We start from the raw sequence: 57,671 nt of genomic DNA, 5'->3' as shown, positions 1-57,671 counted from the left end.
GTAGGTATCGGTACAGTGGGCACCATTATTTTAGATATGGTGGTCTATGGCGACCCCTTCAGCTTTACCAAACTCTTTTTCATTATCTTATTATTGATTGGTATTCTTGGACTGAAACTATCAACAGATGAAACAGAAAGCGAGGGCTCACACTGATGGCATGGTTATATTTATTTATCGCAGGCTGTTTCGAAATTCTTGGCGTGATTCATTTAAATGAATTGAATCGAACAGGCAAGAAATTTTATATTGTGTTATTAGGTATCGCCTTTATCTTCAGTTTCAGTATTTTATCACTCGCTATGAATTCCATCCCGATGGGAACGGCTTATGCGATTTGGACAGGTATTGGAACTGGCGGCGGTGCAATTATCAGTATGATATTTTATAATGAATCCAAAAATATCTGGCGTATTCTTTGTATCGGCTTAATTGTCGTTTCTTCTGTTGGGTTAAAACTCATTTCATAGTCATGCATACGCTTACGGTGTATTCATTGTTTCTCCTTCTTCCTTTTAATATAATTGATATATAAACTAAGAAAGGGAGTGTTTTGTATGGCTAAGGTCTATATTGCAGGCCCTATCCCACAAGTAGGACTTGATATTCTAGAAAAGAATAATATCGAAGTCGATATGTACGATGGTCCAGGAGTTGTGGATCAAGAAACATTAAAAAATGGCGTGAAAGATGCGGATGCATTAATCAGTATTTTATCTACAAACGTAGATAAAGACGTCATCGCAGCAGGCGAAAACTTAAAAGTGATCGCAAACTACGGTGCCGGCTTTAATAACGTAGATATTGAATATGCTGAATCTAAAGGCATCTATGTGACAAACACACCTGGCGTTTCAACACGCTCAACAGCAGAATTAACATTTGCGTTAGTTCTTGCAGTGGCACGTCGTATTGCTGAAGGTGATCAGTTATCACGTACGAAAGGATTCGATGGTTGGGCACCATTATTCTTCAGAGGACGTGAAGTATCAGGTAAAACTATCGGTATCTTCGGTTTAGGAAATATCGGTTATGCAGTTGCTAAACGTGCGAAAGCATTCGATATGGATATCCTTTATACAGGTCCACATCGTAAAGAAGATAAAGAAAAAGAATTAGGTGCGAAATACGTTGATTTTGACACATTATTAAAAGAATCAGACTTTATCACAATCAACGCTGCTTACAAACCAGAATTGCACCACTTGTTCGATACAGAACAATTCAAACAAATGAAACCGACAGCTTATTTAGTTAATGCTGCGCGTGGTCCGATTGTAAACGAACAAACACTTGCTGATGCATTGAAAGACAAAGTCATCGAAGGTGCAGCGTTAGACGTTTATGAATTCGAACCGAAAATCACTGAAGACTTGAAATCACTAGACAATGTCGTGATTACGCCGCATATCGGTAACGCTACATTTGAAGCACGTGACGGCATGGCTGAAATTGTCGCAAATAACACAGTAGATGTCTTAAAAGACAACAAAGCACCACAATATGTTGTAAATAACGTTAAATAAGATTTTTACACTTAAGTAAAATGAGGCCTGGGAAAATATCCCAGACCTCATTTTTTATTTCTTTATTTTATCGTTTTAAACGATGTTGGTTGTTTATACAGATTTCGTTTTGTATAAGAATTTCGCTTGATTTGAAATCAATTTAGACGGTGTGCGTTTCAACACAAAGTTGCGCAAGCCAATCATCAAGCCATTTTGATATTGTGCTTTTTTACCAATACTGCGAGAACGTTTAATCACTTTTGCAGTATGTTTCACACGTAACGCATCATAACGTGCTAAAGCTTCTCTGAAATCATAAGTATTTAAGCAATTTGCTAACACAATCGCATCTTCCATCGCTTGTCCTGCACCTTGTCCCATATTCGGTGTTGTCGCATGAGCTGCATCACCTAGTAATAATGTGCGACCATAGACGAAGGATTGAAGCGGTGTTAAATCGTAAATATTATGGTGTAAAATACCCGTTTCACTTTGTTGGTCTAGAATACGTCTGACCTCATTTGGATAGTTATTGTAATATGCTTGAATATAAGGTTTCGTGAATTCTTTAAATTTAGGATCGTTTTCTTTCGCATTAACCGCAATAAACCAATACGCTTGGTTATTCAACATCGGTACAATCCCTACACGACCTTTAGCACCCCAAAACTCTTTCGCTGTATGCGGGTCATTCAAAGTTACATCGTCGACCATTCCTCTGAAGCATGTATAGCCTTGGTAGTTAACAGTGGCTTTAGGGTTTACTTGTCCGCGAATAATTGAATGTACGCCATCTGCACCGATACATAAATCAAAGTAATGTGTATCACCTTGTGCAGTTGTTAAAGTAACTTTCGAACTGTTTTGTACGAGTTTCACGATTTTAGTTCCTGTATGGATTAATTCTTTTGGAACATAAGATGCGATAACATCTAATAAAGCTTGTCTTGGCAGTGTTAAATTAACTGTTCCTTTTTTCATCACTGCTTTATTTAATACATGTCCTTTGTCATCTAAAATTTCCATTTCTTTGATGACTTGTCCTGCATTTTTAATTCCTTTTGCCATATCATGATTGCCGAGTTTGTCTAATACATTACCACCGATGCCGATACCTGCACCGATTTCTTTGATTTCATCTTGTTGTTCAAATACATGTATTTCGTGATCTTGTTCATGTAATAAGGCAGCTGCGGTGAGTCCGCCAATGCCGCCGCCGACAATTGCTATTTTCATCTCAATAATCCACCTCTTTTTAACACTTCCTATTTATTCTATCATATTCCCTATTTCCTATGTATCTAGCTGGATAGCTTAAAAAAGAGGGCTGCTGCCCTCTTTGGTTATTTATAGAAGTTTTTACGAATATCATCTTTTTTAATACCATATTTTTGATAATACGTATCCATCATACCTGCAATATTTTGATCCCAACCGATGTCACTCGCATATTGATGCTGACCAGGATTGCTAGGATTCCAACGCATTTGATAAAGTGAAATTTGTCCTTTATCGAAGAAGTCTTCTCGTACAAAACGTGCACCGCCCATAATTGCACGTTCTGGTGACGTCCACTTCTGCTTTTTCGCATAACTATGGCCATGCTTCATTGCGTCTTCATCAAACGCACCGATGCCATAAAAATTATAATATGTTTTTCCTTTAAACTTAATGCCTTTCGATAACTCAGAACGACCATGTCCTGTTTCCACTAATGCATGACTGACGAGATAAATAACATTCACATCATATTTATCTTGTGCCTTTAAAAATGCGTCCCCTTTATTTTCAAGCACGCCTTTGCCTTTTAATAATTGATTCACTTCTTTTTCATCCATTGAGACAGGCTCTGAAATATCCATATAACTGATATTATGATTCTGTCTTTTAATTGCCATAGCTTGTTCAACATCTGCTTTAGATGCATTCACAAATTGACCATTGTCTTCTTTCGTATTCAATACACCTTTTAAAGTTTGAAGTTGAACAGCTTCATCAAATGTATAATTCTTATCATTGCTGAACCAATTCGTTTCATTAATGATAAATAGAATAATAAAAGTTAAAAGAATTAAGCCGACAAACAGCCTGAAAATACGCGTTTTTACTTTACGATTCATTATGCGAACTCCTCATGTATTTTTTTCTATTTCAACATAAAGTATGCTGCAATGATCACAATCATCACAATTGTAAAAGAGAGATTGATAATTATCTTCATTCCTGTTCTGTCACGGAATAAAACATTAAACATCATTAAACTGATAATTAAACCGATCGCAAACATGGTAATCGCAAGCACGGCTTTCATCATAATCAAAAAAATAAAACCAAGCACGACAAATAAATTTGAAATCAGTGCTAAAGCTTTTAATATGTTCGGGTTAATCGTCAACACCTTCTTTCTATCATCTACATCTAAATTCTATTAAAGTTTATCATATTTCTGACAGCGTCGGCAGATAGATTCTGTATGTAAAAAAAGAGCCGTTCTAAAAAGAACAGCTCTTATAGAATGACGCTTAATCTTCGCGTGACATTCCTTTTAATAAGTTTACGAAATACGTAATACTTCTGTTTGCTTCATCGTCTTTCAATAAGCCGACTAAGCTAGAAATTGTTGTACGTTGATTTGGACTTGCAGCATTCGCATTTTTAAGTCCTTTGTTCAACTTAAGCAACATTTCTTCTGTACCTGCAACATCCACTTTACCAAGCATGAATACAAGTGGTGCTAAGTTGTTTAATAAGCCAGTATATTGCTCTTTATTCAACTCTTTTGTGATCTTGTTTGTAATGAAGCCACGTTTTTCAACTGCGCCGATACCAGCATCTAAGATTTTCGCATCATCTAAGACACGCATTAAACGGATTGCTTTGATGATAACATCTTTGTTTTCTGAAATAGCATCAGTTACTTCTGCAAGATCTTTCGCTTTTTGCTCTTCATGTGAAATTTCCATACGTTTGATTTTTCTAATGTTTTCAGCCATCGTGTCTCACCTGATTTCCTGGGAACACGTAGTCTGGACGTGCCCATTTTTTCTGAACTTGAACACTGTATTGCGGGTTACGTTCTGTATTCACACGGAAGTTAGAAGGGTTAAGTGGTGACTTACCTCTACGTGTAATGACTTCCATACGTGCTGATGTACGTTTGTAAGATGGTGTATCTGTGTCTTTGTCAACATCACTGTTTGTCAGCATATTGACTGCACCTGCAGTACCATCTTCGTCAGCGTTATTATTCATCGGAATATAGATTTCTTTACCTTTAACACGGTCAGTAATGTGAACAACTAATTCAACTTGACCTGTTGAAGAAACTAATCTAACATCTGCACCTTCATGAATACCGCGGTCTTCCGCAAGTTCTGGTGAGATTTCAACGTAAACATTCGGCACTTTGTATTTGATGCCAGGCACTTGGTAAGTCATATTACCTTCATGGAAGTGTTCTAGGATACGACCATTGTTAACATGGATATCATATTCTTCATCTTCTTTGAAGAAGTTGTCGAATGTTAATGGATATAATTTGGCACGTTTATTAGGGAAGTTGAACCCGTCTAAGTATAAAGTAGGTTCATCTGTTCCATCTTCATGTACAGGCCATTGTAATGAATTGTAACCTTCTAAACGGTCATATCTTACACCAGCGAATAATGGTGTTAAGCTTGCCATTTCATCCATGATTTCACTTGGATGTGAGTAGTTCCAGTTTAATCCAACTTTGTTTGCGATCAATTGAATGATTTCCCAGTCAGGTTTTGAGTCGCCTAATGGTTTCATTGCTTGATATAAACGTTGGATACGACGTTCTGTATTTGCGAAAGTACCTTCTTTTTCAAGTGAAGGACTAGCTGGTAAAACAACGTTTGCGAAACGTGCTGTTTGTGTCAAGAATGCATCTTGAACGACTAAGAAGTCGACTTTTTCAAGCGCTGCTTGTACAAAGTTGATGTTCGCATCTACGATACCAGTGTCTTCACCATAGATGTACATTGCGTCGATTTCATCGTTATGGATACCTTCCATCATTTGATGGTTATCACGTCCAGCAATAGCTGGTAGTTCCATACCCCATGCTTTTTCGAATTTCGCACGTACTTCATCGTCAGTTACATCTTGGTAACCAGGGAATTTATCCGGCATACTACCGCCATCACTACAACCTTGTACGTTGTTGTGACCACGTAATGGATAAGCACCTGTACCTTCTCTTCTATAGTTACCTGTTACTAATAACAAGTTAGAGATTGCAGTACTTGTATCACTACCGATGTCTTGTTGAGTAACACCCATCGCCCAAGCGATACATACGCCATTAGAATCAACCATTTCATGTGCGAAGTGAATCAAGTCATCTTTAGGAATACCTGTTGTTTCTTCCGCAAATTCTAATGTGAATGGTGCTAATGATTTGTAGTACACATCGAAGTGATCTACCCACTCATCGATAAATGCTTTATCGTGAAGGTCGTTATCGATAATGTATTTCGTAACTGCAGCTAACCATGCCAAGTCAGTACCTGGTTTTGGTTGATAGAATTTGTCTGCACGTTCAGCCATTTCATGACGACGAATGTCGAATACATGAAGTTTGTTACCGAATAATTTATGTCCACGTTTGATTTTAGAAGCAATAACTGGGTGAGCTTCAGCAGTGTTTGTACCTACTAATACCACCATGCCTGCTTTCATTAAATCATCCGCTGAACCTGAGTCACCACCGTGACCTACAGTTCTGAATAAACCTTTCGTTGCGGGTGCTTGACAATAACGTGAACAGTTATCGACGTTATTTGTACCCATTTGACGTGCTAATTTTTGCATCAAGTAAGATTCTTCAATTGTACCTTTAGATGATGCGATGAATGATAATGCATCTGAACCTTTAGCTTCTTTGATACGTAAGAAGTTTTCGCTAATTACGTTCAATGCTTCTTCCCACTCTACTTCAACGAATTCGTCACCTTTACGTACTAAAGGTTTCGTTAAACGTTCTTCAGAGTTGACGAAGTCCCAACCGAATTTACCTTTCACACAAGACGAAATACGGTTAGCTGGTGAATCATGTTGCGGTTGAACTTTAAGAATTTCACGGTCTTTCGTCCATACATCAAATGAGCATCCCACACCACAGTATGTACATACTGTTTTCGTTTTCTCAATACGTTCTTCGCGTAATGCAGATTCTGAATCTGAAATTGCGAATAATGGACCATAACCTGGTTCTGCTTTCTTAGTTAAGTCAATCATGTCTGCTAATGTACCTGGTTCAGTATCAGTCATGTAACCTGCTTCACCCACCATGTGGTTTTCCATCATTGCGTTACATGGACATACAGTCGCACATTGTCCGCAAGATACACATGATGATTCGTTGATTGATACGTCGTTATCCCAGATAACACGTGGTTGTTCACGTTCCCAGTCGATTGATAATGTTTCATTGACTTGAACGTCTTGACAAACTTCTACACAACGACCGCAAAGAATACATTGACTTGGGTCATAACGATAGAAAGGACCGAAGTCTTTCTCGTAACCTTTGTCTTTATATTCATATGATTGTTCCTGAACACCGAATTCATCCATTGTATTATGGATTTCACAATCACCGTTGTTGTAGTCACATACTGTACAATACAGAATGTGCTTTTCTAAAATACGATCTAAAGCTTCTTTTTGAGATGCTTTAACATCGCTGTTTGTCGTATTAACGACCATTGGTCGATCAATTGTTGTGCCGCATGCACGTGCAATCTTTCCGTCGATTTCTACTGCACATGTATCACAAGTTTCAATCGGCCCTAATGATTCGTTATAACAGATTGACGGCACAAATGTATCTCTAGATTTAATAAACTGGAGAAGATTCGTACCTGGTTCCACAAGATAGTCTTTCCCGTCTAATGTAAGGACAAGATGTTCTTGCATGTAATCACCCCTATATTCTGAGGTCTTGCAAATGTGTTTAAGCTGATGACATACCGACAGGTATACTGCATTCTGATTGATGAGGGTCAAAAGAACAGTATAAGAGTCGCATGAAATCCCCGATGTCACGCTTATGTCACAGATACGAATGTATGTATCAACATTAATATCTATTGAAATTAAGCAATCTTTAGATGAACAATGCAACGAAGTTTGCGGTTGCATCTCACTTCCTTTAGAAACATTCAGCCTCTAAAGATTCAACTCATTTCCTAAACCTCTATTTATTTTATATATTCCGTAAATATTGAAGACTAGTCTTTTTTTGCCCCACGCAATAAAAAATAGTCTTATTACTAATTCTATTACTTTTAAAGTTAAATGTTAAGTCCCATACTTATATATTCTCTCTAAAGTTGACATATTAAACTTTTTATTCATGAATCTCTTTTTTTGGTGCCGATTTAAAGGATTTAACATAATGTATTACTCTATTTCATAGACGAATTAGTTTAAACTTTCTTTTAAAAAATACCGACATATCACATGCCGGTATTTTGCTTACTTATCGTGTAATCTACCTAATACTTCTTGTTTAATAATATTGATAGCTTCATCAAATTTTTCTTCATTATGGTTTGCATCTGCATGTGCAATTAATGAATTGACTAAATCAGCATCATTATATTCGCTGACTTTCAATTTGAATTGATCAATTCCAACTTCTACAGTGTTGCCATTCGGTTGGAATTCATTGATGCCATAATAATTATCGGCACCTAAGCCGCCTTCATCAACCATTTCAGATACATCTTGTACTTCTTTTTCATCTACTTTATTTTGATCTTTATTATTATTTGTCATAAAAAATTCCCCCTCTGTTTATCATTACCCCAAAACATGTATTTTATTTATATACAATTTTAAATTTTAGGGTAAAATAATACCAAGACAAAGATTAACCCTGCCTCGGCATTTCATTTATAATTCTAAATTTTGTCTTAGCGCATTTGAAACGTTATTCAATGAACTTTCATCAGGTACAAAGTAATAAACGCCATCACTTTGAATACCTCCACCGCCTTGTAGTTCTAAACGGTTCATATTTTCATTTGCTTTTTGATATTTAGAACGGACTGTATTTAATTCACCTAGAGATAGGTCAGTTGTAACATTCTCTTTGATTTGATCCGTCACACCATTAAAGTTCGTTAGTGACTTCACACTTGTTAATTCATTCGCAATACCACGTAACACTAATTGTTGGCGCTCTTGACGACCGAAGTCACCGCCTGCACCTTCTTCTTTACGTGAACGGATAAACGCTAAAGCTTTGTCACCATCTAAATGTGTTTTTTCGCCTTTCACAAAGCTGTAACCACTATAACTAAATGTCGCATTACTGATAACATCTACACCACCGATTTCATCAACCATACCTTTGATGCCATCCATATCAACTGTCGCATAATGATCAATCGGTACATCCAGCAATTTCTCAAGTGATTTCACAGCCATATCCGGACCACCATACGCATAAGCATGATTGATTTTCTCTACTGAATCATGTCCGACAATTTCAGCTTGAGTATCACGTGGGATACTGACAATTTCAGTTGTCTTTTTATCTGGATTAATAGATAATACCATGATTGAGTCAGAACGTTGTCCGTCCCCTTCACTTTGACGTTTTTCATTACTATCCACACCAAATAAAGCAATTGTGAATGGATCGCCTTTATTTAAATCTACTTTTTCTTTTCGTAATTCTGATTTGTCTCTGTCTAGAGGGTTATGAATCTTTCCGCCAACCGCAAAAATCTTAATTGCTAAGTAGATTGCTGCAACAAGCGCAAGTATTACTAAAATTCCAAATGCCCATAATAATATTTTTGGTACAAGTCCCATTTTACGACCAGGTTTATCTGTTCTCTTCACCCAACCACTCCTCATCTTTCATTTCAATCCATTATATTATAGTTGATTTTAACTAACATGGTGCTTAAGTCTTAGTTATTTTATTAACTTGATAACCGCCTTTTTGATTTAATATTTCAAGGACCGCTTCATGACACCCTTTATTACTAATAATAAACGGTCCGCCAACCGCAAAATCAATTGGTTCATTATCAAGATTCGTCATTTTCAAATCAAGTTCTTTCGCAAATAAAAACTGTGCAGAAATATCCCACGGTTTCGCATTTGTATTAATGTGTGCTCCGAATTGACCTTTCATCACGCGTAAAGAATCTAATCCGCAAGCCCCGATTAATCGATAACTGAACGCTGCCGCTTTTAAATCTGCTTGTGTATGATCATTTAAAACATATGGATTATACGACAGAATCATTTCACTGATATCTAAAGAAGGTACCTTAGGCATACGTACTTCATTTTCAAATGCACCTTCATCTCTGATGGCTTTATAAAGTGTATGGTGCGGATAATCATAAATGTAAGCAAGCATCGGTTGACCTTCAGAGAAATAGCTTAAGATAATACAATAATCTGTTTTTTGTTTTACTAAATTCGCAGTACCGTCAATCGGATCCATTATCCAAACATCGCCATGTTTCGCATCTACTAAATCATTATTTTTTTCTTCAGCGAAAAGTTCATGACTTGGGTAATGTTCTTTTAAAAATGCGTCAAATTGATCTTGAATCATTTGATCTACATTGGTTACTAAATCAAACTGATTTGCTTTTGTTTCTGTATGCATATCCGCAATCAGTTTAGGAATAATATCATCCAACCCTTTCAACCAGTGTCTGATTGCTTGGTCTAATTGAAGCAGTTGATTACGATTCAAATTACACACCTCATCCTTTATTTTTCTTATGTATGTTTTCATTCTAGCATGGAACACAAATGAACTGTTAACGACTTTATAATCAATAAAAAAACCGACTAGCTTAACTAGTCGGCATAGAAAGGAAAGTAAGTAATAATATTGAAGATGTTAATTAACTAGTGATTCGCACGTTCTAATAAATCACACGACATGATTTATCATTACCCCTTTGTTCACTAAGTGCTATCTCCTAGTTACTAATGATAGTTTAGCACATAATTTTATAAAATGTAAGCGTTTACTTGAAATTTTTTCGACTTTTTTTAATTTTTTCTACAAGTACATTACCTAAAAACATCAAATTTTAAGAGATATGATATAATGATTGTAATATGTAATATATCGGAGGTGGCTTAATTGAATAAAATAGAACGTCAAAATAAACTTGTTCAGGCAATTGAAACCAACCATCAACTCACTGCAGCACAACTTGCGAAAACACTTAAAGTTTCAAAGCGTACGATATTAAGAGATATCCAAGATCTTGAAAAACAAGGTGTCCAAATTATCGCAAAACAAGGCATGCTCGGCGGATACCAGATTCAAAGCCATCCTGCACCGATTCAACTCGAATTAAACGAAGCACAAATGCTAGCTTTATTTATGACATTAAACGAGAGTCAATCTTATTCTCGTTTACCTTATAAAAAAGAAATTGCACAAATTATCAAGAAATGTCTCAATCAGCCAACAACACATATCAGACGTTTGTTAAAACGCATGGATCGCTACATTAAATTTGAATCTAATCCAAACGAGACAATACCGCAAATCTTTTCAGACTTATTAATTTATTGCGCAGAGCGTAATGTGATGTTAGTCGAATATGATTTGGAAAGTGAGACTTTTACTGAAAATGTCATCTTTATCGGATTGATATGTCGCAAAGCTGAATGGCGTGTCGTTATTTTCGATATTGGTCATGGACATACAAAAGAAATACCGATTCAAGCGATTCAAGACATCTCTTATTCATTTCATAAAACATTAAAGACTCACGATATTACTATCTATAATTATCAACAATTTTTAAAATCCAACTAAGGGATACACCTCAGTTGGATTTTTTTATTATAGATATAAAATTGTGATGATGAAAGAAACGAAATTATTCGCGATGTGAATTGCGATAGTAGCTGCAGTATTTTTACCTGATTTGAAATATACATAAACAATAACAATTGCCATAATTAAATAGGACCCGATTTCAAATGGAGATTCGGCTCCTGTGACATGAATCAACGCAAAGCCGATAACCGAAATAATCGCCATGACAATATAATTCAACTTCTTCCCTAACTCTCCAATCAAAATGGTACGGAAGAATAATTCTTCAACAACAGGACCTATAATTACTACAAAAATAAATGTGAAAGGTAAAAATGCTGGATTTCTGAACAATAATTCTAATTCCTGTTCATTTTGTGTTTCTGTATACTGTAAATTTTCAGGCAAGAACGAAACCAAATAATTGTAGAGTGTTTCTCCTCCCATTGCGATCAGCAGCATAATCAACAAAAACAACCAATGTTTCTTAACATAATGCCATCCTGATGATAATTTCATAGGCATTTCACTATAGTGAAAATAATAGTAAATAATTAAAAGTGCGATATATGTATTGATTTGACCTATAGCTGAAATTGGAATTAATGTTTCAACGGTTATCGGTACATTAAAATTGGCTGCTATTAACGTTTCTAAAAAAGTAAATAGAAAGATTAAAACAAAACCAATCGGAATTAACGTTAAATCTCTCCATGCTGGCTTATTATTTTTTAACTCCATAAGATGCTCCTCTATACAAAATTTAACTTCTCATGCATTTATCTTAAGTTATCGGCTTTCAAATCACAAATTAAATTTATCTTTTAAGGAATGATTAGTAATGACAAAACAAACAATTGAAACAGATATTTACGCACAACTGATTCATTTGATTACTTTAAGCGACACCTATCATCACTATATAACTTTAAATCAACAGAAACCTGCTGAACAGACTGCAAATGATATCACAACATATCTACAAGCATATTATCACAAAGCACAAAGCTTAGTTGAAACACACCCTTCTTTTATTACACAACGCTACTGTGACTTATTAGCCAAATTAATCTTGCAGCCGTTAGTAATCCTTAACACTGGCAATACAAATGTGATGATCAAAACGTGGCAAAAACCCATTCATCACTTGCTTTTTCTTTTAACCTCTCACTCAATTATTGACTAATTTTTTAATATTTTAACGTTAATCGTTTAAATCTTTATCAGTTAGGTATGATAATACTAGTGAGTGTTGTTTTTAAAATTCTCAATTGTGTTAGCTGTCATCCTATAGTACACTAGAAACCATTATAAAGATGAACTGATAATTGGGAGACTGTCGGTTTGTCTGAGTCGTGCTTTAATAGGCGTACAAACAATAATCAAAGTAAACTGTAGCAACTAAGGGTTCTGTTTACTGCTATCTATGATTTACAAAACAAATGAAAAAGCAGCTTTGTTTTTTCATAGAGCAGGTGATTATGATGACAAACATACTATTTAAACTAGAAACAAAATATAATGTTTTAACTAAAAGCGAGAAAAAAATCGCAGACTTTATTTTAAAACGGCCACAAAAAGTCATTGATATGACAACTTTAGATTTAGCGAACAGCACCAATACCAGTCCTTCTTCGGTCGTCCGCTTCGGTTACAAAGTAACAGATGGCGGCTTTCAAGAATTAAAAACAGAAGTATCAAAATACCTTTCCAAACGTACAAAACCCCAACCTATTGAATTACAACCGAATGAATCGATTGATTCTATCAAACGCAAAATGTTGTCACGCAGCACTCAAACATTATGCAGAGTTTCAGATGAAGTTGATGAACAGAAGATTGAACAAGTCTGTATCAGGTTGAAACGTTCACGTACCATCTTCTTATTTGGCTTTGGCGCTTCCTTTGTTTCAGCATTAGATTTAACACAGAAACTATCTAAGGTTGGTTTAAATGCGCAATGCGTTGAAAGTGTGCACGCGTTAATCAGTTTAATTGCAACTCATGACGCCCGTGATACATTATTCTTAATTTCTAATAGCGGTGAACACAATGAACTCGAAGCCATTGCACGTGTTGCGTCGGATTATCATTTGTGCCTGATTACCTTAATGGGTACACATCATAATCCGATGACACGCTATAGTGATATTGATTTGATTTACAGCGAATCAGAAGAAAATGAGTTTCGTATGGCGGCTACTACTTCTCTGACAGCCCAGCTCTTTACTATCAATGTGCTGTATTACCGTTATTTGTCTATGGACTTTTCAAATGCGTTAGATACAATTACGCAATCTAAAATGGCTTTAAACAACTATAAGAAACATCTTTCTAAAATTAAATTTGAACATTAAAAAAGAGTTGAGCATAACGCCCAACTCTTTTTCATTTGTCTTATATTATTCTAAATGTTGATCTTTATAAGGTAATTTGTCGTATCCTCTGATGAAGTAGAACGCTGTCATGAAACCTAAGAATAAGAATCCGATAACAACTGATACAACTGTTTCTTTATTAAGCAACATACCGATTAATACGATAATTAAGAAAATAATAGTCGCAAAGCTTGCTGGTGCTCCGCCTGGCATTTTGAATGGATGACTTTGGACTTCTTCAGGATGAAGGCGTCTGAAGCGGATATGACTGATTAAAATCATAAACCAAGGAATCATACCAGGTAAGATTGATGCACTATAAACATATACGAAAATACTGTCTGCACCTTTAATGAATAAAGGTAAGATAACGTTTAAGATAACACCGATAAAGATACCGATTGAAATCGCAAGTACTGTGTACACAGGTACACCATTTTTCATTACTTTCAAGAAGAATCTAGGTAATTGTTTGTGTTGTGCCAATGTATAAATCATACGGCTCGCACTGAAGATACCTGAGTTACATCCTGACATTGCGGCTGTTAATACTACGAAGTTGATTAAACCAGCTGCAATTGTAATACCGACTTTCGCGAATGTTGCTACGAATGGACTACCGATTGTACCAAGTTGATCCCATGGATAAACAGTTACAATAACGAAGATAGCTCCGATATAGAAGATTAAAATACGCCAGATAACACCGTTAACTGCTTTTTTAATATTCTTTTGAGGATTTTTAGTTTCCCCTGCTGTGATACCGATTAATTCTACACCTTGATAAGAACCTACAACGATTGATAAAGCAAAGAAGAAGCCAAGCCAACCGTTAGGAAGGAAACCGCCGTGTGACCATAAGTTAGATAAACCGATGGCATTTCCGCCGTTACCAAGTCCGAAGAAAATCAAACCGAAACCAGCAATAATCATTAAAACAATAGTGACAATCTTGATCATCGCGAACCAGAATTCAAATTCACCGAACGCTTTAACTGATACTAAGTTCGCTGAAGCTAATAATACAATAACGATAACACCAGGAATCCAATCCGGAAGTTCTGGGAACCAATATCTCATGTATTCTCCGACTGCGATAACTTCACTCATACCAACTACAACCCACTGGAATATGTTACTCCAGGCTGTTAAATATCCTGCTACTGGATGAATATAGTCACTTGCGAAGTTTGCAAATGAACCTGTAGTAGGATGTAAGTAAACCATTTCTCCCATTGCACGCATTACTAAAAATAAAAATAGTCCAACAATTAAATAAGCAAAAATAACAGATGGTCCTGTCCATTTAATTGTACTTGTCGCACCCATAAATAAACCAACGCCGATGGTACCACCGAGTGCGATCATTTGAATCTGTCTAGAACTTAATCCCCTGTGTAATTGAGTTTCTTCCATTAGAAAATACCCCTTCTCTTTCATGATTTCCAGGCCCTATTACAAGTTATCGATAGCTGCCCCATTCTCTCTTTCTATTTCAGCGTCCCAATTTACTAAAATTTAAAAGATTGCGAAAAATTTAACAATGTTTCTTTTTGCTATCTATTTGTAACTTTTCAAGCCCATTGAGGCTATTATACTATAAAATTTCTAGATGAAAACATAAAAATTACACTTTTATGTATGCGCTTTCATTTATTTTTTCCTAAAATACAACAAAAGCAGTCATCGCGCATTTTAATGCATTTCGCACTCAAATAAAATATTGTATTCCTAAAACACACACAATGAACAGTGTCCATTTAGTAAATACATTTTATTTGAACATTATAGCACGGAGTTTTATAAAAGCGCAATGTACTTTTGATAATTTTCTGATTCTTTGTCATGTACATAGAGACAATTGTCTTTTTGACACAATCACTGTTTTATATACAAATGCAGTATTTCAATAATTTTCACGAGACAGTCATATTTATGAAAAAAGTTTATGTGAAAGTATTCACAAAAATAAGAAATGCGATTATACTATATGCATTACAGAAAATGAGATAACCCTCTCAGCCTGAATTAATATTAAACATTTTGCTAGAGCGAGGAGTTTTTTTAGGAATGAACAGTGAAAAATATATCCGTTGGGATAATGTATTTTATGGACGTAAATGGGTTAAAGAAGTTGTTAAAACTATCCAAACTAAAGACGTCTTACAAGCGACTTATTTTAAGCGCTATTTATTACGTGCCATGATGGCAGGTTTTATTATCAGTATTATTGCAGTCTTTGTATTAGCCATTAAAGCTGGTTTTGTACAAGAAGTACACACAGGAGAAATCAACACAGGAATTATCAACATCGTCGGATCAGTTGCTTTCAGCTTTGCCTTAGTACTGATTCTTTTTACCAATTCAGAACTCCTGACAAGTAACTTTATGTATTTCACAGTGGGTTTATATTATAAAGTTATTTCGCCATGGCGTGCTTTCCAAATCTTTATGTTATGTTTCATCGGTAATATGTTAGGTGCCCTAGCCTTCTTTATTATCTTACGTTTCAGTGATGTCGTTACACCAGAAATGATGAAACAATTAGAAGTCTTGCTACATCACAAAACAATGACAGCTGACTTTACTCAAATATTAGCTAAAGCAATTTTTGCCAACTTCTTTATCAATATCTCATTAGTTATTGCGATGCAAATTGAAGACATTCTAGCAAAAATGTTTGTGATGATGTTTGGGGTTGCTATCTTCGCATTTATGGGTTACGAACACGTTGTTTACAACGCATGTCTATTTATCGGCGGCGCTATTTACCAATCAGATGTTTTACACTTCTGGCCTGCAGTCATCAATATCATAGCTGCATTCATCGGTAACTATATCGGCGGCGGATTAATCATCGGTCTATTCTATGCTTACTTGAATGACCATAAACAATTTAAGAACGAGCTTTAATATGCATACGACGCACCAATATACTATGTTATAATTTGAGTGAACTGAATTGAAAGGAGACGTCAACATTGTCTAAACAATTAGTTTCACGCGGACTATTATATACATTTATATTTGGTGCGTTATTCTTTTTCTTAAACCGCTCAGCCAGTCAAGAATCGCTGACACATACTTTAATTATGTCGGTAATTGCTGCTGTGGTATTCGGTGTATGCTATGTCGCTTTGTTTAGCGCATTGACTTCTCCAGCTAAAAAAATGAAAGTCGGGATTGTATTACCGATTACCGTTATACTCGGTATTGTTATCGGACACTTTACAAATCATATGAAACTTGGAGTAGGCCTTGGCCTAGTACTTGGTATTGTCATTGCCTTTCTCTGGGATTATTTATCAAAGGATCATAAAGGAGAATCAGAGTGAAGCTTACCTTAATTATTATTATCATTGTGCTCCTTATCATCAACCTTGTACCAAACTATCTCATGTACAAACGTTTGAAAGCACAAGGTGAACAAGCAAACCGTCGTGCATTAATGATTGGAGTAGACGCAATTTTATTAGTCTTAGTCATCGTCGGTCTAGTTTATATGTTGAAATAAACAAAACAGAGGATTCAAAAGCCGTTAACTTTTGAACCCTCTGTTTTTATTATAATTTTAATTTCATTAATGGTTCGTATCCTCTTTTTCCATCAGTTGCTCATTAAGGTTATAACTGCCCTTTCAACACAAACTGATAAACTAAGTAGGCAGATATCAAGTAAATCATAGAACCTATCATGAACGCGCGAAACCTGACATTCATCGGCACCCTTCTATTAAAGATAGGTGCAAGTATTAAGTTTCCAACGCCAATAATTAACGGTCCTGCTAAAAAGAATAATAGCAACATGCGCTCACCTGCTCACTTAAAAATATTGTTTCATAATTGTTTCAGCATCTAAATTCATTCCTTCTAAATTTAAATTGCTGAAATCCATCTGTTCAGTCATCTGATTAGTATTTACAATTACTCCAAGTCCCGCACGTTCTGCAGCAGTTGCACCATTGACTGAATCTTCAATAGCTAAACAACTCACTGGATTCATATTCAATTGTTGAACCGCAGTTAAGTATAAGTCTGGTTCAGGTTTGACCGCTTCTACATCTTCTCTTCCGACAATCACTGCAACCCGCTTTGTTAATCCTAATGCTTGAAGTGCAGGTTGAATCGCTTCACGACTACTGCTCGTCGCAATCGCAAAAGGAATATGTTTAGCCTCTAAATGTTCCATCAAACGACTAATATTTTCAATCATCGATAGATGTCGACTTTGTTGATGATGATCATCATACAATGCCTTAGTTGCTTCTTCTCCTATTTGTGATTCTATATATTGATGCAATCCTTGGCTGCACCGCCGATGGATTGACGATAAAAATCTACTGAAATTGGATTTTTTTGATGTGTAGTTAAATGTTGATTGATCACATCAAACAAATGTTGTTCTGTATCAATAATCGTACCATCAAAATCAAATACGACTGCTCTATATCGCATGATGTATTCACTCTCTTTCTTTCCTATGTATTACACTCATTATATTGAAAAAATGACAAAATTAACAATTATCTTCATTTCGTCCAAAAGTCCTAGTGAAAAAGTTTTTAAAGCGTGATACAATTTACAATGAATTTGAACAACACGCAATCCATCCATCTTATGCCACTCAAATATAAACTATACTTCTGGAGGAATTGTCTATGTTTATAGATAAATATGACACTTTTATTATTAATATAGGGCATCTATCAACATGGCTTAAGCGAAGACAATTATTAAAATTATGCAGACAACTTCAAAGCAGTCACGCTGTTCAAGCAGAATTCACTCGAATTAAACAACAGCCTGTTTTAAAAGTCCGTATTCCAAAATGCAACCTGCCTTACTTCATCAGTTTCTTAAGTTATCACAACTACCCTATCTACCAGATTTTACCTTTTGCAGACAAAGACTTCGTCTATCAATTTGCGCCGAATATTCAAGCTTCTATGCATTTCAAACTTAAAATTGACGGTTTACAAGATATGTTTGTCAAAGATAAAATCATTGATATTATGCAGTTTCTTAAACATCAAGAAGACATTAAATATGTACTCACAACGTATCACATTGATATTTCATGTACACCGCACGTATTATCTAAATTGATTCATGCGCTTGCGACACAAAATATCGATGTATTAGGTGCGAACTACAGACCACGCATCGCTCAGCATAAATATTCTACAATCTCATAATAGATTGTACCGTTCTGACATTCCATGATTGGAGTGTCTTTTTTATATTAAAACTAAAAAATAAAAATGTTCATTGCTCTTTTGTAAATTTAGTATTAAGATTAAGTTAATTATTTGTAAAGGAGGCGCTTTCTTGTTTAACTTCTTAAAACCGCCAAAGCCGATTGTTCCTCTACCAAAAGAGCAAGTTGATGATACATATAAACAACTACGAATGAAAGTATTCTTAGGTATCTTCATCGGTTATGCGGGTTATTATTTATTACGCAAAAACTTTTCTCTTGCGATGCCTGATTTGATTGAACAGGGGTTCAGTAAAGGTCAATTAGGTATTGCCCTGTCAGCCGTTTCAATCGCATACGGTTTTAGTAAATTTGTGATGGGAACTGTCAGTGACCGAAGCAACGCACGCATGTTCTTAACACTAGGATTGATTTTGACTGCAATTGTCAATCTGTTGCTTGGTTTTGTTCCATTCTTTACTTCAAGCATTTTAATCATGTTTATTATGCTGTTCTTAAACGGCTGGTTCCAAGGTATGGGGTGGCCGCCTTCAGGACGTGTCCTCGTCCATTGGTTCAGTGTGAGTGAACGAGGCAGTAAAACAGCCATTTGGAACGTCGCACATAATGTCGGCGGCGGCTTAATGGCACCGATTGCGACTTGGGGTATTTCTATGACTGCCTTATATAACTTCGGTTATCTAAAAGGATTTGAGGGTGTCTTCATTTATCCAGCATTACTTGCGATTATCATTGCGATCATCTCTTATATCTTAATTAGAGATACACCACAATCACAAGGTTTACCACCGATTGAAGCCTATCGTAATGATTATCCGACCGCTTCAAGAACAACACTTGAAACAGAATTAACTACCAAAGAAATCTTGTTCAAATATGTGTTGAATAACAAATGGGTATGGGCAATCGCTTTCGCAAATATCTTCGTCTACTTCGTTCGTTATGGTGTACTTGACTGGGCACCAGTCTATTTAAGCGAAGAGAAACATTTCGATATGAAATCCTCTGGATGGGCTTACTTCCTTTACGAGTGGGCTGGGATTCCTGGGACATTACTGTGTGGTTGGATCTCAGATAAACTCTTCAAAGGACGTCGTGGTCCAGCAGGTTTCTTCTTTATGTTAGGTGTAACTATTTTCGTATTAATCTACTGGTTAAACCCTCCAGGTAATCCATTAGTAGATAACTTAGCACTCGTAGCGATTGGTTTCTTAATCTATGGACCAGTGATGTTAATAGGCTTGCAAGCATTAGATTATGTACCTAAGAAAGCAGCAGGAACAGCTGCCGGGTTAACAGGTTTATTCGGTTACCTATTTGGTGCAGTCATGGCTAACATCGTACTTGGTTTCGTGGTTGATCAATTTGGTTGGGATGCAGGTTTCATCTTATTAACAGTGATTAGTATTCTAGCTATGTTAAGCTTTATTCTGACTTGGAATAAACGTGGTCAAGAAACTGTCTAATTGTTGAAAATTGAATATATAAAATAAAACAAGCGACATACGCTGCTTTCTAGCATTGTGTGTCGCTTGTTTTGATTAAAATTCTTCTTTGTCTTCTTGCATTTCTCTTAAAATGTCTTGAAGCTTAATGAACATATTTTCAAAGCCGTGTGCCGTCGCATCATGATATTCTTTCTTCTGCTGTTTGTATTCCAAAGTTGTCCAACGTCTTTCTTTCGGAACAACAGCAGTATAACGGAAGTTCATTTGTGTCATGTCTGAACCTGGTTCACGTTCAAAAATTTCTACTTCAATCGTATCTTCTTTGTCGCTCAGTTCAGGCATACCGATGGTCATCACAATTCGGTTAGGTGCTTCTAGTTCTTGGAAGACCCCTGTTACTCTGTTCTTTTTACCGTTACGTTCATCAACAATTTCATAACGTCTGCCTTCTTCTGGAATCAAGTCAATCGATTGATTTGAACGGTTAGAAGTCATGAACCAACGTCTCATGATATCCGCATCTGTCCAAGCTTGATAAATCAATTCGGGCGGGATGCGCATAAAACGTTCCAATGATATGACTACGACGTCATTTTCAATATTATATCTTGCCACTCTGTCGTCACCTACTTTCGCACTCTTTATTATTCTAACGCATTTAGAAGCATAAGCCAAAGTAATCCTACTAGCAAAGCATTTGTCACTATGCCTCTGTGGTTATTTCACAACAAGATTACTTTAACATTTTTCAAGTGAGAAAGTAAAAATTATTTACGCTTTTTGTTTACGTTTATTCAGTTTTGGAAAATTAAAGATGATTGCGGCTAATCCGCTGATTCCTAAAATAATCGGATAAATCGAATAAGGCACTAGCATAAATGGCGAAATACCTGCGACGCCTGCAGCCGCAATGACTTGCGGACTATAAGGTAAAAGGCCTTGGAAACAGCTGCCGAAAATATCTAAAATACTTGCTGATTTTCTTGGGTCGATATCATATTCATCTGCGATATTTTTAGCTAGTGGACCTGCCATTAAAATAGAAATCGTATTATTCGCAGTTGAAATATCTGCGGCACTGACTAAACTTGCGATACCGAACTCTGCACCGCGTCTTGATTTGACCTTGCTGCGAACAAAATTAAGTAGCGATGTAATACCGCCATTATGTTGAATGATGCCGATTAAACCACCGATCATTAATGCGATAATCGCAATATCTTCCATGCCGATCATACCTTCTGAAGCGGCTTTCAAGAATCCGATCCAGTTAAATGAGCCGTCGATTAAACCGATAATACCTGAGAGTACTGTTCCACCTATCAAAACAATAATCACATTCACACCGATCAAAGCTAAGATTAAAACTAATAAATATGGAATCACTTTAATAAATTCAAAGCTGTAATCTTTTGTACTGCTGATTGTTGCGCTATGTGTCAAAATACCTAAAATAACCATCGTTAAAATGGCACCTGGCAATACAATTTTAAAGTTTACTTTGAACTTATCACTCATTTTTGTATGTTGTGTACGTACTGCAGAAATTGTCGTATCTGAAATCATAGATAAGTTATCTCCGAACATCGCACCGCCGACAACTGTTGCCATGGCTAGTGCTGCTGAAATATCAGTCGCCTCACTAATCCCAAAGCCGACTGGTGCAATGGCTGCGACTGTACCAACTGATGTCCCCATAGAAATAGAAACGAACATACAAATAATAAACAAACCGATAATCAATAAGTTGCCTGGAATTAAACTTAATCCTAAATTAACGGTAGATTTCACGCCGCCCATATCTTCAGTCACTTTTGAAAATGCGCCGGCTAAAACGAAAATCAAGACCATCAAAATAATATTAGAATGGCCTGCACCTTTGGTGAAGACTTCAACTTTCTCTGTGAATTTTTCTTTGCGATTCATTATTAATGCGACAATAACCGCAATCGTAATCGCAATATTTAACGGCATCTTCGTAAAGTCGCCAGTAATAATCCCAACTCCTAAAAATAAACCGACAAATAGAATTAAAGGAATCAGTGCGACTGCATTGCCCTTTTGTTTCTGTTCAGACATGATTCAAACACCTCACTCATGATATTAAAAAATCCTTTTTTCAGCTAAGAAAAAAGGATACATTATGTTTCTTATCTCTTAGCAAATAGTTGCTATGGGAATTGGCACACGCGTCGCTATCAGCGAACCATGTTGCCGAGGTTTCAAAGTGCCCATCACTCCACCTCTCTTGATAAGCTATATTTATTTTTATTTTTTGAATCTTTTTAAACCTATCATGATTGTAATAGTTAGTCAATCATCAAAGTATGAACTTTTCATTAAGCAATTATTCTGTTGGTCTTTCTAATTCAAATTCTTGACCTAATTTTACATAATCATTACCTGCTAAACGACCAACAGGATGTAACGCTTGCACATCAATTTTATGCGGTTCGATATAAACATCATCAGCGATGTGATAACGTACAACTTCACCTAAGATTAAATCGCTGCCCGCTTTGTCATCACCGAGTTCAATCACACGATCCAGTTTACACTCAAATCGGATTCGCGCCCCTTCGACTGCTGGTACATTAACGACATCTGAAGGAATTGTTTTAAAATCTGTACGTTCTAACTCATTTGCTTCACGTTCAATCGGTGCAGCAGTATTATTAATACCTTCAATCATAGACAATTCAGAAATGTGTACCACAAATTCTCCAGTATCAATAATGTTTTGTGCTGTATCTTTACGGACACCTTCTGTGCGTCCAGTTGAAATCATAATCATCGGCGGATGACTGCTGACCACATTAAAGAAACTGAATGGTGCCGCATTTAAATGACCTTCTTTATCTTGAGAAGTCACAAAAGCAATCGGTCTTGGTAAGACGCTGCCGCTTAATAATTTATAATTTTCTCTTTGCGTTAAATCTTTAGGGTTAAAATGTTTCATCATTCTGCCTCCTTAGTTACTATACTAATTATACCTATAGCATAATAAACTAAACCTTACTTTGCGAATAATGTGTTTGTATGTATAAAAACAGCGTTCCATTCATTGTTGGAACGCTGTCTTAATCATAGGTTAGTTAATTTGTTTACCGCCTGTTACGCCATACACTTGTCCTGTTGTATAACTTGATTCGTCTGAAGCAAGTAAGACATAAGTGCCTGCTAATTCCACTGGCTGACCTGCACGGCCCATCATTGAACTTTGACCGAATTCAGGAATTTTACTTTGCGGTTGACCACCTGAGATTTGAAGCGGTGACCAGAATGGTCCGGGTGCTACTGAGTTCACGCGGATACCTTTATCGATTAATTCTTTTGCTAAGCTTTTTGTTAGTGAAATAATCGCAGCTTTTGTAGCCGCATAGTCATGCAAGATTGGATTAGGGTCATAACCTTGAATAGATGTTGTCGTAGTGATTGTCGCACCTGGTTTTAGATACTCAAGTGCTTTTTGAACTGTCCAGAATAATGAATACACATTCGTTGTGAATGTTTGTGTGAAATCTTCTGTTTTGAAGTTTTCGAATCCTTCATGGTATTGCTGATGTCCAGCAACCAATGTCACATTGTCTAAACCGCCAAGCGTTTCGTGTGCATATTCAACTAAATCGTAGTTGAATTGTTCATCTGATAAATCACCTGGTTTTAAATAAACAGTTCCGCCTGTATCTTCAATAACTTTCTTAACTTCTTGTGCGTCTTCTTCTTCTTTTGGATGATAGTTAATCACAACTGACGCTCCTTCACGTGCATACGCAATTGCGACTGCACGACCAATCGCAGAGTCACCGCCTGTAACTAATGCTTTCAAGCCTTCAAGGCGTCCATGTCCTTTATATGATGTTTCGCCACAGTCTGGTTTTGGATCCATATCTGTTTGGAAACCTGGCCATTCTTGTTCTTGTTTTGGATAATCTTGATCAGAGAATTTTGTACGTGGATCTTGTGGTGCCATTATCTATCACTCCTCAATTATTTGTCTCTCTATTGATATACCACAAAATCCATATTTCATTCATCGGCAAATTAAAATAATTTTTGAACTAAATTCGCAAGAAACTCAGGCGCTTTTTTCAAAATGTCTTCATTCGGGTTATATTTCGGATGATGTAAATCATAATCAGATTGTGAACCGATGAAACTGAAAACACCAGGAACAGTATCACTCATAGCTGAGAAATCTTCACCAATTGTTTTAGGTTGGCTCAATTGTTCAACTTTATAACCTGTCTCTTCTGCCGCTTCTTGTGCAATATGTGTTAATGTTTCATGATTCATGACTGCATTCGGTAAATGAATATATTCTAATTCAATCTCCGCATTAAAGGCAGATGCTAAACCATCACAAATACTTTGTAGACGTTGTTCTGCAAGTGCACGTGTTTCATTATTAAATGTTCGAACTGTTCCTTGAATGCATGCTGAATCTGGAATCACATTCCACGTGTTGCCAGCTGATACTTCCCCAATTGTCACAACTGCAGAATCAAAGGCTGAAACATTACGACTGACGATAGACTGCACACTCGTTAATAATTGACCTAAAATAATCATCGGGTCATTGCTTTCTTCAGGTTTTGCGGCGTGACCCCCTTTTGCTTTGATTCGAATAAAGAAGCGATCTACTGCTGAAGTCATCGCACCTGGTTTAATCGCTAACGTGCCCACTTTTAATGTTGGATCATTGTGAAAACCTGTCACAGCTTTAACACCTTCTAATACACCCGCTTCTACCATTTGTTGTGCACCGCTACCCACTTCTTCGGCAGCTTGGAATAAAATACGCACACGTCCAGGCAATTCTGCTTCTTTCTCTTTCAGCAACAATGCAGCACCTAAAATACTTGCCATATGTATATCATGTCCGCAAGCATGCATTACACCTTTATTTTGTGACGTGATTTCACTATCTACTTGTTCTTCTATCGGTAAAGCATCAATGTCTGTACGTAACGCAACAATCGTTTCACCTTCACCGATTTCTGCCACTAATCCTGTGTCTAGTGGATAATCTATAATTTTGATCTCATGTTCTTCTAAAATTTCTTTTAAACGCGCAGTAGTGTCATATTCTTGATAAGAAACTTCTGGATGCTGATGAAACATACGTCTCCATTCGACTAATTGTTCAAAATGACTCATAAACTTTCCCTTCCTTTACTTACAACGTAGATCACTAAATATATTGCTGAACCTGCCGCGACACCAAAGGCTAAATTATTCGTTACTAACGTGACAATCATCGTACCGATAATCGTTGCGGTATTTAACAGAGGCTTCGCTTTAATCGCTTGTATAGTACGTCTATCAAAAGTATTCAACGCAATCGAAACTAATACAGTCGCGAGTACGACCATTGGAATCAGTGCGATAACAGGCCCTAAGACGTAAATCGTCAATAATAAAAACAAAGCAGTCACTAAGGTCGCATAACGTGCAGTTGCACCGACTTTCACATTAAATTTTGATTGACCGACTAATGCACTGCCTCCAAAACCACCAAATAATCCTGCTGCTAAATTCGCAAGTCCTTGTGCAGCTGATTCTTGATTTAAACAACTCTTTTCATTTGTTAGCACATCTAATGCTTGTGCAGTCAATAAAGATTGCAGTGTACCTACAATTGCCATCGTGATACCGTAACCCACAATAACCATTAAGGCATGACTTTCTGTAAACAGATGAAACTGAGACCATTGGAGTTTAGGTAATACCACATAGATATCCGCTAAATCTTTTACATAATGTAGTTTCGGGTGAATAAGATGTGCAATAATGGTTAAGACAATAATTGAGATCAAAGGTGCTGGAATAAACGAAATGAATCGGGGCGCGAACCAAATGATTAAAAAAGAGACTATCGCAAAAACATACGTTGCGATTGAAATGTTGAAAATATTATCGATTTGCGAAGACATTAATAATAAAGCTAAGGCATTCATAAAGCCGATTACAACTGCTTGAGGAATGCGTTCAATCAATCGTCCTACATTTAACGCACCCATGCCTAATTGGAGTATCCCCATGACAATCGTTGCACAGATTAAGTATCCGACACCATGATGCATGACTAGAGGTGCTGCGACTAAGGCTATACCACTGCTTGGTCCTGTAATCATTAAAGTCCTGCCTGCAGTCAGACTGAGTACAATCATCATAATCCCCATACTCAATAAGCCGATTGAAGGGTTCATGCCGACAATAAATGAATAAGCAATTGCACCAGGCAATGCAGATAACGCAATTAAAATACCTGCCAACACATTGTCTTTGATATCACCTTTCCATTGATTCACATACATTTGACGTTCCAATTTTTTCACCCACCCACTTCTCTATGCACTTATCTTAACATAAATTGTCAGACTATTAAGAAGCAAAAAAACAGCCACACTTATGAGAAATCATAAGCATGGCTGTAAAAAGTTGTGTTTAACTGATAGTTAAAACTTATTGTTGTACTTCAATACGGTTGTCAATAAATAACTTACCGTCTTTATAAACATATTCCGCATGGTTGATACCATAATGGTATGGTACATATTCATAATTCGGTACATTCCAAATCACGAAGTTTGCGCGGTCGTCTTGTTCTAACGTACCTGCATCTGCATCAATTGCTTTTGCCGCATTGACTGTGACTGCGTTCCAAATTTCATTTGGAGTTAATTTTAATTTCAGTGCTGCAATTGCCATAACCATTTGTAAATTATTCGTTACGTTACTGCCTGGGTTGAAGTCAGAGGCAATGGCTACTGCACCATTATTATCCAACATACCGCGTGCATCTGCGTATTGATCTTTACCTAAATAGAATGTTGTTCCTGGTAAAACAACCGCAACTGTGTCGCTATCTTTTAATGCTTGTTTATCTTCTTCACTTGAAGCGACTAAGTGATCAGCTGAAATCGCACCTTGTTCAATCGCAACACCTAAACCACCTAAAGGATCAATCTCATCTGCGTGAATTTTCACATCAAAGCCTTGTTCTTTAGCTGCTTTCATATATTCACGTGATTCATCAACTGTGAAGACGCCCGTTTCGCAGAAGATATCCGCAAAGTCTGCATATTCTTTTACTTCTGGTAATAAGTCAATCATCTCTTGTAAGAATGCTTGATTAGATTCCGCTTCTTTCGGCACAGCGTGTGGCCCTAGGAATGTGTGTTTCATTGTAATGCCATACTTTTTCTCTAAAGCATGTGACACTTTTAATTGTTTCAATTCATTCTCTTTATCTAATCCATATCCACTCTTACTTTCTACTGTTAAGACACCATAAGACATCATTTCACGTAAAGACTTGTCTGTTTTCTTTAACAACTCATCTTCAGTTGCCTCACGTGTTGCTTTAACTGTAGATAGAATACCGCCGCCTTGTTCTAGAATTTCTAGATAAGACGCGCCTTGTTGTTTTAATGCCATTTCATGCTCTCTTGAACTGCCGAATACTAAGTGTGTATGTGCATCAACCAAAGCAGGAGATACGACTTTGCCTGTCGCATCTACCACTTCTTGTGCATCATACTCTTCTGTATGAGGTCCTGCATAAACTACTTTACCGTCATTCGCAACTAATGTTGCATTTTCAATGATTTTCAACTCATTTAACTGATTGCCTTTTAAAGGTTTATCAGTTTTCTTCGGTAAAATTAATTGTGCAATATTTTGGATAACAACATCATTACTCATTAGAATCTTGCTCCTTTAACATTGGAATATCGACACCTTTTTCATTTGCTGTATCAATCGCAATATCATAGCCAGCATCAGCATGTCTTACTACACCCATACCCGGATCTGTTGTTAATACTCGTTTCAAGCGTGCTTCTGCACGATCTGAACCGTCTGCAACAACAACCATACCGGCATGTAATGAATAACCCATACCTACACCGCCGCCGTGGTGGACTGAAATCCAAGAACCACCTGCTGCAGTATTGACTAATGCGTTTAAGATTGCCCAGTCACCTACAGCATCTGAACCGTCTTTCATTGATTCAGTTTCACGGTTTGGTGAAGCTACTGAACCTGAGTCTAAGTGGTCACGTCCAATCACAACTGGTGCTGAGATTTCACCATTACGTACTAATTCGTTTAATTTCAAGCCCATTTTCGCACGTTCGCCATAACCTAACCATGCAATTCTTGAAGGTAAACCTTGGAATGCAATTTTTTCTGTTGCCATATCTAACCAGCGCATTAACTTCTCATCTTCAGGGAAAAGTTCACGCATTGCTTGGTCCGCACGTTCGATGTCTTTTGGATCACCACTTAATGCCGCAAAACGGAAAGGTCCTTTACCTTCACAGAATAACGGTCTGATATATGCTGGTACGAATCCAGGGAAATCAAAAGCGTTTTCTAAACCTTGGTCATACGCTACTTGACGGATATTATTACCATAGTCAAATGCTACTGCACCACGTTTTTGGAATTCTAACATTGCTGCTACATGATTTTTCATTGATTGTGAAGATAATTTTACATATTCTTCAGGATTTGCATCGCGTAACGCTGACGCTTCTTCTAAAGAATAACCTTCAGGTACATAGCCGTTTAACGGATCATGTGCAGACGTTTGGTCTGTAATGATATCAATCTTGAAGTCACGTTTTAAAATCTCATTATAAACTTCAGGTGCATTGCCGACTAAACCAACAGATAATGGTTTGCCTGCTTCTTTCGCTTCTTGTGCTTTTTCTAACGCTTCATCTAAAGAATCTGTGATAATATCACAATAACGTGTCTCAATACGTTTTTCGATACGAGATGGATCCACATCTACACCGATAACTACCCCTTCATTCATCGTTACAGCTAATGGCTGCGCACCACCCATGCCGCCTAAACCAGCTGTTAATGTGATTGTACCTTTTAATGAACCGTTATAATGTTGGTTTGCGAGTTCAGCAAACGTTTCATATGTTCCTTGAACAATCCCTTGAGAACCGATATAAATCCAGCTTCCCGCTGTCATTTGACCATACATCATTAAGCCTTTTTTATCTAATTCATGGAAGTGTTCCCAGTTTGCCCATTTCGGTACAAGTACAGAGTTCGATAATAATACTCGTGGTGCTTCTTCATGTGTTTTAAAGACAGCAACAGGTTTACCAGATTGAACTAACATCGTTTCATCACTTTCTAAACGACGCAATGTATCTACAATAGCATCAAAAGCTTCCCAGTTACGTGCCGCTTTACCAATACCCCCGTAAACGACTAACTTTTCAGGATGCTCTGCTACTTCTGGATCTAAGTTATTGTATAACATTCGAAGGACTGCTTCTTGTTCCCATCCTTTACATTCAATTTCCAATCCTTTTTTCGCTTTAATTTGTCTGCCTTTCGCTGCTACTTCTTTAGTCATAATCAATCTCTCCTTTGTTTAGTTATGATATTAAATACACAGTTTTAGATTTCAATTTAGAAAATTAATAACGCAAATGGAATTGCGATTAGTAAAGTTAATGCCACACGGATGAACCAAATCAGAGTTAATTTCCAAATTGGAATTTTGATATCCGTTGCTAAAATACAAGGTACCAGCGCTGAGAAGAAGATAATCGCTGAAATACTTGTAATAGCTGTCACTAACTTAACTGCCATCGTTGACTTCACAACTAATAATGATGGTAAGAACATCTCAATCAGTGAAATCGCTGAAGCTTTCGCTAGCAATGGTTTATCCGCAATCGGGAAAATATAGATAAACGGATAAAAAATATAACTTAACCAATCAATCACTGGTGTGAAATTCGCTAGCAACAATCCGAAGAATCCGATTGATAAGATAGATGGTAAAATCGCCATCGTCATTTCAAATCCATCTTTCACATTCACCCAAATATTTTTGAGTAATGGTAAAGAACCATGTGATTGACGTTTTGCTTCATCATAAGCTGCGACAACACGATTGCCGTTAACTTCTACTTCTTTCTGACCTTCTTGGCCTTCGTAATATTCTTCTGATTCATTACGAATCGGCGGTAAATGTGCCGAAATAGCTGTCATTACAAATGTAATGATCAACGTACTCCAGAAGAATAAGTTCCAATGCGGCATTAAATCTAATGTATTTGCGACAATTACCATGAATGTTGCGGATACTGTTGAGAAACCTGTCGCGATAATGACCGCTTCTTTCTTGTTATACATTCCATCTTTATAGACACGGTTTGTAATCAAGAGACCTAATGAATAACTTCCGACGAAAGATGCTACGGCATCTACTGCAGATTTACCTGGCGTCTTAAAGACTGGACGCATAATCGGCTGCATTAATACCCCGATAAATTCAAGCAGCCCGTAACCAACAAGTAATGATAGTGCCACGGCACCGACTGGAATCAAGATACTTAGCGGCAACATCAACTTATCGAATAAGAACGGTCCGTAATTCGGATTAAATAACAATGCCGGACCTATTTTAAAGACATACATAATACCAATGACAGCACCGAGTACTTTAAATAAAGTCACCACAAAGTCTGTCGTTGATTTCATAAAGTCTTTACGAATAATCGGTAATGCTGCACCTACTAAAATCATCAGCAAGGCAACGTAAGGCATTGCTACTCCGAATGCTGCGCGAATCCATAAATGAACATGATCTACAATAATCGTGTTCGTTCCGTTAATTGTCACTGGTACGAAGAAACATAAAATTCCGATAATGCTGAATACGTAAAACCGCCACATGCCGACCCCCGTCTGCTTATCAGCGGGTTTACTCTCAGGCTGGAATTCCATATCGCCAGAAACCAAATCTGCTTCTGTTTTCATACTTGACACACCCCTTTGTTTTACAAGTACGACAAAGCTGTTTCAACTGACTGGCTCTCGATGACTTAAGCTTCGCATCATGTTATGAATTTGTGAATGATAGTGAAAGGTCGATCAGCTTACGTAAAAATGATCCCCTTCATTTTATGTACGTCCCCTTGTTTACGGACCGACCTCACATTACCATTCTTACAAGTTACACTGACTATTCCATGTTATAATGAATGAATAGTTATAATTTTTAGATTATTAACTGTGGTAGTTTATTGAATATTCCGAAATTTTAGCGTTAAAACTGTTGCGTTAGAATATTTTTGTATAACTTGTAATACAACTTAAGTATACGCGTAGATGATTATAAGCTTCAAATATCAATAAACTAATCATTTATAGCTTCAAACTATAACAAGGGGAAAACGCACGTGTTACAAAGATTTCGGCATGTCTAATCAGGGGGATAATTTCATGAAAATTATACAATTAGAGTACTTTTTAGCAGTTGTTAAATACAATTCTTTTACAAAAGCAGCACAGTTTCTACATATCAGTCAGCCATCTTTAACAACTGCGATAAAGAAAATAGAAGATGATTTGGGGTATCTTCTATTTATCCGTACAACAAAAGCTTTAAAGATTACAGAGAAAGGCATTCAATTCTATAAACATGCGACAGACTTAGTAGAGATGTATCATCGTACGCTAGATCAGATGTATGATTTAAATATCAGTGATGAACCACGCATTAAACTCTCAATATTAGAGTCTACAAGTGCATGGATGGCAATGGTCATCCAACAACATCATTATCAATTTCATAAACAGCGCTATCAAATTGTCGAACAACATAGTCTTGAACATATTATTTCCAGCTTGTTGAATTTTGATATTTCATTCGCAATTTTCAATGAAGCCATTCAACGTGAAGGGATTGTCTCTGTTCCTTTATACCAAGAGCCTTATGTATTGATTACACCGAAGAATACGTTTAATGATCAAAAGAGCATCAGCGCTGAAGCATTACAACAATTGCCTTTAATCTTGCCTAATCGACAATACCAAGTCCGTAAGCACGTTGATGAATATTTTAAACATATGAATATTCATCCGAATATTGTACTTGAGGTCGATCGTTTTGAAACTGCGACAACACTTGTTCATAGAGGTTTAGGACATACAATCATCCCAAGATTCTACTACCAATCTTCTTCAGCAAATCATTTAAATGCGGTCAAATTAGAACCAAATATTGAACGAACGATTTATTTAAACTATCTAGAGAAACGTAAGCTTTCAGAACCTGCCAATCAATTGATTGATGCCTGTATCAATTATTGGAAAATGAACTAAAATAAGACGGATACTTCCACAAATTGAAGTATCCGTCTCATTTATATCTATTAATGAATGAAATTATGCAGTAATAATGCGACAAGTTTTGCGGTGCGATTATCGACGTCATGCAATGGATTAGTTTCCGCAATACTTACAGAAATTAACTTCTCATGTCCGATGACACGTCTTGTTAACTCTAAAATAATATGCGGTGTTAAGCCATTCACTGCCGGTGCACTGACACCTGGCGCAAATGCGCTATCTACCACGTCCATACATATCGTCAGCATAATCACGTCATGCTTATTAATGAAGTGGTCTACTTTATCTTTAATCGTTGGAGAAATCTCATGTAAGATTTCATCTACTGTGACATATTCAATGCCACGTTTTTCCGCGTAATCAAATAAATGTTTTGTGTTGCTCGCAGGTTGAATACCTAAAACAAAGTAATGCGCATTGTCATCTTCTTCTAAAATTTGTCTGAAACTTGTTCCTGAAGTGGATGATTCTGCTTCTCTTGTATCAAAATGCGCATCAATATTAATAACGCCAATAGATGCATCTGGATGCGGTTTACGCATGGCTAAATACTGTGCATAAGCAATATCATGTCCGCCTCCGATTAATAATGAATAATTATGATTGTCAAACATTTTTGAAGCTAAGTCTGCATATTCTTCTTGTGTTTCAATCAATGCGTCATGATCATGATAGACATTGCCATAATCATAAACTGAGCAAGGTGTTAACACTGATAAGTTCGCAAATGCTTTACGTATCGCATCTGGTCCCTCTTGTGCACCTACGCGGCCATTGTTCAGTTCTACCCCTTTATCTACAGCGTAGCCTAAAATGCCAGTTCCTTGTTTTCGATCAAAATTTGTTTCATTGATATCTTTTAGTTCAATTGTTTGGAAGTGTCTGAATTGCGATGAATCTGTTTCACTATCCACTCTACCTGTCCATAAATCTTTGTTGGCTTGCTTATACATGTTCCACATCCTCCTTAAGTCATACCTTGTGAATCATTATATACATTTCTTAACAGTCTATTCTACTTTTTGCATACCCTTTTCTGAAAAAATTTAAAACGCTTACACTTAAGACTATTGTATTCAACCTTTACAACGAGATTTCATTTAGAAGTCATTTCAGGGGAAGTGATTTATTTATGTTTTATTGAGATGTATAATACTATTAGGTTATTATGTATATCCATACGCTTAAAAATACGGTTAAAACTCTCAATACATACTTAAGGGTTCACTCTGTTTGTAATGTATTATATGATAGAAGTTAATATAAAAATGTATGGATATCGCCGTAATTATTGGAGGTTTCATAATGGACACGAAACGCATATCAGGTTTCCAATGGGCTATGACGATCTTTGTCTTCTATGTACTTGCATACGCACTCCCATTGGTACTGAAAGATTTTCAAGGCCAAGTTCCATTCAAACGCTTTGTCTTTGATTTGAGTACACTTGCGCCATTTATCGCAGCTATTATCTGCTTAATTGTATTTCGAAATAAACGCGCTCAGCTCGCAAGTTTAAAATTCACAATCAGTTTTAAAGTGATTGAACGCATTATTTTAGCTTTAATCTTACCGCTTGTGATTTGTATTATTTGTATGTTTGCCTTTAATACTTACGCAGACAGTTTTATTATTTTACAATCTAAAAACTTATCTGTGTCTGTCACATCTATTTTAATCGGACATCTTTTAATGGCATTCTTTGTAGAATTCGGTTTCCGTTCATACTTGCAAAATGTCGTAGAAACAAAAACGAATACGTTATTCGCATCTATCCTGATCGGTATCCTATATGCCTTATGGAATGTGAATACGACTTATACATTAGAATTCACATTATATAACTTGTTGTATCACTTCGCATTCTCAATGATTATCGGCGAATTGATCAGAGGTACTAAAGGACGTACAATTTACATTGCTGTAGCATTCCATGCTTTAATGTCATTTGGATTAGTCTTCTTCTTCAGTGAAGAACTAGGAGACGTCTTCTCTATGAAAGTAATCGCATTAAGCACAGCACTTGTAGGCGCTGTTTTCATCTTACTCAGTCTGCTTATCAGAGCAGCTTTCTATTTCTTCACAAAAGATTCTTTAGAGGAAGTTGAACCGAACAATCCTTTAGACTATCCAAAAGATGAAGAAGACGAAGATGTTGCAGTATCAGAAACTGCACAAACAGAAGAAACTACACCAGTCACTGAAGATACAGAGCCTGAACATTCAACAGACGATTCTGAATCTATCAAAGACGATGAACCCGCACAAACTAAAGACACAGACGAACCTAAATAAGTGAATCGCTATATTATAAAAGTGCTGGCAGATATCATTCAGTTATCTGTCAGCGCTTCTTTTTAACCTATTCATTTAAATAAAATAAGTCTCTTTAGACCTTATCAATAATTTCGACACCTTCTTGTTTACCGACAATTACACGGTCAGCAAGATCTAAGAAGTATCCAGTTTCTAATACACCTGTTAAATGAATTAAATATTCATGCATGTCATATGGATCAGTGTTTGGTGGTAATTCAACATCTAAAATATAATTATCATTATCTGTGATAAAGGTAATGTCTTCCACGTTACGACGTGATACTTTTGCTTTAGTATCTTTCTCTATTTTTTTCGCTACTAGCATCCAGTTGAAGCGATCAACTTCTACTGGCAATTTAAAAGTTTGGCCTAAGTAGTCTACTTGTTTCGTTTCATCTGCGATGACCACAAAGCGTTCAGCCATTTCATCAATAACTTTTTCACGAAACAGTGCACCACCGCCGCCTTTGATTAAATTTAATTGCGGATCAAATTCATCTGCACCATCAATCGCCACATCAATATGCTCGACATCATTGACGTTAACAATCGTAATCCCTAATTCTTTCGCAAGCAATGCGGTTTTATTAGACGTACAAACGCCTGTAATTGTAGCGCCATCATCTAATAATTTCGCGATATGCGGTAATAAGAGTTCAATCGTGCTGCCTGTACCAATACCGACAACCATACCATCTTTAATTTCTGAGACTGCGTCTTTCACAGTTTGTAATTTTAACGCTCTAACATCCATCACTGAATACTCCTTGTCATTATATTACTCAGATTTTTCTATAATTTGATACGTTGTTTTAGAAAAGAATGTGTCACCTTTACGTAAAATAGAAGGTGCTTCTTCTCCTAGTAAATTAATATCATTTGGTAAGCATTGTGCTTCTAAAGTAAAACCTGAGTGTGGTTTATAAATGTTCATATCACTTTCCCAATTGCTGGTTTCATTAAAAGTAAAGATAACCACATGTGGCATATCTGTTTTCATTTTCAATAAGAATTGGCTATTTTCAACAGTCAGTTCATCACCGATTGTAAATGGATGATCTAAGCCATGATAACGTTCAATTTGAGCATGTAATCGTTCATCTTCAGCTTTGCCGATATCTTCAAATCGCATTGATTGTTTACCTAATACCTGAATTAAATCTACATTATCATTAAGCGTTGGTAAATTCTTGTCATTTAATAAATGCATTTTCAATGTTGAACTTGTTAAGATATGGTTGTTTACCTCTTTATTATCTCTGTTCAAGTTGAAATAAACGTGGTTAGTCGGATTAAATAACGTTGTTTCTGTTGCTTCTGCACTATATTCAATCGTCCATCGATTGTCGATATCATACGTATGTATAATCTTTAGTTTAATATCGCCCGGGTAATGATCATCTGCTGATTTAACAGTTGTAGTAAAGATAATTTGAATATAGCCGCCATTGTCATCTTTAATTTCATAATCAAAATAGTGTTTATTAATTCCGTGAAAACCGCCGTGTAAATGATGAGGCGGATCATTTTGTTCAAGTTGGTAAGTTTTACCCTCTAATTCAAAACGTCCGTCTTCAATACGTCCCCCAAAACGACCGACGCTTGCGCCGAAGTAATACGGATTTTCATGGTAATACTCATCCGCTTCAACGACATTTCCTAACACAATATTATTATCTTCATACTTCCAAGACACAATACGCGCCCCAAAATTTGAAAAGATAATTTTCGCTTGGTCGTTATCAACCTTGATTAAATCCAAACCGTTTCTTTGGTGCTCCACTTCTGTAAACATCATTTCAATACACCCTTTCCTTGCCCGATGAAAATCATCAGCCTCTATCAGGCAGCAACATAATCAAGACACCGATAATACATACAATGCCGCCGATGACATCATATTTATCTGGCATCTGTTTATCAAAAACATATCCCCATATAATACTCATGACAATGAACACACCGCCATATGCTGCATATACTCTGCTGAATGTTGGAAATACTTGGAATGTTGCGATGATACCGTATGTAATTAACAGGATACCTCCAAGCATCCCTAACAACGGTGATTGTGCATCTCTCAACCACAACCAAATTAAATAACCGCCGCCGATTTCACACAGCCCTGCTAAAATAAAAATTGCAATTGGATACATCATATACTGACTGCCACCTATTTTTTATAATACTTTCCTCACTTTATATTTTAACAATAAGGCGCATGGTTTACTAGATGAAATACAGTAAACCATGCGCCATTTAGAAATCTTTTTATAGGATTGTCATTTTTATTTTTTAATTGCACGTTTCAACGCTTTAAAGATATTCTTATCGAACGTTAAAACTGAATCACGATAACTTCTCACTGCTATCCATACGAGTAAAACAAGTACGATTACAGATAAACCCATGCTCACTATGATTTCCCATAGTTCCAAATTCGGTGTCGAAGCTCTAACAAATAATAAGAATGGTGATAACAATGGAATAAAGCTTGCTACTTTAGCTAACATCATATCTGGATTGTTCATACTGAATAATGCGATATAAAAAGCAATGAAACTAATAATTGTCATCGGCATCAACGACTGATTTAAATCTTCAATACGTGTCGCAAGTGCGCCTAAAATTGTTCCTAATACAGTATATGAAACCACGCCGATAATGATAGAAAGTACGCCGACAATAATCAATCGTGTTGTCGTAGGTGTCATAGTCATATCAAACTTTTTCATTAAGTCGCCTGCATCTGAAAAATACAGTGCTGCGGCACCAATCACAACTAAAATCAACACTTGTGTAAAAGCGACACAAATCATCGCTAGAATTTTAGCTAAGATATGCTTCACAGGTGAAATACTCGTAATGACCATTTCAATAACGCGTGATGTTTTTTCTGTCGCAACTTCCATCGCTACTTGGTTGGCATAGTTCATAATCACCAGGAACATCAACATGATGCCCGCATATAAAATAATCCAATTTAAAAATTTATTGCTTTGAGAAGTATCTGAGCCACCTTTACCGATTGCTTTTGAAGTGACTTCACTTTTTTGTTGTAAATCAGAAAGTTCTTTTGGACTTAAATTAATTTGTTGCGCTGCTGCTTGGGTTTGAATCGGTGTTAAAATACTTTCTAATTTTTGAACACTCTCATCAGAAGGTGCGTCTTTACTAACAACTTCGCCTTTAATTTTTTGTCCTTGTTGATCAATGATATAAGCTTTATCAATTTTATCTTTCTTTATTTCTTTTAACGCTTGTTCTTTAGATAAGATTTTAAATTCTGTACCTTTTTCTTCAATATGTTTGCTTTGTGCTTTGACCATTTGCGCAATTTTCGGTTCATTAGAAGCAATGCCGATTTTATCTGGCCCGTTATCAAACAAATCGATAATCTTATTGAAGTTAGCTGCCGCAATAATAATCACTGCTAAAATGACCGTCATAATGATAAATGCGCGTGATTTCACTTTATTCTTATACGTCAAATTGAACGTAGCTAAAAATTTATTCATGAATATCACCTACCTGTTGAATAAAAATATCTTGAATTGAAGGTTCAAGCACTTGGAATCGTTTCACAAACCCATGTTGAGCTACTACGTCAAAGACACGTTTTGCGGCTGCTTGATTTTCTACAGAAACAGTAATCATACGTTTTGAACGTTCTACACGTGTAACACCTTCAACTTCTTCTAAATTTTCTAAAGCATCTTCAGTTTCAATCACAATTTTCTTCAAATCAAATTGATCTTTAATCGATTGTATGTCGCCTTGTAAAACTAAATCACCATGATTCAAAATACAGATATCATCACACAGTTCTTCTATATGCTCCATACGATGTGAACTGAAAATAATAGTAGTCCCTTGTTCGTTCAGATCTTTAACTGCTGATTTTAATAATTCTACATTTACTGGATCTAAACCACTGAAAGGTTCATCTAAAATCAATAATTCAGGTTTATGAATCAAACTAGCTAACAATTGAATTTTTTGTTGGTTACCTTTAGATAATGATTCAATTTTCTTATCTCTGTTCTCGTTAATCTCAAAGCGATTTAACCAATAGTCTAACGCTTGATTAAAATCTTTTTTTGACATTCCTTTTAAAGTCGCAAGATAACGCAACTCATCTGCGACTTTCATTTTTGGATGCAAACCACGTTCTTCAGGCAGATAACCTACTTGGTTAAACATATGTTCACCCATCTTTTCACCATTATATGTAACGATCCCTTTTGTCAATGGTGTCAGTCCTAAAATCATGCGGAATGTTGTCGTCTTCCCAGCACCATTTCGTCCTAAGAACCCTAACATCTTCCCTTTTTCAAGTGTTAATGAAATATCGTTGACCACTGTCTTATCGCCATATTGCTTTGTCACATCTTCTAAAACTAAAGCCATCGTACATCACTCCTTATCGTTGGTGTTGGAAAAGCAACTCTGTTAATCACATACCATAAGCATATGATAATAATATTATTAAATATCTAACTTTACAAACTGTTCACAAAGAATTTACACTTATTTGCTTTTATAATACTTGTGAATTTTTATGTAATAAAAACTAACATTAAAGACAAACAAGATAAATAGCAGTGTTAAAGCTAATGATTGTGTATGACCTGTAATTGCTGAATAGAATGCCAATACGAGAATCAAAATAGTTAATGCAAGTAAGTTATATTGAAATAACTTAAATATCGCTGAAAATGTAACATATCTCTCGCCTTCATCCATCGCTTTCATCATTTTATCTCCATATTGTTCATCATTAGGATTTGGTAATCTTGAATCTAATTTAGGCAAATAGATTTGATACATCACACTAAAAATTGATGAAATTAAAAAAGGGATGACTGAAACCTCCCAATGATTATTGGCAAATTTAAACGTAGTGACTAAAATAATATTCGCTAACGCAACAAATGTACTGAGATGGCTCAATACTGAAGCGTTGAAAAACTTACGATTGAACAAAGTATCATAATGATCTCCTAACACTTCATCTTCTTCTGAAAGATGCTTGTAATTTTTAGCTTGGGATAGCTGCAATTTCATTACAATACCAATACCTATAATTAAAAGTATAGTAAACAGTGTGGTAATAATGGTTGCTTGAAAATCGAACAGTTGTAACGATGAATGGTTACCTAGAAAACTGAAGTGTAATCCTACACATCCGCCTGCTAGTCCACCTAATGTGATTTTCCCTGCATATTTCCAATTCTTTTTCGTGCTACTCATAGTCGTCCTCCTCGAAAATGAAAATATCTTCAATGCGTTCTCCGAATATCCGCGCAATTTTTGCGGCAGTCAGTACGGAAGGCATAAATTCATTTCGTTCAATTAATGAGACGGTTTGTCGTGAAATCCCTGCTTTTTTCGCAAGTTGTGTTTGATTATAGCCATCTCGTGCCCGCAATTCTTTTAATCGTGTTTTCATGCGCCTTACCTCCGTTAATACACATGCTATATGATAATAGTCAATTTGACAAGTATATTAGTCAAATTGACATATATAATAAACAAAAAGACGATACCTTCTATATAAAAGTATCGTCCATGTTGTTATTTTGTTATTCGATTTTAGGCGTGTTTGTAACGTTGCCCAACAGGCTCTGGGCCATAAGCATTGTGACCTTCTTGTGACTTTTGTACACCTACGACAATCACCCAAATTACAAATACTAGCTGTGCAATAGAGATAATGGCATCTACAATTGTAGCAAACATGCCATCTCCTAAATCCACAAATAAAAGAATACGTTCTATTACTAATAGCGCAGAAAAGATAATTGGGACCACCATTGTATTGCCTGTATCATGGAAACGTCTTGTAAGCAAAGCGACCCCTGGAATGAAGCTTGCAATTTCAAAAAGTGTTGTTAAACCAAAAGAAGTATTATCAAAATTTTGATTCAAACCTAATAAAGCATCCAGACTATTCAATACAATGTTAATAATCATTGTCCATAGTACCATAAACCAGAACTCTGAACGTCGTGATCTCCCGTTGAAATTAATGTAACGTTTCCAGAATAAAACAAAAGCTTCTACGAATCCGACACTCTTTTTGTGTTGTTCATGCATCGTATATCTCCTCCATTTTTTAGATTCTATATGAACTACTTTCTAATAGATGCTTATCTCAATAAACGCTAGCAAAATTAAAAATCTGAACCTGAATCATGACTGGTCGTACTGCCTTTTGTCGATTGAACTGATTTAGCATGCGATGTATTAGAGGCTGGCGCATTACCTTGTTCAAAGCGATGCACATAAGGACTGCGACCATATTTATTATCTTTATCTTGACTCGGTAGACAAAGCACTACAAGGACATAAATCCACAAACCTAAATAGACCAAGCTGATAATTAAAAATATAATTAACGCTGGTGTTAGTTCAGTTGATTCATCCATATTAAGTACAAAATTAAACACATTCATCACAATGCTCAATACGAACATAACAATCGGCGTCACCATAGTTCTGCCTGTATCATGAAAACGTCTGATCATAACAGCCCAAGTTGGAATAAATGTAGCTAAGGCAAACAATACATAAACCAACATGCAGATGAGGAATAAAATCATACCCATAACTGCTACTCCACTGGAATCAACTGCAGCCCCACCGACTAAAAATATGGTTCCTAAAATCATCACAAAAGTTAATGGCGCATATAAAATCAACATCCATAACGCCGCAAACCAATATTCTGAGCGTGTCGATCTGCCTGTAAAATTAACATAATTTTTCCAGAAAAGTTTAAACGCTTCTAAAAACCCAACACGTCTTATCATACACATCCTCCTCTCTCTAACTTTTTGTTTTACGATACTTCTATGTATTACAACTTACTCTTTTATGTCTTTTAAAAGGTAATAGTTATTTAAAACTATTCTTTTTATTTTAACAGATTTATTGTAAAATTAGCATAGTTTTTCTGAACTTTACAATATCTACAAACTTCTTCTTCAAACGAAATATTGTTTTTCCTTATCATCTTTGCGTAAAATAGAAAGTACTGTATTAAATAGATGAGGAGGAAAGTCATGGATTTTATTCATCGCACAACCGAGGAAATCGCACGTGATCTATTAGGAGTTAAAGTCCAATTCGACGATGGTGAACAAACGTATGCAGGTTATATCGTTGAAACAGAAGCCTATTTAGGCGATGTTGATCAAGCTGCTCATACGTACAATGGACGAAATACACCTCGTGTACAATCCATGTATAAAGATGGCGGTACAATCTATGCACATGTCATGCATACACATCTATTAATCAACTTTGTGACACAACCAGCAGGTACTGCCCAAGGGGTACTAATCCGTGCACTAGAACCCGAAACGATTACTGAACAAATGAAAGAAAATCGTAACGGTAAAGATGGTATAGATTTAACAAACGGTCCAGGTAAATGGACACGTGCCTTTAATATGACAATGGCCTTAGATGGTTTTAAATTAAATGAAGGCCCTCTAAAAATCGATACAAAACAACGTCGTTATCCAGTTGACATTGTTGAAAGTCCACGTATCGGCATTCCTAATAAAGGCGAATGGACACATAAACCATTACGCTTTACTGTAGAGGGTAACCCTTACGTTTCACGTATGCGGAAATCTGAGATGAAACCCGCACAAGAAACTTGGAAATCTTAAATGGATACTAAATTTAATAGTTATTGATAAACGAAAAAAGTGGTCCTCCTTATGTTCAGGAGAGACCACTTTTTTCATAGTTCTATAATGGTATTTGTTTGTAGAGATAAAGGTACATTGATGACACGTTGATTCAGCGAACCTTTGAATGCTAAGCCTGGTTGATAAAGTTGTTGGACAAAAGGTCCATCTACTAAGACATCAATTTGTTTTAAAAGTTCTTTACGTGCTTTTGTATTATGTTTTAAATTCTCAAACATAAAACCAGACCAAACCCAAATCGTTTTAGTATGACCAAAACGTGCTCTGAATGCTTCAATCAAGGGTTGGATAATGTCTATATTACAAAATGGTTCGCCGCCTAACAGGCTTAACCCAGCAATATAATCTGGTGCACAAGCATCAAGGATTTGAGTCAACGTTTCATCTGTAAAAGGTGTGCCATATTTAAATTTTTGTGCTGCGACATTATAACAGCCGGCACATGCAAAAGGACAACCTGATACATACACACTGCATCTGACCCCTTCTCCATCCACAAACGATTCTTCTTCAATCTTTGCGAGATAACCTTGTCCAGTTTCAACTTGTGCATATAACATCGTTATTCGTTTCCTTTCATATGTTTCACACGTGCAGCAATTTCTTTATGACGCCCTTCAATCGTTGGTCTTTGAACAGGATTACCAAGATAGCCGCAAGTTCTTTTAACCACATCTACTGTATCAGGATCATGATTACCGCAATGTGGACATTCATAGCCATGTGCTGTTGTTTTAAAGTCCCCTTCAAATCCGCATTCATAGCATTTGTCTATCGGCGCATTCGTACCTAAATAACTGACTTTATCATATGAATAGTCCCATACCGCTTCTAGCGCCTTTGTATTATGTGTTAATTTAGGATACTCACAATAATGAATATAACCGCCGCTCGCTAAGAAAGGATAATCTTTTTCAAAATCCAATTTTTCAAACGGTGACACTGCTTTACGTACATCGTAATGGAAAGAGTTTTGGTAATAGCCTTTATCTGTGATATTTGGGATTAATCCAAAACGTTCTGTATCCAAACGACAGAATCGATCTGTTAATGATTCACTTGGTGTACTGTATAAGCTGAAGAAAATATCGTAATCATCTGTCCATTGATATTGGAAATCTTTCATGCGTCTTAAAATGTCTAATGTGAATGTTTTCGCTTCTGGATTTGTTTCCCAGTTAGGTCCATAAAAAACAGTTGCTGCTTCATAAAGACCAATATAGCCCATAGATATAGTTGCGCGTTTATGTTTGAATAATTCCATCACATTATCATCTTCTTTTAAGCGATTATGGAATGCACCGCTTTTATAAAGGATTGGTGCGTTATTTGGAATCACAGATTGAATACGTTCAATGCGATAAACTAATGCATCATGAATCAATGTCATACGTTCATCAAGTAATCTCCAGAATGCAGCTGGATCGCCTTCTGTTTCAATCGCAATACGCGGTAAGTTCAAAGTAACAACACCTAAATTACAACGACCGCTGTTTTCATTTTCACCTTTTTCGTTTTGCCATGCTGGTAAGAATGAACGACAACCCATTGGCGCTTTAAAATCACCTAAAATTTCAACGGTTTTATCATAGTTCAAAATATCTGGATACATACGTTTAGTAGAACATTCTAAAGCTAACTGTTTTACATCATAGTTGATATCTTCAGGCGCAAAATTGACACCTTTTTTAATGGAGTAAACCAATTTAGGGAAAATGGCAGTCACATGATGATGCCCTAAACCTTGAATACGAGTTTTCAAGATTGCCTTTTGAATCATTCGGCTGTATGTATCTGTGCCTAAGCCGAAACCTAGTGTCACGAAAGGTGTTTGTCCATTAGACGTATAAAGTGTATTAATTTCATATTCTAAACTTTGCATCGCATCTTTAATATCTTTTTCAGTTTGCGTACGGACATAATCATCCAATTGTTCAGGATATACAAACTTTTCTCCGATTTTGCGATGTTTTCTGGCGTTACATTCTGCATATTGACTTAATACTTCATCAATACGATCAACTGTACAACCACCATATTGACTGCTTGATACGTTCGCAATAATTTGAACGATTTGTGCTGTCGCAGTTTGAATGGACTTTGGTGATTCTACTTGTGCATTACCAATTTCAAACCCTTTTTCCAACATCCCTTTAATATCAATCAAGCAACAGTTTGTTAGAGGTTGGAATGGGTGATAATCTAAATCATGGAAATGAATATCTCCATTTAAATGTGCTGCTGCCACATGTTTTGGTAATAAGTGTTCTAAGGCATATGATTTTGAAACGACACCTGCAGTTAAGTCACGCATTGTCGTAAATGTTTCACTGTCTTTATTCGCGTTTTCATTAACTACTGTCGGATCTTTATTAATTAAGCGACTTAAGCTCTCTTCTAGTTTCAACATAGAATTCCCCTTTTCCACTATATCTTGTGTTCTAAATACTAAATTACCACAATATATAGAATTTAGAAGAGGATAGCCATACTTTTAACAGATATGTCAAAATGTTGTGGCTTTATTTTGAATAGAGTATTTAGGACGACTCTATTTCCAACTTTTTCTAACTACGCAAAAATGCCCTCATCTATATATCATAGACAAGGACATCTCATCAATTCACAAAAACTATTACAATCTGTAAATAGTCTACCCTAAGTTTCTAAATCATTTTGCTTATTTAATCTGTCACATTGCTTATGTTGGAGTCACACACAAACAACTGTCAAGACTCATCCTTTATTACTTTGGATGTAATCATTCATGTATATATGTTAACATTCTTTGAAAAAAGTTAGTGTCCATATTTTAAAATTTAGAGTTGAAGCACTGTATGATAGTTTATTTAACAGTCCGACCACTCAAAATCACGTAGAAGTTTTTAAGATAAAGCATTCATTAAAAATACGTTCAATTTTGAAATTTTGTAAATTATGATGAGTCAGTTGACAGCTTAAATAAGCAGTATATATATAATTCTCGCCACTAATCAAATAGTTGGTTATGTCGTATATATATTTTGTCGATGAACGACTCAACTCTATACGCAAATCCTGATTGATGTCTATTATCATAGCGGTATTTGTCTCGGGTGTTATGACAACCAAATGATACTTCACATTATTTTCAGCACGATTAACTTTAAAAGTATGACTGGCTGTAATAATATTCGTGTTGATATTGTTTTCGAGAGAAACATTCCAATTATTTAACTCAACTTCTATACTGATGTGTAGCCCTGAGATGTGATGTTGGTTCTTATCATAATAGTATAAAAACGGTTCAACAACTGGTGATGTCGGTTCTATCAGCACGGTTTCTTTGAATTGTGAATAACTAGGTCTCACTCCCTGACCCCCTTCGACAGAGAATTAATATACTCCTATTATAAATTCAGCTCAGTTTCTAAAGATAGATATAAATCAATACACATTTATGTCAAAATGTTTCTTATAGGTACTAAATAATACTCATCTGTAATTTTGTTATTTACCAATCATTTTATTTTGTACAATCCATCATTTTTTATGAATCTAATTGCTTTGTGCAAATTAATGTTCTATAATAAGTGTAAGCGTTGCCAGAGCCTATGGACTCAAAGGTCCAGCTCTTCGTGATTGCCTATACCAAAACCAATTTGTTACTAAAAAAGCGGTTCAACCCTCTACCAGTTGAACCGCTCTCCTTATATTTCCACTTATTTTTGTATATTTTCATACAATGATTCTTGTGCTATTTTCTATTTTAATCCACGTTGTTCTATCCAATTTTTTAGATATTGATCAAAAATGACTGACGTTTGTTGTAAATCTTGAATATTTGATGCATCCAACATCGTCGCAATTCGTTTCATTTGTTCAAGAAACGCTTCTACATATTCTACAGTTTGTGTAATCCCATTATTTTCAACTTGTTCTAAGAAAGGTCGAGACATACCTACTGCATCTGCACCTAGCGCAATACATTTCACAGCATCCAGCGGGTTACGTACACCGCCGCTCGCAAATACAATCATTTTATTTTGTAGTGATTGGCTTTCTAATAAAGATTCGACTGTTGATTGTCCCCAATTTTGAAGGTAAGACATATCTTTTAAATCACGGCGTTCATTTTCGATATTAACAAAGTTCGTACCGCCGCGGCCGCTGACATCTACATAACGTACACCGATTTCATATAGAGCTTCTATCGTTTCTTTGCTCATACCGAAACCGACCTCTTTCACAATCACAGGTACATCAACTGTTTGAACAATTAAGCTCAAGTTTTCCATCCAATTTGAAAATGTACGATTACCTTCTGGCATTACAAGTTCTTGTGGTGCATTGACATGTACTTGCAGTGCATTTGCATCCAACATCTCTACAGATTTCTTAGCTAAGTCTGCAGGCACATCTGCACCGACATTACTAAACAAAATACCTTCTGGATTCTTTTCTCTTACAATATTGAATGAATCTGCAGTTTTTGGATTACGTAATGCAGCATGTGTTGAACCTACCGCAATTGCAAGCCCTGTCTCTCTCGCAACTACCGCAAGCTTTTCGTTGATTTGTTTTGTCCATTCACTGCCGCCTGTCATGGCATTAATGTATAGGGGTGAACTTAAGTCAAAGTCTGGTAATTTGACTGATAAATCTACTTGGTCTACATCCACGCTCGGAATAGAATGATGAACAAATCTGACACGATCAAAATCAGTTAGTTTCGGATCAGTTTGTGCCATCGCAATTTTTACGTGATCATCTTTTCGTTGTTCCCTTTTAGAGTCGCTCATTGTCTTTCCTACTTTCTTTTCTTTCATGTATTAGTGATAGTGTATCAATCAACTGACATTCGTTCCAGTTTTTAATGTTCCCATTTCAAATCATGCTAAAGCATATTTTTACGTTTGAAGAACCAAAGGCACCATAACGTAATTAGCACCATCAATCCTAGGCATATAAAGTAACCATAATGCCATTTCAATTCTGGCATATATTCAAAGTTCATTCCGTATATCCCCGCAAGCAATGTTAATGGCATGAAAATCATTGAAACAATAGTTAATATCTGCATGACATGGTTCATTCTATATGTAGTATATGATTCAAAATTGTCTCTGATTTCTTTCGTGATATCCTGCGCTGTTCTCAACATATTTTCTTCTTTGACGATATGATCTTTAATATGTTGAATATACATTCTATGCCTTTCATCTCTCACTAAAGCACTCGAATATTGCAACGTATCAATCAACTCTTTCATTGGCATGATGATTCGGTTCATCTTGATAATATCAGAACGTAAATCAAACAAATCGTCCATCATATACTTGTTGGTACGTTCTCCTCCATGTTCATCTTCAAACATAAACACTTTATCTGATATCTTTTCCACGTGATTGAAATATTCATCCACAATATGGTCAAGGATATATAGAACGATATCATCGCAATCTAAATCTTTATCGAAATGAGCAGTGACTTGCTTGTGAACTGCTTCAATTTCATCAATCGGCTGATGATGATATGTGATTAAGATATTGTTTTTAATGAAAATATTCAAGACTTCAACTTGATAGTTTTGTTCTGAAAGTCGATGAAACACGATATTTTGATATTCTCCATAATTCTTATACTTCGCCCTTGGATTAGCATGTATAGTATCATCAACTTCTAATGGGTTAAAATCAAAGTTATCTAATAAAAATTTATTTTCTTGTTCAGTCGGTTCATTCAAATCAAACCAAATCACCGTCGCATCTGACGGAATATCACGCTTGTCTTCTACTGTTTTGAAGCCATGTGAATGAGTTTGATAATATATGGACATACTCATGCGTTTCCCTCCCCTATGTCATAAAATTAGTTTATCATTTTTAGTATTAATTATGTTTGAAGTTATCCCTATTGATTTGTATATTATGGAGGGTTATAAAGTATAAAACAATACATGATAAATAAAAAAATAATAATCGGTAAAGGAGTTTTTTAATGAGCAACCTATTTACATTAACAGGTACAGTAGAAAAATCTATGATTGATCATAATCAGCATATGCATGATTCACAATATAACGAAGCGTTCAGCCAAGCAACGAATGAATTCAACTATAATAACGGTCTTTCATTAGACGAACGTAAGCAGTTAAACTACACGATTTTCACAATTGAAGAACACACAACATTCTTATCCCAGCTTAAGTTGGATGATAATTATCAAATTGATATTCATCTTTATAACTATGACTATAAGCGTCTGCATTTCTTTTTAATTATGCGCAACGAACAAGGCAACATTGTCGCAACGAATGAACAAATGATGATGGGTATCGATTGTGATAGTGAAAAATCAGCTCCTTTCCCAGAAACATTTATGCGCAATGTTGAACTTTACTACAACACACAACCTAAGGTTGATTGGCCAAAACAACTGGGACATCGTATTGAAATACCTCAAAAAGGAGATTCTAAATGAGTTTATCCCTTCAAGAAGAACTTCAAGTAACTTTGTTGGATTTAACGGACGATGTCAAAGTCGAACTTAGCGAGCTCAATCAACGCAAAGACAATGTAACTAAGGGGCCTGACTATAAATTATTTGAACGTGGTATTATGCATGCGATTATACAAGGTAAACGTCAAATGATAGATACGCTACAAAATCAATTACAAAGAACAGAAACCAATCAAGACATCACGACTTTAATTCAAAATACAAAACAAGATTTAACAACACAATTATCACAACTTCATAGTGAAATCCCATCAAACAACACGACCAACCAAACTTATTATGAAGAAGGTCTGGCTGTAGCACAACTCTACGAAACACAAGGAAAGTACTATGTGATTCAAGTCATCAGTGATAAAATATATACAATACAGTCAGAAGATAAGTTATAAGAATATATAAATCATTCTGTTCTTCTTTCTTCAAAGGGAGGTATTTGGTCCATTATGGCTCAAAATAATTTACGACGGGCTGATAAAGCTCCTTTAGATCGAGTACCGCTTCAACGCGGCCAGTATTTCGCACCTAAAAAGAAGCGTTCTTACGTCAGCTTAATCATTCAAATCATCGTATTGATTCTGACAATTATCTCGATTTACAGTATGCTGAAAGAACCTATTTTCAATATTTTACTCGTGAATGAACCCATTCGTTTTTCACAAATCTTGAATTTCCAAGAGACACTGCAAAACATCTCGAGTCAAAATGTTGATTTAACACAAATCAGCCAACTGCAAGATAATATCAGCAAATTGAAACTGGCCTTTTACGCCTTTTTCTTCGCAGGTATTCTCAGTTTGATTTTGACGGTTTTAACATTGATTTTTAATCGTACTGCGATAAAAATTGTCAATATGGTCTTAATCGCCATTATGTTTGCGATTCCTTTCGGCCTGGCTTATATCGTTGAAGAAACAGCGAAACGCGTATCTGAAACATTACAACAATACTTTATTAACCTCTCACCTGATAAAATCTTAGTCACAGGTGAAGCGATAAGTAATGCGACCGTATTACTCGCGTGTTGTTTCGGTTTACTCTTTATCAGCTTATTCTTCAGAAACCGTCGTATTCGAATTAAATAGTTAATGACTACGCAACAGCTCACACCGAGTTGTTGCTTTTTTATATTCAATTTTCTCAAACATTTAACTTTACAATAAACTCAATTCTCTTTATCATAGATATAGTTAACACCTCTCAACTAAAAAGTATGAGGAAATTTTATAAAAAAGGAGTCAATATAGAAAATGAAAACAATATTGAAATTCAGATGGCTAATTTCAATTATTGTTGTGATAATGGTGGCTTGTACTTTAATTTTCGCACCTAATTTAACAAAATTAGCTGAAGATAAAGGTGATATAAAGCCTCCTGATAATATGACCTCACAACAATATACAAATAAATTAAAAGCAGTCGGTGCTGATTCCGAAAGTATCAGCGCTGTCGTCAAGTTAGATCGACCTCTAGATAAAACAAGTCGTCAACAGCTTAAAGACTATGTTAAAGACATCAAAAAAGTGAAACATGTTGAAAATGTCATTAATCCTGTCGAAAGTAAGGACATTGAAGACAAATTAGTGGCAGATAATAAAAAAACTGTGCTCATTCCTATAGAAACGACAGATGATAAAACTAAGACTTTAAATGCTGCGGATGATATCAATCATATTCATCAAGACTTTAAGTCTTCTTATTTAACTGGTAATGAAATCATCAATGATGACATCAACAAGAGTGTGAACGAAGGCCTGCAGAAGACTGAAATTATTACAGTCATTTTAATTCTCGGTATTTTATTCTTAGTATTCCGTTCTGTAGTTACACCTTTTGTACCATTACTTTTAGTTGGTATTTCTTATTTATTCTCACAAGGTATTTTGGCACTGCTTGTTAAATATATCGATTTTCCAATTTCCATCTATATTCAACCGTTCTTAATCGCGTTGCTGTTTGGTATTGGTACGGATTACTGTATTTTATTACTTAACCGTTATAAAGAAGAGTTGAGTAAAAAACAATCCAATTATCAAGCTGTATTTAACACTTTCAAAAATGGCGGACGCACGATTTTAATCTGTGCCATTACAGTATTAGTCGGCTTTGCGGCATTATTCTTTGTAGAGTTTAGTCTCTTCCGTTCAGCGATGGGTATCGCAATCGGTGTGCTATGTCTGATGATTATCTTATTCACCTTGCTGCCTACACTATTAATGGTAACGGGTGAAAAAATATTCTGGCCAAGCAGAAATGCTGGTACACACAAAGATAGTAAATTATGGGGCACGTTGGGCCAATTTACAACGAAACGTTCTTTCTTAGGCCTTGTCATTGTGTTAGTAATTTTGGTACCAATTATTATTTTCGCACCTAATAAAATTTCATTCGACAATACTAATGAAATCAGTAATCAATATGATTCCATCAAAGCCATCAATATCATTAAAGATGACTTCACTATGGGACAAGCATTCCCAGTAAATATTGCAATCGCAGATGATCATAAACTGACAACTTCTAAAGGTGTGAATGATGCTGAAGTCTTGGCACAATCAATTGAAAAAATAAAAGGTGTCGATAGTGTCAGCACGATTACACGCCCTACCGGAGAACCGATTAAATCTCTTTCAGCATCGCATCAACTAGATGTCATTCAAGGCAAGTTAAATGAAACGAATCAAGGACTCGATCAAGTCAACAATGGTTTAGGTGAGATGCGGTCACAAGTTAAACCTCTAACAGAACAACAACGTGTACAACAAATGCTGCAACAAAGTTCTCAACTTCCACCACAACAAGCTGTTCAACAAGTTACTGGACAGTCTGGTCAATTAGCACAAGGGTTAGAACAATCACAAAATGGTATTTCACAAGTTCAAGACGGACAAACTCAGATTCAACAACGCTTAAAAGAAATGGCCGATGACAAAAACATCGACAAGTCTGGTATGCATATCACAGATGATATGTTGAAAAATACAGATTTAAAAGATTCGGTTAAACAGTATAGCGAAGACAATGGTAAGGTACTCTTAATGACTGTTGAATTAAAAGGAGATCCTTTCTCTAAATCAGCTATGCAGACTGTAGATACGATACACGAAACTGTCGATCATCAAGTCAAAGGTACATCATTCGAAAACAGTGATATTGAGTTTGGTGGCACATCATCACAAAACAATGACTTAGAAAAAACAGTCAATAGTGATATGAGTAAAGCCATCGCATTGATTACAGTGTTCTTATTTATTGTACTGTTAATCTTTGAACGCTCAATTATTATGCCGATTTATATGATCGCATCTATTTTAATCACATATTATGCATCTATCGGTATTTCAAACTTAATCTTTACAAACTTATTTGATATGGGTGGCCTCTCATTAGTTGTTCCATTCTTCAGCTTTGTTGTACTCATGGCTTTAGGTATCGACTACGCAATCTTCTTAGTCAACCGCTTCACCGAAGAAGTCGAACAAGGTCATTCAGTCACTGACGCCATCATCACTTCAATGCGTAAGATGGGTACAGTTATCATGACCGCATGTGTCATTTTAGTCGGTACTGTCGCAGCACTTTATACTTCTGGTGCCTTAACACTTATGGAAATTGCGACTGTGATTATTATCGGACTTATCATTTATAACGTACTCTTATTACCACTCTTCATTCCTTCGGTTGCACAATCATTCAATCAAGGAAACTGGTGGCCATTTAAAGCACCTACGAAGAATTCTCAAACTAACACGTCAAATACAGACCCTACAAATTAAAAAATGAATCATAATTGAAGAAACGCCCCTGCGTAAAGGACGCAGAGGCGTTTTTATTAGAAAAAGCGACAGATACAGCACCTGTGCTTTCTTTATATCTTCAATATTTTTTAATGATCATGTTCTTGCGCAAATGCATCTGCTTTTTTCTTACTTTGAATAAAGAAACTAAGGAATAATGCGATAGCGCTAAATAATGTCGCAATCCAGAAAGCATCATTGACACCTTCAACTGTCGCAAGTTTATTTAAGAAGGTCATAATCACTTTCATTGCGCCTTCTTGACCGCCATATTGCATGGCCATTTCTTTCATTTGATCTTGAATCGCCGGATTCGTTTTATCTAAATCTTGTGCGAACGTATTCATGTGTTCAGTTGTTTGTGTCGTCATCACTGTAACGAGAATAGCTGTACCGATAGAACCCGCTAATTGACGCAATGTGTTCACTAAGGCATTACCATGTGAAATTAAACGTGCTGGCAATGCATTCATACCTGCTGTCATAATCGGCATCATAATAAATGCCATACCAAATGAACGTAAAATATAAATCCCCATAATATGCGAATACGGTGTATCCATTGTTAAATGCGTTAACTCCCATGTTCCGTATGTCATAACCGCGATACCAAATATCGCAAGTGGTTTAATACCTATCATGTCATACAATTTACCAGCAATTGGACCTAATAGTCCCATAACTAAAGCACCTGGTAATAGTAATAAACCTGAATCAATCGCGGTAAAACCACGTAAATCTTGTAAATAAATCGGTAATAATAACATACCGCCATATAAACTCATCATGACAATAACGTTAATAAGTGTTGTTAATGCATAAGTCGGAAACTTCAAGACTTCAAAGTTCAACATCGGCATCTTCATACGTAACTCTCTTAAGATGAATAAGATAATAAAGATAACTCCGATAGTAAATGAAACGATAATTTCATTTGAACCCCAACCTGCATTACCTGCTTCACTAAAACCATACAGTAACGCGCCGAAGCCTAATGTACTGAAAATAATACCTGGGACATCTGCTTTAGGTTGAGACGTATGTTGATAAATTTTGAAACCGAAATAACCGACAACAATCGCCACAATACCGATAAAGAACATACCGTAAAACATAAGATTCCAGTGATAGTTTTGAACGATATAACCTGATAATGTCGGGCCGATGGCTGGCGCTAAAATCATCGCAACGCCCATCACACCCATAGCCATACCACGTTTAGCCGGTGGGAAAATCGTCATAATCACATTAGAACCTAGCGGCATTAATATCCCTGCACCCGCTGCTTGAAGCACACGGCCAGTCATCATAACTGGGAAGTTCATCGCAATCCCGCACACTAATGAGCCGAGTGTGAAAATAACAAGTGAGAACAAGTATAATTTACGGTAAGAAAAACGGTCGAATAAAAAGGCACTGACCGGAATTAAAATACCGTTTACCAACATAAAACCAGTCATCAACCATTGACCTGTTGACGCGGTAATATTGAAATCACTGTTGATTTTAGGCAACGCCACATTTAATAATGTTTGGTTTAAAATCGCAATAAACATCCCAAACAACATCGCCGCAAGGACTTTATTACGTGTTGCACCTTTACCAAAACGATACATGACCGAATCGCCTTGTGCAGGTTGTTTTGTCTCTTCTGTTTCTGAGTTTTGTGTTGTTTCTTGTTCATATGTGGACTCAGTTTCTGTTTCATCTGAGTGAGTCTGTTTTAAGTCTGTCTCCTCTGTTGATTCATCTGATGTTTCTAAATCGCTCGCTTTAAATCTTGAAGGATCAGTATTTTGTTTGATGTGAGAGGGGTTAGGTTGACGTACTGATTGAGAAGTTTTACGTTTTCTTAAGAAAACATTGATCAGCAATACAATCAGTAATGCAACGACAATATATATAATTAAAGCAAGTGTCATAGATTGACCTCCTTACTTATGAATACTTACTTCAGCATTCATACCTGGAACCACTGATTTTGCCGGTGCATTTTCAAGTGAAATCTTCACAGGTACGACTTGTGATACTTTAGTATAGTTGCCGTCGCTATTAGATGAAGGCATTAAAGAGAAACTTGAAGCTGTCGCTTTACCGACTTGTTCTACTTTACCTTTCATTTTAGAATCTTGACCGTCAATTTTAACATCTACTTTTCTACCCTTTTCAACATCGCCAATGTCTGTCTCATCTACATTTGCGGTAATATATAATTCATCTAAATTATAAGCATATGCCATTGGAGAACCTGCTTGAACCATGCCGCCTTCTTGCGCATCTGTTTTCACAATAGTTCCGGCTTGAGGCATTTTAATATCCATTTTTTGTGGAGAACCGTCTTCTCCTTTACCTGCTACTTCTGCTATTTGTTCATCTTTTTTATAGTATTTATTTTCTTTGCCATCAAATGATTCTACTTTACCTGAAACAGGGCTCGCAATTTTAATTTGTTGACCATCTACTTTCGCGTTATCTGTTTTTATATAACTTGTTGCTTGGTTATAATAGTAAAATCCGCCGATGCCGATTAACACAAGCACTACGATTGTCACAATATTAATAATGATTAACTTCTTCATACATACTTTCCTCCTATTTGCTTTTCAAAGTCACTTTTAATAGTATAAAGACATGTAACTTAAAAAAACACCAACACTTTTAAAAAATGTGTCGGGCGATTCTAAAGTGTAACGAAGAGGTGCAGAGATGAAAAAGCGTGCTCGAATCAAAATATTTATAAATACAATTGGTCTGATGGAAAACTATGCGCCAGAAGAAATCACAATTAAAATGATTTGCGCATATAGTGGTATTAACCGTTCTACTTTTTATGACTACTTCCAAGATAAATACGATTTATTTGAACAGATTCAAAACTATCACATGTCGCGTTATCAAAAGTTAATGCACATTGTATATCAAGATTTTGAAACCATTAAAAAGGATAATCAAAAGCTGCTTCAGTTTTTCCGTATTATCTTCAGATACATTAATCGATTTCAACGATTTTTTCGTGCCATCTTTGTCACACATCCACAAAAAGATGTGATTATTAAATTCGTCACTTTTACACATGAATCTTACGAACGATTGTTGAATGATTATACACGTATTTCAGATAAGATTTACTTTGCACATTACTTAATCGGAGGCCAATTAGGTGTAATTCATACTTGGTTAAGACGTGATTGTACAGAAGCACCTGAAGCAATGGCACAAACGATGTTAGTCAATACTATTAAAATGAGACAACAAGCTTAAAATACTCAATAATAAGCAAAGAGGGAGCGTCTGACGAAGACACTTCCTCTTTTTATATGAATAAATAAAACACTGCTTTATATATTTTCACTACTCATTCTCTGATAGCGGCTGCGCAAAGACTCTGGCAGTAATCAAATGAAGTATTATTAATACTATTGATGCGATAAAAATGATAATTAAATAAGGGATATAACTGCTTTCACCCATTAAACCGACTAACGGTGTACTGATGCCTCCGATTAATGTTTGAACTAAACCGAGTAAACTAGAAGCACTGCCCCCGCCTCCTGTACGTTCATCCATCGCCACTGAAAATCCAAGTGTTGCGATACCTGTTACTGGGCTGACTAACACAAAGAAAGCTATGAATAAAAAGAAAATGGGCAAGTGGAAAATCAGCACAATTGAAATCAAGACAACTCCGACGAGTTGAACCCAAGTATAACCGCGCATTATTGCTAAAGGTGAAAAGTAATCAACTAATTTACCAGATAATTGTGATGAAATAATCAAGCCGATACCATTCACTGCGAACATAATACTGAACGCTTGTGGTGAAAGTGTATAAATACGTTGTGTAATAAAAGGAGAGGCTGAAATATAACTGAATAAAATCACAAAAGTCATACCTTGAAGCAACATTGGTAAAACAAATCTCGGGCGCTTCAACAAACGTTTGAATTGAATTAAAATTGATTTGATATCAGCTGGCTCTCTCGCTTGCTTACTTAATGATTCTGGCACACGTATAGAGGTACTGAATACCATAAAAATCCCGAAAATCGTTAAGATAATAAAGACCATATGCCATGTTGAAAATAATAGGATAATGCCGCCCAGTGCTGGCGCAATCACAGGTGCGACACCATTCACCAACATTAAAACAGCTAGGAATTTTGTTAAAGCTTTTCCATGATACATATCACTGGCAATCGCTCGTGAAATCACCGCAGCTGCCCCTGCACATAAACCTTGAATCAATCTTAAACTGATCATCATCGTGATATTCACTGAAAAAACAATACCTATACTTGCGATAGTATAGATGACCATCACTATAATTAAAGGTTGCTTTCTTCCATAAGCATCTGATAAAGGTCCCATAATCAAATTACCAAACGCTAATCCAACCATAAATAAAGTCAGTGTTAATTGTGCCGCAGATGCAGTTGTATTAAAATCCGATCTGATTTGCGGCAGCCCTGGTAAAAACATATCGATGGATAACGCACCGATGGCTGTCAGCGCCCCTAAGATAATAATCAAAAATGTAGGCGGTCGCTTTTGATATGTATGTACCTGACTCACAAACAATCCCCTTCTTTCTCTCTGTACAATTCAATTAATATCCTCATGTTATACCGATAGTCAAAATAATACAATGAAAATAAAACTCGTATTTCAAATAAACAAAACTACAAGTGACGTATATTAAATAAACTCCTCTCTATCCAATGGATAAAAAGGGCTCTATACTATTTAGGACTGGTGATA

At 36.1% G+C, this 57,671-nt stretch carries 57 protein-coding genes, 1 pseudogene and 1 riboswitch (1 of these 59 running past the window's edge); of the genes and pseudogenes, 19 read left to right on the top strand and 39 right to left on the bottom strand.

The genetic code is table 11. The annotated features are described in order from the left end of the window. The 3 genes from HMPREF2846_RS03255 to HMPREF2846_RS03245 all read left to right on the top strand — a co-directional run. On the top strand, positions 1 to 156 hold the final stretch of the coding sequence (locus HMPREF2846_RS03255) for a DMT family transporter (RefSeq protein ID WP_002479638.1). It extends 177 nt beyond the left edge of the window; the window shows 156 of its 333 coding nt (coding positions 178–333); its start codon lies beyond the left edge, outside the window; the stop codon is at positions 154 to 156. After that, positions 156 to 470: a DMT family transporter gene (locus tag HMPREF2846_RS03250; RefSeq protein WP_070625699.1), complete on the top strand. Its 315-nt coding sequence runs from the start codon at positions 156 to 158 to the stop codon at positions 468 to 470. Before HMPREF2846_RS03255 ends, HMPREF2846_RS03250 begins: the two co-directional genes overlap by 1 nt. A gap of 87 nt (positions 471 to 557) precedes the next feature. Then, the gene (locus tag HMPREF2846_RS03245) at positions 558 to 1,526 is read left to right on the top strand and encodes a 2-hydroxyacid dehydrogenase family protein (RefSeq protein ID WP_070625697.1); all 969 of its coding nucleotides are present in this window, start codon (positions 558 to 560) and stop codon (positions 1,524 to 1,526) included. A 93-nt stretch (positions 1,527 to 1,619) separates the two neighbouring features. On the opposite strand, the gene HMPREF2846_RS03240 is transcribed toward HMPREF2846_RS03245, so the two are convergent. The 8 genes from HMPREF2846_RS03240 to HMPREF2846_RS03205 form a co-directional block, all read right to left on the bottom strand. Beyond that, a complete protein-coding gene (locus HMPREF2846_RS03240; RefSeq protein ID WP_057509915.1) occupies positions 1,620 to 2,744 on the bottom strand; it encodes an FAD-dependent monooxygenase in 1,125 nt (374 codons plus the stop codon). Positions 2,745 to 2,851: 107 nt separating this feature from the next. Beyond that, the gene (locus HMPREF2846_RS03235; protein WP_070625695.1) at positions 2,852 to 3,628 is read right to left on the bottom strand and encodes an N-acetylglucosaminidase; all 777 of its coding nucleotides are present in this window, start codon (positions 3,626 to 3,628) and stop codon (positions 2,852 to 2,854) included. A gap of 26 nt (positions 3,629 to 3,654) precedes the next feature. After that, positions 3,655 to 3,906 carry a hypothetical protein gene (locus HMPREF2846_RS03230; protein ID WP_037556062.1) on the bottom strand — a complete coding sequence of 84 codons (252 nt, stop codon included), beginning with the start codon at positions 3,904 to 3,906 and terminating at the stop codon, positions 3,655 to 3,657. 124 nt (positions 3,907 to 4,030) lie between these two features. Beyond that, on the bottom strand, positions 4,031 to 4,501 hold the full coding sequence (locus HMPREF2846_RS03225; protein ID WP_002479643.1) for a helical membrane plugin domain-containing protein: 471 nt from the start codon (positions 4,499 to 4,501) through the stop codon (positions 4,031 to 4,033). After that, positions 4,494 to 7,451 (bottom strand): formate dehydrogenase subunit alpha, encoded by a 2,958-nt coding sequence (fdhF, locus tag HMPREF2846_RS03220; protein ID WP_070625693.1) that lies wholly within the window; start codon positions 7,449 to 7,451, stop codon positions 4,494 to 4,496. The genes HMPREF2846_RS03225 and fdhF overlap by 8 nt, the downstream gene beginning before the upstream one ends. A 561-nt stretch (positions 7,452 to 8,012) precedes the next feature. Continuing rightward, entirely contained in the window at positions 8,013 to 8,315 is a 303-nt protein-coding gene (locus HMPREF2846_RS03215) for a hypothetical protein (protein WP_002479645.1), read from the bottom strand. Between the two features lie 117 nt (positions 8,316 to 8,432). Next, positions 8,433 to 9,389 carry an LCP family glycopolymer transferase gene (locus HMPREF2846_RS03210; RefSeq protein ID WP_002479646.1) on the bottom strand — a complete coding sequence of 319 codons (957 nt, stop codon included), beginning with the start codon at positions 9,387 to 9,389 and terminating at the stop codon, positions 8,433 to 8,435. 64 nt (positions 9,390 to 9,453) lie between these two features. Then, positions 9,454 to 10,263, bottom strand: a complete 810-nt coding sequence (locus HMPREF2846_RS03205) for an inositol monophosphatase family protein (protein ID WP_057509918.1) — start codon at positions 10,261 to 10,263, stop codon at positions 9,454 to 9,456. Positions 10,264 to 10,662: 399 nt separating this feature from the next. On the opposite strand from HMPREF2846_RS03205, the gene HMPREF2846_RS03200 reads away from it, so the two are divergent. After that, positions 10,663 to 11,349 carry a helix-turn-helix transcriptional regulator gene (locus HMPREF2846_RS03200; RefSeq protein ID WP_070625691.1) on the top strand — a complete coding sequence of 229 codons (687 nt, stop codon included), beginning with the start codon at positions 10,663 to 10,665 and terminating at the stop codon, positions 11,347 to 11,349. Positions 11,350 to 11,376: 27 nt separating this feature from the next. On the opposite strand, the gene HMPREF2846_RS03195 is transcribed toward HMPREF2846_RS03200, so the two are convergent. Then, positions 11,377 to 12,093, bottom strand: a complete 717-nt coding sequence (locus tag HMPREF2846_RS03195; protein ID WP_070625689.1) for a CPBP family intramembrane glutamic endopeptidase — start codon at positions 12,091 to 12,093, stop codon at positions 11,377 to 11,379. A gap of 100 nt (positions 12,094 to 12,193) precedes the next feature. Between HMPREF2846_RS03195 and HMPREF2846_RS03190 the strand changes: the two genes are divergently transcribed. Beyond that, entirely contained in the window at positions 12,194 to 12,538 is a 345-nt protein-coding gene (locus tag HMPREF2846_RS03190; RefSeq protein WP_002479650.1) for a hypothetical protein, read from the top strand. Positions 12,539 to 12,836: 298 nt separating this feature from the next. Beyond that, entirely contained in the window at positions 12,837 to 13,709 is an 873-nt protein-coding gene (locus HMPREF2846_RS03185) for a MurR/RpiR family transcriptional regulator (RefSeq protein ID WP_002479651.1), read from the top strand. 45 nt (positions 13,710 to 13,754) lie between these two features. On the opposite strand, the gene HMPREF2846_RS03180 is transcribed toward HMPREF2846_RS03185, so the two are convergent. Then, on the bottom strand, positions 13,755 to 15,146 hold the full coding sequence (locus HMPREF2846_RS03180) for an amino acid permease (protein ID WP_070625687.1): 1,392 nt from the start codon (positions 15,144 to 15,146) through the stop codon (positions 13,755 to 13,757). Positions 15,147 to 15,800: 654 nt separating this feature from the next. Between HMPREF2846_RS03180 and HMPREF2846_RS03175 the strand changes: the two genes are divergently transcribed. From HMPREF2846_RS03175 to HMPREF2846_RS03165, 3 genes are all read left to right on the top strand, one after another. After that, positions 15,801 to 16,643 carry a formate/nitrite transporter family protein gene (locus HMPREF2846_RS03175; RefSeq protein WP_002479653.1) on the top strand — a complete coding sequence of 281 codons (843 nt, stop codon included), beginning with the start codon at positions 15,801 to 15,803 and terminating at the stop codon, positions 16,641 to 16,643. A 68-nt stretch (positions 16,644 to 16,711) separates the two neighbouring features. Further along, entirely contained in the window at positions 16,712 to 17,065 is a 354-nt protein-coding gene (locus HMPREF2846_RS03170) for a hypothetical protein (RefSeq protein ID WP_023015028.1), read from the top strand. Then, a complete protein-coding gene (locus HMPREF2846_RS03165) occupies positions 17,062 to 17,244 on the top strand; it encodes a hypothetical protein (RefSeq protein ID WP_002479655.1) in 183 nt (60 codons plus the stop codon). The genes HMPREF2846_RS03170 and HMPREF2846_RS03165 overlap by 4 nt, the downstream gene beginning before the upstream one ends. Positions 17,245 to 17,353: 109 nt before the next feature. Here HMPREF2846_RS03165 and HMPREF2846_RS14660 read toward each other — a convergent pair whose 3' ends face one another. Next, positions 17,354 to 17,536, bottom strand: coding sequence for a hypothetical protein (locus tag HMPREF2846_RS14660; RefSeq protein WP_070468812.1), 183 nt, complete (start codon positions 17,534 to 17,536; stop codon positions 17,354 to 17,356). 16 nt (positions 17,537 to 17,552) lie between these two features. Further along, positions 17,553 to 18,184 (bottom strand): annotated as a pseudogene (locus tag HMPREF2846_RS03160) (HAD-IA family hydrolase). A gap of 203 nt (positions 18,185 to 18,387) precedes the next feature. On the opposite strand from HMPREF2846_RS03160, the gene HMPREF2846_RS03155 reads away from it, so the two are divergent. Continuing rightward, complete coding sequence (locus HMPREF2846_RS03155; RefSeq protein WP_002479658.1) at positions 18,388 to 18,924, top strand: hypothetical protein; 537 nt, start codon at positions 18,388 to 18,390, stop codon at positions 18,922 to 18,924. A 133-nt stretch (positions 18,925 to 19,057) separates the two neighbouring features. Continuing rightward, on the top strand, positions 19,058 to 20,413 hold the full coding sequence (gene glpT, locus HMPREF2846_RS03150; protein WP_070625685.1) for a glycerol-3-phosphate transporter: 1,356 nt from the start codon (positions 19,058 to 19,060) through the stop codon (positions 20,411 to 20,413). Positions 20,414 to 20,488: 75 nt separating this feature from the next. On the opposite strand, the gene HMPREF2846_RS03145 is transcribed toward glpT, so the two are convergent. The 9 genes from HMPREF2846_RS03145 to HMPREF2846_RS03105 form a co-directional block, all read right to left on the bottom strand. Continuing rightward, on the bottom strand, positions 20,489 to 21,010 hold the full coding sequence (locus HMPREF2846_RS03145; protein WP_002479660.1) for an SRPBCC family protein: 522 nt from the start codon (positions 21,008 to 21,010) through the stop codon (positions 20,489 to 20,491). A 156-nt stretch (positions 21,011 to 21,166) separates the two neighbouring features. Beyond that, on the bottom strand, positions 21,167 to 22,474 hold the full coding sequence (locus HMPREF2846_RS03140; RefSeq protein ID WP_070625683.1) for a Na+/H+ antiporter NhaC family protein: 1,308 nt from the start codon (positions 22,472 to 22,474) through the stop codon (positions 21,167 to 21,169). A 68-nt stretch (positions 22,475 to 22,542) separates the two neighbouring features. After that, a riboswitch (SAM riboswitch) is annotated at positions 22,543 to 22,653 on the bottom strand. Positions 22,654 to 22,742: 89 nt separating this feature from the next. Next, the gene (locus tag HMPREF2846_RS03135) at positions 22,743 to 23,354 is read right to left on the bottom strand and encodes a flavin reductase family protein (protein WP_070625681.1); all 612 of its coding nucleotides are present in this window, start codon (positions 23,352 to 23,354) and stop codon (positions 22,743 to 22,745) included. 132 nt (positions 23,355 to 23,486) lie between these two features. Next, the gene (locus tag HMPREF2846_RS03130) at positions 23,487 to 24,368 is read right to left on the bottom strand and encodes an SDR family oxidoreductase (RefSeq protein ID WP_023015032.1); all 882 of its coding nucleotides are present in this window, start codon (positions 24,366 to 24,368) and stop codon (positions 23,487 to 23,489) included. A gap of 71 nt (positions 24,369 to 24,439) precedes the next feature. After that, positions 24,440 to 25,555, bottom strand: coding sequence for an amidohydrolase (locus HMPREF2846_RS03125; RefSeq protein WP_070625679.1), 1,116 nt, complete (start codon positions 25,553 to 25,555; stop codon positions 24,440 to 24,442). Then, positions 25,552 to 26,736 (bottom strand): SulP family inorganic anion transporter, encoded by a 1,185-nt coding sequence (locus tag HMPREF2846_RS03120; protein ID WP_306806996.1) that lies wholly within the window; start codon positions 26,734 to 26,736, stop codon positions 25,552 to 25,554. Before HMPREF2846_RS03120 ends, HMPREF2846_RS03125 begins: the two co-directional genes overlap by 4 nt. 127 nt (positions 26,737 to 26,863) lie before the next feature. Further along, positions 26,864 to 28,105, bottom strand: coding sequence for an imidazolonepropionase (gene hutI, locus HMPREF2846_RS03115; protein ID WP_070625677.1), 1,242 nt, complete (start codon positions 28,103 to 28,105; stop codon positions 26,864 to 26,866). Further along, complete coding sequence (gene hutU, locus HMPREF2846_RS03110; protein ID WP_057509931.1) at positions 28,098 to 29,786, bottom strand: urocanate hydratase; 1,689 nt, start codon at positions 29,784 to 29,786, stop codon at positions 28,098 to 28,100. Before hutU ends, hutI begins: the two co-directional genes overlap by 8 nt. 56 nt (positions 29,787 to 29,842) lie before the next feature. Next, a complete protein-coding gene (locus HMPREF2846_RS03105) occupies positions 29,843 to 31,168 on the bottom strand; it encodes a YjiH family protein (RefSeq protein ID WP_176745465.1) in 1,326 nt (441 codons plus the stop codon). Positions 31,169 to 31,666: 498 nt separating this feature from the next. Between HMPREF2846_RS03105 and HMPREF2846_RS03100 the strand changes: the two genes are divergently transcribed. Continuing rightward, entirely contained in the window at positions 31,667 to 32,548 is an 882-nt protein-coding gene (locus HMPREF2846_RS03100) for a LysR family transcriptional regulator (protein WP_070625673.1), read from the top strand. Between the two features lie 50 nt (positions 32,549 to 32,598). On the opposite strand, the gene hutG is transcribed toward HMPREF2846_RS03100, so the two are convergent. Further along, complete coding sequence (gene hutG / locus HMPREF2846_RS03095; protein ID WP_070625671.1) at positions 32,599 to 33,528, bottom strand: formimidoylglutamase; 930 nt, start codon at positions 33,526 to 33,528, stop codon at positions 32,599 to 32,601. Between the two features lie 352 nt (positions 33,529 to 33,880). Here hutG and HMPREF2846_RS03090 point away from each other — a divergent pair, with 352 nt between their 5' ends. Then, complete coding sequence (locus HMPREF2846_RS03090) at positions 33,881 to 34,870, top strand: peptidoglycan release complex CPBP-like subunit SdpC (protein WP_002479671.1); 990 nt, start codon at positions 33,881 to 33,883, stop codon at positions 34,868 to 34,870. Between the two features lie 94 nt (positions 34,871 to 34,964). On the opposite strand, the gene HMPREF2846_RS03085 is transcribed toward HMPREF2846_RS03090, so the two are convergent. From HMPREF2846_RS03085 to HMPREF2846_RS03045, 9 genes are all read right to left on the bottom strand, one after another. Further along, positions 34,965 to 35,651, bottom strand: coding sequence for a ribose 5-phosphate isomerase A (locus HMPREF2846_RS03085; protein ID WP_070625669.1), 687 nt, complete (start codon positions 35,649 to 35,651; stop codon positions 34,965 to 34,967). Positions 35,652 to 35,672: 21 nt separating this feature from the next. Beyond that, positions 35,673 to 36,689: an aldose epimerase family protein gene (locus HMPREF2846_RS03080; RefSeq protein ID WP_037556172.1), complete on the bottom strand. Its 1,017-nt coding sequence runs from the start codon at positions 36,687 to 36,689 to the stop codon at positions 35,673 to 35,675. Between the two features lie 37 nt (positions 36,690 to 36,726). Further along, positions 36,727 to 37,053: a YnfA family protein gene (locus tag HMPREF2846_RS03075; protein ID WP_002479674.1), complete on the bottom strand. Its 327-nt coding sequence runs from the start codon at positions 37,051 to 37,053 to the stop codon at positions 36,727 to 36,729. Between the two features lie 129 nt (positions 37,054 to 37,182). Further along, a complete protein-coding gene (locus tag HMPREF2846_RS03070; protein WP_057509936.1) occupies positions 37,183 to 38,412 on the bottom strand; it encodes an ABC transporter permease in 1,230 nt (409 codons plus the stop codon). Next, on the bottom strand, positions 38,405 to 39,304 hold the full coding sequence (locus HMPREF2846_RS03065; RefSeq protein ID WP_023015039.1) for an ABC transporter ATP-binding protein: 900 nt from the start codon (positions 39,302 to 39,304) through the stop codon (positions 38,405 to 38,407). Before HMPREF2846_RS03065 ends, HMPREF2846_RS03070 begins: the two co-directional genes overlap by 8 nt. Positions 39,305 to 39,424: 120 nt before the next feature. After that, on the bottom strand, positions 39,425 to 40,147 hold the full coding sequence (locus HMPREF2846_RS03060; protein ID WP_070625667.1) for a DUF3169 family protein: 723 nt from the start codon (positions 40,145 to 40,147) through the stop codon (positions 39,425 to 39,427). Beyond that, entirely contained in the window at positions 40,140 to 40,346 is a 207-nt protein-coding gene (locus tag HMPREF2846_RS03055) for a helix-turn-helix transcriptional regulator (RefSeq protein ID WP_002479678.1), read from the bottom strand. Before HMPREF2846_RS03055 ends, HMPREF2846_RS03060 begins: the two co-directional genes overlap by 8 nt. Before the next feature lie 143 nt (positions 40,347 to 40,489). Then, entirely contained in the window at positions 40,490 to 40,993 is a 504-nt protein-coding gene (locus HMPREF2846_RS03050) for a DUF805 domain-containing protein (protein WP_070625665.1), read from the bottom strand. 77 nt (positions 40,994 to 41,070) lie between these two features. Further along, entirely contained in the window at positions 41,071 to 41,709 is a 639-nt protein-coding gene (locus HMPREF2846_RS03045) for a DUF805 domain-containing protein (protein ID WP_023015043.1), read from the bottom strand. 252 nt (positions 41,710 to 41,961) lie between these two features. On the opposite strand from HMPREF2846_RS03045, the gene HMPREF2846_RS03040 reads away from it, so the two are divergent. Further along, on the top strand, positions 41,962 to 42,576 hold the full coding sequence (locus HMPREF2846_RS03040) for a DNA-3-methyladenine glycosylase (RefSeq protein WP_002479681.1): 615 nt from the start codon (positions 41,962 to 41,964) through the stop codon (positions 42,574 to 42,576). A gap of 74 nt (positions 42,577 to 42,650) precedes the next feature. On the opposite strand, the gene nrdG is transcribed toward HMPREF2846_RS03040, so the two are convergent. From nrdG to corA, 5 genes are all read right to left on the bottom strand, one after another. Then, the gene (gene nrdG / locus HMPREF2846_RS03035; protein WP_057509940.1) at positions 42,651 to 43,178 is read right to left on the bottom strand and encodes an anaerobic ribonucleoside-triphosphate reductase activating protein; all 528 of its coding nucleotides are present in this window, start codon (positions 43,176 to 43,178) and stop codon (positions 42,651 to 42,653) included. 2 nt (positions 43,179 to 43,180) lie between these two features. Beyond that, the gene (gene nrdD / locus HMPREF2846_RS03030; protein WP_070625663.1) at positions 43,181 to 45,028 is read right to left on the bottom strand and encodes an anaerobic ribonucleoside-triphosphate reductase; all 1,848 of its coding nucleotides are present in this window, start codon (positions 45,026 to 45,028) and stop codon (positions 43,181 to 43,183) included. Between the two features lie 461 nt (positions 45,029 to 45,489). Further along, on the bottom strand, positions 45,490 to 45,969 hold the full coding sequence (locus HMPREF2846_RS03025; RefSeq protein WP_070625661.1) for a hypothetical protein: 480 nt from the start codon (positions 45,967 to 45,969) through the stop codon (positions 45,490 to 45,492). A 392-nt stretch (positions 45,970 to 46,361) separates the two neighbouring features. Further along, entirely contained in the window at positions 46,362 to 47,399 is a 1,038-nt protein-coding gene (gene fni / locus HMPREF2846_RS03020) for a type 2 isopentenyl-diphosphate Delta-isomerase (protein WP_070625659.1), read from the bottom strand. 95 nt (positions 47,400 to 47,494) lie between these two features. Beyond that, positions 47,495 to 48,442 (bottom strand): magnesium/cobalt transporter CorA, encoded by a 948-nt coding sequence (gene corA, locus HMPREF2846_RS03015; protein ID WP_070625657.1) that lies wholly within the window; start codon positions 48,440 to 48,442, stop codon positions 47,495 to 47,497. A 155-nt stretch (positions 48,443 to 48,597) separates the two neighbouring features. Between corA and HMPREF2846_RS03010 the strand changes: the two genes are divergently transcribed. The 4 genes from HMPREF2846_RS03010 to HMPREF2846_RS02995 all read left to right on the top strand — a co-directional run bounded on the left by HMPREF2846_RS03010 (position 48,598) and on the right by HMPREF2846_RS02995 (position 52,892). Next, positions 48,598 to 49,080 carry a thioesterase family protein gene (locus tag HMPREF2846_RS03010; protein ID WP_070625655.1) on the top strand — a complete coding sequence of 161 codons (483 nt, stop codon included), beginning with the start codon at positions 48,598 to 48,600 and terminating at the stop codon, positions 49,078 to 49,080. Further along, on the top strand, positions 49,077 to 49,508 hold the full coding sequence (locus HMPREF2846_RS03005; RefSeq protein WP_070625653.1) for a hypothetical protein: 432 nt from the start codon (positions 49,077 to 49,079) through the stop codon (positions 49,506 to 49,508). Before HMPREF2846_RS03010 ends, HMPREF2846_RS03005 begins: the two co-directional genes overlap by 4 nt. A 54-nt stretch (positions 49,509 to 49,562) precedes the next feature. Continuing rightward, on the top strand, positions 49,563 to 50,201 hold the full coding sequence (locus HMPREF2846_RS03000; protein ID WP_002479689.1) for a hypothetical protein: 639 nt from the start codon (positions 49,563 to 49,565) through the stop codon (positions 50,199 to 50,201). 165 nt (positions 50,202 to 50,366) lie between these two features. Further along, positions 50,367 to 52,892: an MMPL family transporter gene (locus HMPREF2846_RS02995; RefSeq protein ID WP_070625650.1), complete on the top strand. Its 2,526-nt coding sequence runs from the start codon at positions 50,367 to 50,369 to the stop codon at positions 52,890 to 52,892. Positions 52,893 to 53,002: 110 nt separating this feature from the next. Here HMPREF2846_RS02995 and HMPREF2846_RS02990 read toward each other — a convergent pair whose 3' ends face one another. Both HMPREF2846_RS02990 and HMPREF2846_RS02985 read right to left on the bottom strand, forming a co-directional pair. Further along, positions 53,003 to 54,835, bottom strand: a complete 1,833-nt coding sequence (locus HMPREF2846_RS02990) for a DHA2 family efflux MFS transporter permease subunit (protein ID WP_057509949.1) — start codon at positions 54,833 to 54,835, stop codon at positions 53,003 to 53,005. Positions 54,836 to 54,847: 12 nt separating this feature from the next. Further along, positions 54,848 to 55,492 (bottom strand): HlyD family secretion protein, encoded by a 645-nt coding sequence (locus tag HMPREF2846_RS02985; RefSeq protein ID WP_002479692.1) that lies wholly within the window; start codon positions 55,490 to 55,492, stop codon positions 54,848 to 54,850. Positions 55,493 to 55,619: 127 nt separating this feature from the next. Here HMPREF2846_RS02985 and HMPREF2846_RS02980 point away from each other — a divergent pair, with 127 nt between their 5' ends. Next, on the top strand, positions 55,620 to 56,174 hold the full coding sequence (locus tag HMPREF2846_RS02980) for a TetR/AcrR family transcriptional regulator (protein ID WP_002479693.1): 555 nt from the start codon (positions 55,620 to 55,622) through the stop codon (positions 56,172 to 56,174). Positions 56,175 to 56,264: 90 nt separating this feature from the next. On the opposite strand, the gene HMPREF2846_RS02975 is transcribed toward HMPREF2846_RS02980, so the two are convergent. Then, positions 56,265 to 57,485 carry a putative multidrug effflux MFS transporter TcaB gene (locus HMPREF2846_RS02975; protein WP_070625648.1) on the bottom strand — a complete coding sequence of 407 codons (1,221 nt, stop codon included), beginning with the start codon at positions 57,483 to 57,485 and terminating at the stop codon, positions 56,265 to 56,267. Positions 57,486 to 57,671 lie beyond the last annotated feature (186 nt).

The sequence above is a fragment of the Staphylococcus sp. HMSC056G08 genome (assembly GCF_001812305.1).
In the GTDB taxonomy this organism is placed as follows: domain Bacteria; phylum Bacillota; class Bacilli; order Staphylococcales; family Staphylococcaceae; genus Staphylococcus; species Staphylococcus simulans.
Note: the sequence above shows the minus strand (reverse complement) of the source record. Positions and strands in the feature narration are given on the sequence as shown.

What these genes read in the sequence shown, in the direction of transcription:
- HMPREF2846_RS03250 (WP_070625699.1), top strand. Translation starts at nt 156, where the DNA reads ATGGCATGGTTATATTTATTTATCGCAGGCTGTTTCGAAATTCTTGGC.
- HMPREF2846_RS03245 (WP_070625697.1), top strand. Translation starts at nt 558, where the DNA reads ATGGCTAAGGTCTATATTGCAGGCCCTATCCCACAAGTAGGACTTGAT.
- HMPREF2846_RS03240 (WP_057509915.1), bottom strand. Translation starts at nt 2,744, where the DNA reads ATGAAAATAGCAATTGTCGGCGGCGGCATTGGCGGACTCACCGCAGCT.
- HMPREF2846_RS03235 (WP_070625695.1), bottom strand. Translation starts at nt 3,628, where the DNA reads ATGAATCGTAAAGTAAAAACGCGTATTTTCAGGCTGTTTGTCGGCTTA.
- HMPREF2846_RS03225 (WP_002479643.1), bottom strand. Translation starts at nt 4,501, where the DNA reads ATGGCTGAAAACATTAGAAAAATCAAACGTATGGAAATTTCACATGAA.
- fdhF (WP_070625693.1), bottom strand. Translation starts at nt 7,451, where the DNA reads ATGCAAGAACATCTTGTCCTTACATTAGACGGGAAAGACTATCTTGTG.
- HMPREF2846_RS03215 (WP_002479645.1), bottom strand. Translation starts at nt 8,315, where the DNA reads ATGACAAATAATAATAAAGATCAAAATAAAGTAGATGAAAAAGAAGTA.
- HMPREF2846_RS03195 (WP_070625689.1), bottom strand. Translation starts at nt 12,093, where the DNA reads ATGGAGTTAAAAAATAATAAGCCAGCATGGAGAGATTTAACGTTAATT.
- HMPREF2846_RS03190 (WP_002479650.1), top strand. Translation starts at nt 12,194, where the DNA reads ATGACAAAACAAACAATTGAAACAGATATTTACGCACAACTGATTCAT.
- HMPREF2846_RS03185 (WP_002479651.1), top strand. Translation starts at nt 12,837, where the DNA reads ATGACAAACATACTATTTAAACTAGAAACAAAATATAATGTTTTAACT.
- HMPREF2846_RS03180 (WP_070625687.1), bottom strand. Translation starts at nt 15,146, where the DNA reads ATGGAAGAAACTCAATTACACAGGGGATTAAGTTCTAGACAGATTCAA.
- HMPREF2846_RS03175 (WP_002479653.1), top strand. Translation starts at nt 15,801, where the DNA reads ATGAACAGTGAAAAATATATCCGTTGGGATAATGTATTTTATGGACGT.
- HMPREF2846_RS14660 (WP_070468812.1), bottom strand. Translation starts at nt 17,536, where the DNA reads ATGTTGCTATTATTCTTTTTAGCAGGACCGTTAATTATTGGCGTTGGA.
- HMPREF2846_RS03155 (WP_002479658.1), top strand. Translation starts at nt 18,388, where the DNA reads ATGTTTATAGATAAATATGACACTTTTATTATTAATATAGGGCATCTA.
- HMPREF2846_RS03140 (WP_070625683.1), bottom strand. Translation starts at nt 22,474, where the DNA reads ATGTCTGAACAGAAACAAAAGGGCAATGCAGTCGCACTGATTCCTTTA.
- HMPREF2846_RS03135 (WP_070625681.1), bottom strand. Translation starts at nt 23,354, where the DNA reads ATGAAACATTTTAACCCTAAAGATTTAACGCAAAGAGAAAATTATAAA.
- HMPREF2846_RS03130 (WP_023015032.1), bottom strand. Translation starts at nt 24,368, where the DNA reads ATGGCACCACAAGATCCACGTACAAAATTCTCTGATCAAGATTATCCA.
- HMPREF2846_RS03125 (WP_070625679.1), bottom strand. Translation starts at nt 25,555, where the DNA reads ATGAGTCATTTTGAACAATTAGTCGAATGGAGACGTATGTTTCATCAG.
- hutI (WP_070625677.1), bottom strand. Translation starts at nt 28,105, where the DNA reads ATGAGTAATGATGTTGTTATCCAAAATATTGCACAATTAATTTTACCG.
- hutU (WP_057509931.1), bottom strand. Translation starts at nt 29,786, where the DNA reads ATGACTAAAGAAGTAGCAGCGAAAGGCAGACAAATTAAAGCGAAAAAA.
- HMPREF2846_RS03105 (WP_176745465.1), bottom strand. Translation starts at nt 31,168, where the DNA reads ATGGAATTCCAGCCTGAGAGTAAACCCGCTGATAAGCAGACGGGGGTC.
- HMPREF2846_RS03100 (WP_070625673.1), top strand. Translation starts at nt 31,667, where the DNA reads ATGAAAATTATACAATTAGAGTACTTTTTAGCAGTTGTTAAATACAAT.
- hutG (WP_070625671.1), bottom strand. Translation starts at nt 33,528, where the DNA reads ATGTATAAGCAAGCCAACAAAGATTTATGGACAGGTAGAGTGGATAGT.
- HMPREF2846_RS03090 (WP_002479671.1), top strand. Translation starts at nt 33,881, where the DNA reads ATGGACACGAAACGCATATCAGGTTTCCAATGGGCTATGACGATCTTT.
- HMPREF2846_RS03080 (WP_037556172.1), bottom strand. Translation starts at nt 36,689, where the DNA reads ATGTTTACAGAAGTGGAGCACCAAAGAAACGGTTTGGATTTAATCAAG.
- HMPREF2846_RS03075 (WP_002479674.1), bottom strand. Translation starts at nt 37,053, where the DNA reads ATGATGTATCCAATTGCAATTTTTATTTTAGCAGGGCTGTGTGAAATC.
- HMPREF2846_RS03070 (WP_057509936.1), bottom strand. Translation starts at nt 38,412, where the DNA reads ATGAATAAATTTTTAGCTACGTTCAATTTGACGTATAAGAATAAAGTG.
- HMPREF2846_RS03065 (WP_023015039.1), bottom strand. Translation starts at nt 39,304, where the DNA reads ATGGCTTTAGTTTTAGAAGATGTGACAAAGCAATATGGCGATAAGACA.
- HMPREF2846_RS03060 (WP_070625667.1), bottom strand. Translation starts at nt 40,147, where the DNA reads ATGAGTAGCACGAAAAAGAATTGGAAATATGCAGGGAAAATCACATTA.
- HMPREF2846_RS03055 (WP_002479678.1), bottom strand. Translation starts at nt 40,346, where the DNA reads ATGAAAACACGATTAAAAGAATTGCGGGCACGAGATGGCTATAATCAA.
- HMPREF2846_RS03050 (WP_070625665.1), bottom strand. Translation starts at nt 40,993, where the DNA reads ATGCATGAACAACACAAAAAGAGTGTCGGATTCGTAGAAGCTTTTGTT.
- HMPREF2846_RS03045 (WP_023015043.1), bottom strand. Translation starts at nt 41,709, where the DNA reads ATGATAAGACGTGTTGGGTTTTTAGAAGCGTTTAAACTTTTCTGGAAA.
- HMPREF2846_RS03040 (WP_002479681.1), top strand. Translation starts at nt 41,962, where the DNA reads ATGGATTTTATTCATCGCACAACCGAGGAAATCGCACGTGATCTATTA.
- nrdG (WP_057509940.1), bottom strand. Translation starts at nt 43,178, where the DNA reads ATGTTATATGCACAAGTTGAAACTGGACAAGGTTATCTCGCAAAGATT.
- nrdD (WP_070625663.1), bottom strand. Translation starts at nt 45,028, where the DNA reads ATGTTGAAACTAGAAGAGAGCTTAAGTCGCTTAATTAATAAAGATCCG.
- fni (WP_070625659.1), bottom strand. Translation starts at nt 47,399, where the DNA reads ATGAGCGACTCTAAAAGGGAACAACGAAAAGATGATCACGTAAAAATT.
- corA (WP_070625657.1), bottom strand. Translation starts at nt 48,442, where the DNA reads ATGAGTATGTCCATATATTATCAAACTCATTCACATGGCTTCAAAACA.
- HMPREF2846_RS03010 (WP_070625655.1), top strand. Translation starts at nt 48,598, where the DNA reads ATGAGCAACCTATTTACATTAACAGGTACAGTAGAAAAATCTATGATT.
- HMPREF2846_RS03005 (WP_070625653.1), top strand. Translation starts at nt 49,077, where the DNA reads ATGAGTTTATCCCTTCAAGAAGAACTTCAAGTAACTTTGTTGGATTTA.
- HMPREF2846_RS03000 (WP_002479689.1), top strand. Translation starts at nt 49,563, where the DNA reads ATGGCTCAAAATAATTTACGACGGGCTGATAAAGCTCCTTTAGATCGA.
- HMPREF2846_RS02995 (WP_070625650.1), top strand. Translation starts at nt 50,367, where the DNA reads ATGAAAACAATATTGAAATTCAGATGGCTAATTTCAATTATTGTTGTG.
- HMPREF2846_RS02990 (WP_057509949.1), bottom strand. Translation starts at nt 54,835, where the DNA reads ATGACACTTGCTTTAATTATATATATTGTCGTTGCATTACTGATTGTA.
- HMPREF2846_RS02985 (WP_002479692.1), bottom strand. Translation starts at nt 55,492, where the DNA reads ATGAAGAAGTTAATCATTATTAATATTGTGACAATCGTAGTGCTTGTG.
- HMPREF2846_RS02980 (WP_002479693.1), top strand. Translation starts at nt 55,620, where the DNA reads ATGAAAAAGCGTGCTCGAATCAAAATATTTATAAATACAATTGGTCTG.